Source organism: Acidobacteriota bacterium, assembly GCA_038040445.1.
In the GTDB taxonomy this organism is placed as follows: domain Bacteria; phylum Acidobacteriota; class Blastocatellia; order UBA7656; family UBA7656; genus Onstottus_A; species Onstottus_A frigus.
Genome location: JBBPIG010000031.1, coordinates 24897 through 69970, shown reverse-complemented (window position 1 = coordinate 69970; position 45074 = coordinate 24897). Strand labels below are relative to the sequence as shown.

Annotated in this window: 38 protein-coding genes; 20 read left to right on the top strand and 18 right to left on the bottom strand. The window is 57.7% G+C overall.

The window, feature by feature from the left end; genetic code table 11:
* Positions 1 to 126: 126 nt before the first annotated feature.
* The 3 genes from ggt to AABO57_25050 all read right to left on the bottom strand — a co-directional run bounded on the left by ggt (position 127) and on the right by AABO57_25050 (position 2953).
* The gene (gene ggt, locus AABO57_25060; GenBank protein ID MEK6289003.1) at positions 127 to 1836 is read right to left on the bottom strand and encodes a gamma-glutamyltransferase; all 1710 of its coding nucleotides are present in this window, start codon (positions 1834 to 1836) and stop codon (positions 127 to 129) included.
* Positions 1837 to 1880: 44 nt separating this feature from the next.
* The gene (locus AABO57_25055) at positions 1881 to 2207 is read right to left on the bottom strand and encodes a cupin domain-containing protein (GenBank protein ID MEK6289002.1); all 327 of its coding nucleotides are present in this window, start codon (positions 2205 to 2207) and stop codon (positions 1881 to 1883) included.
* Between the two features lie 137 nt (positions 2208 to 2344).
* The gene (locus AABO57_25050; protein MEK6289001.1) at positions 2345 to 2953 is read right to left on the bottom strand and encodes a c-type cytochrome; all 609 of its coding nucleotides are present in this window, start codon (positions 2951 to 2953) and stop codon (positions 2345 to 2347) included.
* A gap of 205 nt (positions 2954 to 3158) precedes the next feature.
* On the opposite strand from AABO57_25050, the gene AABO57_25045 reads away from it, so the two are divergent.
* Together AABO57_25045 and AABO57_25040 are read left to right on the top strand one after the other, a co-directional pair.
* On the top strand, positions 3159 to 3353 hold the full coding sequence (locus tag AABO57_25045; protein MEK6289000.1) for a hypothetical protein: 195 nt from the start codon (positions 3159 to 3161) through the stop codon (positions 3351 to 3353).
* Positions 3354 to 3591: 238 nt separating this feature from the next.
* Complete coding sequence (locus AABO57_25040; GenBank protein MEK6288999.1) at positions 3592 to 4965, top strand: APC family permease; 1374 nt, start codon at positions 3592 to 3594, stop codon at positions 4963 to 4965.
* Positions 4966 to 5124: 159 nt separating this feature from the next.
* On the opposite strand, the gene AABO57_25035 is transcribed toward AABO57_25040, so the two are convergent.
* The 4 genes from AABO57_25035 to AABO57_25020 form a co-directional block, all read right to left on the bottom strand.
* The gene (locus AABO57_25035; GenBank protein MEK6288998.1) at positions 5125 to 5757 is read right to left on the bottom strand and encodes a hypothetical protein; all 633 of its coding nucleotides are present in this window, start codon (positions 5755 to 5757) and stop codon (positions 5125 to 5127) included.
* 558 nt (positions 5758 to 6315) lie between these two features.
* The gene (locus AABO57_25030; GenBank protein MEK6288997.1) at positions 6316 to 7458 is read right to left on the bottom strand and encodes an acyl-CoA dehydrogenase family protein; all 1143 of its coding nucleotides are present in this window, start codon (positions 7456 to 7458) and stop codon (positions 6316 to 6318) included.
* Positions 7452 to 9134, bottom strand: a complete 1683-nt coding sequence (gene glpD / locus AABO57_25025; protein MEK6288996.1) for a glycerol-3-phosphate dehydrogenase — start codon at positions 9132 to 9134, stop codon at positions 7452 to 7454. The genes AABO57_25030 and glpD overlap by 7 nt, the downstream gene beginning before the upstream one ends.
* A 98-nt stretch (positions 9135 to 9232) precedes the next feature.
* Entirely contained in the window at positions 9233 to 9397 is a 165-nt protein-coding gene (locus AABO57_25020) for a hypothetical protein (GenBank protein ID MEK6288995.1), read from the bottom strand.
* 231 nt (positions 9398 to 9628) lie between these two features.
* Between AABO57_25020 and AABO57_25015 the strand changes: the two genes are divergently transcribed.
* Complete coding sequence (locus tag AABO57_25015; GenBank protein ID MEK6288994.1) at positions 9629 to 10825, top strand: CoA transferase; 1197 nt, start codon at positions 9629 to 9631, stop codon at positions 10823 to 10825.
* 24 nt (positions 10826 to 10849) lie between these two features.
* Here the strand turns inward: AABO57_25015 and AABO57_25010 are convergent, their stop codons facing one another.
* A complete protein-coding gene (locus AABO57_25010) occupies positions 10850 to 11788 on the bottom strand; it encodes a DUF1080 domain-containing protein (protein ID MEK6288993.1) in 939 nt (312 codons plus the stop codon).
* A 465-nt stretch (positions 11789 to 12253) separates the two neighbouring features.
* On the opposite strand from AABO57_25010, the gene AABO57_25005 reads away from it, so the two are divergent.
* Positions 12254 to 13636 (top strand): Gfo/Idh/MocA family oxidoreductase, encoded by a 1383-nt coding sequence (locus AABO57_25005; protein MEK6288992.1) that lies wholly within the window; start codon positions 12254 to 12256, stop codon positions 13634 to 13636.
* 102 nt (positions 13637 to 13738) lie between these two features.
* Here AABO57_25005 and AABO57_25000 read toward each other — a convergent pair whose 3' ends face one another.
* Positions 13739 to 15106, bottom strand: a complete 1368-nt coding sequence (locus AABO57_25000) for an MFS transporter (protein MEK6288991.1) — start codon at positions 15104 to 15106, stop codon at positions 13739 to 13741.
* Between the two features lie 401 nt (positions 15107 to 15507).
* Between AABO57_25000 and AABO57_24995 the strand changes: the two genes are divergently transcribed.
* The 4 genes from AABO57_24995 (at position 15508) to AABO57_24980 (ending at position 19341) form a co-directional block, all read left to right on the top strand.
* Positions 15508 to 17361: a DUF885 family protein gene (locus AABO57_24995; protein ID MEK6288990.1), complete on the top strand. Its 1854-nt coding sequence runs from the start codon at positions 15508 to 15510 to the stop codon at positions 17359 to 17361.
* Between the two features lie 127 nt (positions 17362 to 17488).
* Entirely contained in the window at positions 17489 to 17749 is a 261-nt protein-coding gene (locus AABO57_24990; GenBank protein ID MEK6288989.1) for a UPF0175 family protein, read from the top strand.
* The gene (locus tag AABO57_24985; GenBank protein ID MEK6288988.1) at positions 17746 to 18252 is read left to right on the top strand and encodes a DUF3368 domain-containing protein; all 507 of its coding nucleotides are present in this window, start codon (positions 17746 to 17748) and stop codon (positions 18250 to 18252) included. Before AABO57_24990 ends, AABO57_24985 begins: the two co-directional genes overlap by 4 nt.
* Before the next feature lie 75 nt (positions 18253 to 18327).
* On the top strand, positions 18328 to 19341 hold the full coding sequence (locus AABO57_24980) for a proline racemase family protein (protein ID MEK6288987.1): 1014 nt from the start codon (positions 18328 to 18330) through the stop codon (positions 19339 to 19341).
* On the opposite strand, the gene AABO57_24975 is transcribed toward AABO57_24980, so the two are convergent.
* Both AABO57_24975 and AABO57_24970 read right to left on the bottom strand, forming a co-directional pair.
* Complete coding sequence (locus AABO57_24975; GenBank protein MEK6288986.1) at positions 19328 to 21100, bottom strand: TIGR01777 family oxidoreductase; 1773 nt, start codon at positions 21098 to 21100, stop codon at positions 19328 to 19330. The genes AABO57_24980 and AABO57_24975 overlap by 14 nt on opposite strands.
* Positions 21101 to 21140: 40 nt before the next feature.
* On the bottom strand, positions 21141 to 24269 hold the full coding sequence (locus AABO57_24970) for an aminotransferase class III-fold pyridoxal phosphate-dependent enzyme (protein ID MEK6288985.1): 3129 nt from the start codon (positions 24267 to 24269) through the stop codon (positions 21141 to 21143).
* A 253-nt stretch (positions 24270 to 24522) separates the two neighbouring features.
* On the opposite strand from AABO57_24970, the gene AABO57_24965 reads away from it, so the two are divergent.
* The 5 genes from AABO57_24965 to AABO57_24945 all read left to right on the top strand — a co-directional run bounded on the left by AABO57_24965 (position 24523) and on the right by AABO57_24945 (position 27955).
* On the top strand, positions 24523 to 24993 hold the full coding sequence (locus AABO57_24965; GenBank protein ID MEK6288984.1) for a Dps family protein: 471 nt from the start codon (positions 24523 to 24525) through the stop codon (positions 24991 to 24993).
* 207 nt (positions 24994 to 25200) lie between these two features.
* Positions 25201 to 26280 (top strand): glycerophosphodiester phosphodiesterase family protein, encoded by a 1080-nt coding sequence (locus AABO57_24960; GenBank protein ID MEK6288983.1) that lies wholly within the window; start codon positions 25201 to 25203, stop codon positions 26278 to 26280.
* Positions 26281 to 26365: 85 nt separating this feature from the next.
* Entirely contained in the window at positions 26366 to 26647 is a 282-nt protein-coding gene (locus tag AABO57_24955; GenBank protein ID MEK6288982.1) for a hypothetical protein, read from the top strand.
* Between the two features lie 78 nt (positions 26648 to 26725).
* Positions 26726 to 27001 carry a hypothetical protein gene (locus AABO57_24950; protein MEK6288981.1) on the top strand — a complete coding sequence of 92 codons (276 nt, stop codon included), beginning with the start codon at positions 26726 to 26728 and terminating at the stop codon, positions 26999 to 27001.
* 708 nt (positions 27002 to 27709) lie between these two features.
* Complete coding sequence (locus AABO57_24945) at positions 27710 to 27955, top strand: hypothetical protein (protein ID MEK6288980.1); 246 nt, start codon at positions 27710 to 27712, stop codon at positions 27953 to 27955.
* Positions 27956 to 28060: 105 nt separating this feature from the next.
* On the opposite strand, the gene AABO57_24940 is transcribed toward AABO57_24945, so the two are convergent.
* The 7 genes from AABO57_24940 to AABO57_24910 all read right to left on the bottom strand — a co-directional run bounded on the left by AABO57_24940 (position 28061) and on the right by AABO57_24910 (position 38231).
* On the bottom strand, positions 28061 to 28702 hold the full coding sequence (locus AABO57_24940; protein MEK6288979.1) for a DUF2911 domain-containing protein: 642 nt from the start codon (positions 28700 to 28702) through the stop codon (positions 28061 to 28063).
* A gap of 41 nt (positions 28703 to 28743) precedes the next feature.
* Entirely contained in the window at positions 28744 to 31140 is a 2397-nt protein-coding gene (locus AABO57_24935; GenBank protein MEK6288978.1) for an ABC transporter permease, read from the bottom strand.
* A gap of 573 nt (positions 31141 to 31713) precedes the next feature.
* Complete coding sequence (locus tag AABO57_24930; protein MEK6288977.1) at positions 31714 to 32709, bottom strand: TIGR03842 family LLM class F420-dependent oxidoreductase; 996 nt, start codon at positions 32707 to 32709, stop codon at positions 31714 to 31716.
* Between the two features lie 128 nt (positions 32710 to 32837).
* Positions 32838 to 33707 (bottom strand): nitrilase-related carbon-nitrogen hydrolase, encoded by an 870-nt coding sequence (locus tag AABO57_24925; GenBank protein MEK6288976.1) that lies wholly within the window; start codon positions 33705 to 33707, stop codon positions 32838 to 32840.
* A gap of 126 nt (positions 33708 to 33833) precedes the next feature.
* Complete coding sequence (locus AABO57_24920; protein MEK6288975.1) at positions 33834 to 34844, bottom strand: TonB family protein; 1011 nt, start codon at positions 34842 to 34844, stop codon at positions 33834 to 33836.
* Positions 34845 to 35036: 192 nt separating this feature from the next.
* Positions 35037 to 36401 (bottom strand): acyclic terpene utilization AtuA family protein, encoded by a 1365-nt coding sequence (locus AABO57_24915; GenBank protein ID MEK6288974.1) that lies wholly within the window; start codon positions 36399 to 36401, stop codon positions 35037 to 35039.
* 96 nt (positions 36402 to 36497) lie between these two features.
* Positions 36498 to 38231, bottom strand: coding sequence for an AMP-binding protein (locus AABO57_24910; protein ID MEK6288973.1), 1734 nt, complete (start codon positions 38229 to 38231; stop codon positions 36498 to 36500).
* Between the two features lie 242 nt (positions 38232 to 38473).
* Between AABO57_24910 and AABO57_24905 the strand changes: the two genes are divergently transcribed.
* The 7 genes from AABO57_24905 to AABO57_24875 all read left to right on the top strand — a co-directional run bounded on the left by AABO57_24905 (position 38474) and on the right by AABO57_24875 (position 44883).
* Positions 38474 to 40069: a carboxyl transferase domain-containing protein gene (locus AABO57_24905; protein ID MEK6288972.1), complete on the top strand. Its 1596-nt coding sequence runs from the start codon at positions 38474 to 38476 to the stop codon at positions 40067 to 40069.
* A gap of 103 nt (positions 40070 to 40172) precedes the next feature.
* Positions 40173 to 40391: a hypothetical protein gene (locus AABO57_24900; protein ID MEK6288971.1), complete on the top strand. Its 219-nt coding sequence runs from the start codon at positions 40173 to 40175 to the stop codon at positions 40389 to 40391.
* Positions 40388 to 40672, top strand: coding sequence for a type II toxin-antitoxin system mRNA interferase toxin, RelE/StbE family (locus AABO57_24895; GenBank protein MEK6288970.1), 285 nt, complete (start codon positions 40388 to 40390; stop codon positions 40670 to 40672). Before AABO57_24900 ends, AABO57_24895 begins: the two co-directional genes overlap by 4 nt.
* 255 nt (positions 40673 to 40927) lie before the next feature.
* Complete coding sequence (locus AABO57_24890) at positions 40928 to 41314, top strand: hypothetical protein (protein MEK6288969.1); 387 nt, start codon at positions 40928 to 40930, stop codon at positions 41312 to 41314.
* A 15-nt stretch (positions 41315 to 41329) separates the two neighbouring features.
* Positions 41330 to 41557: a hypothetical protein gene (locus tag AABO57_24885; GenBank protein ID MEK6288968.1), complete on the top strand. Its 228-nt coding sequence runs from the start codon at positions 41330 to 41332 to the stop codon at positions 41555 to 41557.
* A complete protein-coding gene (locus AABO57_24880; GenBank protein MEK6288967.1) occupies positions 41550 to 43553 on the top strand; it encodes an acetyl-CoA carboxylase biotin carboxylase subunit in 2004 nt (667 codons plus the stop codon). The genes AABO57_24885 and AABO57_24880 overlap by 8 nt, the downstream gene beginning before the upstream one ends.
* Positions 43554 to 43704: 151 nt before the next feature.
* Positions 43705 to 44883 carry an acyl-CoA dehydrogenase family protein gene (locus AABO57_24875; GenBank protein MEK6288966.1) on the top strand — a complete coding sequence of 393 codons (1179 nt, stop codon included), beginning with the start codon at positions 43705 to 43707 and terminating at the stop codon, positions 44881 to 44883.
* Positions 44884 to 45074 lie beyond the last annotated feature (191 nt).

Genomic DNA, 45074 nt, shown 5'->3' with positions numbered 1-45074 from the left:
GCCGCCGCGACCCATAACCTCAAAACGTACCCTGAACCCGGAACTCTGAACTCTGAACCCTGAACCCGGAACTCTGAACTCTGAACCCTGAACCCGGAACCCTGAACTCTGAACCGGAACCCGGAATCAGTACCCGAGTGCCATTCCATCCTTGCGCGGATCTGACGCCCCCATCAGTGTGCCGCTCAAGGGATCGATCATAATGGCCTGCCCGCCGCCCATCGAGGCTCCCGCTTGCGTCGCGCGTTGGTGCCCTCTTTCGATCAGGCTCCTGATGATCGGTTCTGTCATCGCGTCTTCGAACAGGACGCGTTTTCCGCTCATGTAGCGGAAGCGCGGCGCCTCGATCGCCTGTTGCAGGTTCATCCCCATGTCGATGAGGTTCGTCAGCACCTGCACGTGTCCTTGCGGCTGTATTGCCCCGCCCATAACGCCGAATGACATGAGTAGCTTTCCATCCTTGAACACCATCGAAGGGATGATCGTGTGAAACGGGCGCTTGCCGGGTTCAAGCCGGTTCACATGATTTGGGTCGAGCGAGAAACCTGAGCCTCGATCGTGCAACACGATTCCGGTATCGCCGGCCACGATTCCCGAACCGAAAGATTCAAACAGGCTGTTGATAAACGACACCGCGTTGCGGTCCTTGTCGACGACGGTGAAGTAAACCGTGTCATTGTGATTGATCACGACTCCCGGCTCAGGCGTTTCGATTACGCGATCGGGCTTGATCAGCGCTCGACGGCCCGCTGCGTATTCCTTCGAGAGCAACTCCGCAACCGGGACCTTCGCAAAGGCCGGATCGGCTATGTACTTGCCGCGATCGGCGAACGCAAGCTTCGTAGCTTCGATCAGCGTGTGATAGTAAAGGTCCGGCCGCGTGCTCATCGAGGACAGGTCGAAGCCTTCGAGAATGTTCAGCGTGAGCAATGCAGTGAGCCCTTGCCCGTTTGGCGGGCACTCGTACACCTTGTAGCCGCGATAATCGGTCGAGATCGGCTCGACCCATTCCGACTTGTGCTCGGCGAAGTCCTGCATCGAAAGAAAGCCGCCGTTCTTTTGACAGTAGTCGACAATCGCGCGCGCGATCTCACCTTTGTAGAAGGCGTCCCGACCGCCGCGAGCAAGCGTCCGAAACGTGCGAGCGAGGTTCTTCTGGCGAAAAATCTCGCCCGCGCGGGGGGCTCTTCCGTCAACCAGATAGTTCGACGATGAAGCGGGAGTCCTCTTGAGCTTCGCGACGGAGTCCGCCCAATCCGCGGCGGCCTTTCCCATCACCGGGAAGCCGTTTTCCGCGTATTCGATCGCGGGCAAGAGCAACTCAGTCAGCTTCACCGTTCCGTACTTCTCGAGCAGCGTCACCCATCCGTCGAACGCGCCGGGCACGGTGATTGGCTCCATGCCGCTGTCGGGCATGGTCCGGATTCCCTTCTTTGCGAAGTAATCGAGATTCAGAGCGCGAGGCGCGCGGCCGCTCGCATTCAGACCTTTCAGTTCCCCGGTCTTCGCCCAATAGACCAGCGCGAACATATCGCCGCCGACTCCGGTCATCATCGGTTCGGTGACGTTGAGCACGGCCGCCATCGCGATTGCCGCATCAACGGCGTTGCCGCCACGCTTCAAGACGTCCAGTCCAACTTGCGACGCAAGCGGCTGACTCGACGCGACCATGCCGTGCTCGGCGCGGACGATCGAACGGCCTTGTTTGATCTCCGATGCCCAATGCTTGCCGTCGAAGTAAGAGTGAGCGGTTGTGATCAGCATAAACATCACCATAGCCAGTGACACGCTCACGCGCAGTGGGCCTTGTACGGAAGCAAAGTTTGCGAATGCCATAACTCCTCCCAGTCGATCTGATTCTACTGTTCGGGCTGGCTGGGCTAAGCCTTATTCGGATTCGGGGCCATGAAGACCAGAAGGACGAGACGAGCGTCCGATTGGTTGTGCACCCCGTGTTCGATGTCTGCGGGCGCGAGCACGATCTGATCAACCCCAAGCTCGCGGTCTTCCTCACCGATGTGAAAGCGGCCTGTGCCTTCGAGCACAAAGTAAATCTTATCCGCGCCCGAATGCGCGTGCCGTTTCTGTTCCTGGCCAGGCTCGAGGCAGTAGATGTCGGCGAACATCCGTTCGGTCTCGAACAGATTCACCTTCTGCATCTTCTCCGCTGAGAAGCGGCGCTCGGATTGTACGTTTCTAACTTCCATTCCCCGGTTACCGATCTGAGTTTGAATCTCAGATTACGCGAGATCTGAGATTCCAGATTATCAACTATCAGCCTCGCTCAGGATGATTCGCTAGGTCAGGGTGATTCGCTGAATCCGCAATCATCGATCCGCAATTCCTACGACGCCGGCCGGGTCTGTCCGCGATGACAGGTGAAGCACGTCACCCGAGCCGTACTTCCAAGCTTGGCGTTGGTGTCGCGGACGAGTTGAATCATTTTGCGAGCGGTCTGCTTCTGCGGCTTGTCGTCTTTCTCGAACTGGTCCTTGATGTGACAGTAAGTGCAGTCCACTCCCAGCGACGATTTGAACGCAAACATGACTTTCATTAAACGCTCGGACGGGAGTCCCTTGAGGAGCTGAATGTTCTTGTACTTTTGCTCGGCGCGCTCTTCCTTGCTGCCGGACGGCAATGGGTCGAGCGACGGAAGTTCCGCGGCCTCTCCCGCCGAAGGCGCCGGCGAAGGGCTTACCGCTTCCGATGCTCCCGGAGTTCCGGCGGGCAGCGGCGGCGCGGGAATGGTCTGACCCGAATCGAGAGGCGGATGCCCCGGTGGCAGCGCCTGACCGCTGTTGCTACTGTTAACCGAGGCCTGTTTTTCGACGCCGGGCGCTGCCTGAGGGGCCGCGCTGCCTCCGCTGGGCGTGGCCCAGTTGCCCACAATGAAACCGAGCACCAGCCCGGCTACTATGCCGATGATTCCGTAGCTGAAGTATTCCTTATTCATTTTCCAACGGCTCCCAAATTGACGTGAGTTTCTTTGACTGATGATTACGCCGGCGAATATTATCAACGCTCGGATCGCTGAAGGATTCTAGCACAGTGAATATCGGAGATCGAATTCTAACAACACTCCTGATATCGAAGTCACGCAGACTGGACAGTCTACGATACCGGCCTTGCAGAGCAAGACTCTGATTTGGAGGAAACTGATGGCCAAGGTCTTCTACTTGCACTGGAATCGCGAAGAAGCCGAAGCGCGAGCGATTGTTTTGAAGAAGGCTGGACACGATGTGCGCTGTCACTGGAGCACGGAAGAACACATCAAGCTGGGAGACTTCACTCCGGAAGCGGTGATCATTTCGCTCGATCGATTGCCTTCGCACGGGCGCGCGGTCGCCCAGTGATTCTGGGAGGCCAAGAAGCGGCAAGGCATTCCGATTCTGTTCGCGGGCGGCGCTCCGGAGAAGGTCGAAGCTACTCGGGCAAAGTTTCCGAAGGCGATCTTCTGCTCCAGCGACGACGTTCCACCCGCGCTCGCCAAAGCTCTAGGTTGAGGAAGCCGCTTATCACAGGTGTTGTTCAATATGTTTCGGTTGAGAATATCGCCCGCTCCGCTCAGGAACTTTCCGTTTAGGAGACAGTTTGGGAACTGCTCGAACAACCACTAGTCCGCCCGCCCTGCGGCAAGCGTTGCGCGCGAGGGAATACTTCACGCTGGCGTTCGGGACGATGGTCGGCGTTGGGTGGATGGTGGTCATCGACGATTGGCTTACGCGAGGCGGAGCCGTCGGCGCGATGCTCGGGTTTCTGATCGGCGGGTTGGCGCTGATTCCCATCGCGTATGTCTACGGACGTTTGACCGAGCGCATGCCGGATGCCGGGAGCGAGATCGCTTATACCGGCGCCGTATTTCCGAAAGGCGTCAGCTTCGCCACCGGGTGGATGATGACGCTGGCTTACTTGATCGTGTGTCCCTACGAAGCAGTCGCTATCGGGCGGGTCGGCTCATACGTTTTCCCGCAGTTGAATGCGATCGAGCTTTATCGCGTCGGAGGCTACCCGGTTTATCTCCCGCACCTGTTGGCCGGCCTGGCGCTTACAGCCGTGATCATGCTGGTCAACTATCGAGGCGTTCACATAAGCGCCAGGTTTCAAAACCTGACGACATTCGGCCTGCTCGCGATCTTTGCGGTATTCGCCACGCTTGGACTGTTTCGCGGAGACGCCGCGAATTGGCAGCCGCCGTTTGCAGACAACAGGGGAGCGCTCGGAGGGTTAGTGTCGATGCTGATGGTGCTTCAGATAGTCCCTTACTTCATGACCGGTTTTGAAGCGGCGCCGAAGTGTTCGGAAGAAGCTTCCGTTGATTTCCAGCCGAAGCACTTCGTGCGAGTGATATTCATGGCGCTTGGCGCGGGTATTTTTTTCTACGTGACGATCATCGGCGTGGTGACGCTCATTCAGCCGTGGCAGTCGTTGACAAACGAGCGTTTCGCGACCGCGGTCGCCTTCGAGCGCGCCTTCGGATCGCGCGCGCTTGTGCAGTTGATCATGCTTGCGGTGCTGCTTTCATTGCTGAAGATCTTCAACGGGAACTTCCTAACGTCCACGCGGTTGTTGTTTGCGATGGGGCGGCGCAACTTGCTCGATGCCCGGCTCGCGCGAATCGATGAGCGCTATCGAACGCCGAAGACCGCCGTAGCGTTTGCGGGTTGTTTCACGGTGATCGCATCGTTTCTTGGACAGGCGGTGCTGGTTCCGATCTCGGAAGTCGGCTCGCTGGCGGCGGCTATCGGATGGCTTGCGACCTGTCTCGCGTTTTGCAGCGGTGCGGGAGGGGTCGCGACTTCGCGCCGGCTAAGAATGATTGGATACAGCGGGGCCGCGGTAGCCGCAATGCTGATCGTGATGAAGATCGTTCCATCGATCCCAGGCAGCTTCGGCAGATACGAGTATTCCGCGCTGGGCGCGTGGTCCGTCTTGGGTTTCGTGTTGTGGAAACGCCGGCGCAACTAGTCGCCTGTAACATGCGCTTCACTAGTGAAGGAGTGGTATCCGCGCAAATCCGCCGAACCAGTGTCATCCGTGGTCTATGCGGCGGGTTTGACGGATTCGCACCGATTTCGTACCCATTCGATCGCTAGCGAAACGGCTGTTACAAGTCACTAGCGCGCGTCACTGCGGCGTGATCACCGGCGGCGCATCGCAAGGCCACGCCGTGGAGCGCGGCTCCGGTTGTATCTCGCACATCACCGCGAAGTAGTTTGCCATCTCATAGATCAACAAATCTCGCGCGTGACGCAGCCAGCCTTTATGCTCGCCTTCCCAGATATAGTAGATGTTCAGGACCTTTATCTCTTTGGGAGTTGGGTAATAGGCGCCCGCAACAAGCACCTTGTAGAACGGCTCGAAAAAAGCCGACGGCATGATTATCACATAGACGTCCTTCGCGGACACCCGGCTCGCGCGTTTGGCAAGCGCCCCTTCGCAGGCCGTGAATTGAGCCAGCGTCTTATCGAATGCCTCGTCGATCCATTGCCCTATTGCGTCCGGCGAACCGGGGAAGGCCAATAGCTCTTCGATGATCGAATCGGGGACGTCGTTCTCTCTCCAGGCGCCAATTTTTTTCTTCCACTTTGTCTGCGGCTGGTCGTAGCCCTGCGTGTTGTAGCGAATACCATATTTGCTGGTGAACTGATCCGGCACTTCGCGAGGCTTCCCTAGGAACTGATGGGTGCCCTGAGCTTCAGCCGTCGAGACACAAAGCAACAGCGAAGCGAGCGACAACAAAACGAATCGTCTCGGCATGGATTTCCCCTCCCTACACGTTTCCTCTGCTCTTGCCTCGCGGAAACCGGCGGCGCCAGCGGACAGGATGACCCTCAACCGCGCAATGGAGACTCGCCGGAAGCTTTGAGGCGCTGCGATGTTTTGCAGCGGATTGTCCCGTTTTTTAAGAGGGGCTCTGACCGGACTTTGATACCGTGACTTCGCTTTGCCTGGGCTGATCTGGTTCTAGCATTCCCAGCGAAGCCGCAAGTACCGTACGTCCTGCTCGCGGGGGCGAGCATCTTTTGTGAGGAAGGGCTTACTTCGTGTCGGGCTCAGCCTCTACGTGACGGGCTGTAGCCTCGAGCTCAAATTCCTTTTTCCGGAAAATTGAAGCTCATACCAGATCCAGTAACTCGGAGATACGCACAAACCTGCTCTGGATCTACGGTTGGATTCCTTGTCAATCGGTGGGAGCTTAACAATGTGGGGGACGCAAAGTTACTGCAAGGGCGACTTTTTGTCAACAAGTTTTTGCACTTCGGGTGCTTCTGTCTTGAACTCCCTATGTCGGCCGAGCCTGCCTCTTAAAACGGTTCACCGAAGTAGCTGCCCGGCGATGACCAGCTTCTGGATCTCCGATGTTCCTTCGTAGATCCTCAGCGCGCGAACTTCGCGATAGAGACGTTCGACTACCGCACCGCGCACCACGCCTGTTCCGCCGTGGATCTGAACTGCTGAATCGATGACCCGCTGTGCGGCTTCGGTAGCGTAGAGCTTCGCCATCGCAGACTCGAGAGTCACTCGAGTGACGCCGGTGTCTTTTAGCCAGGCCGCTCGATAGACCAGAAGGCGGGCCGCATCAAGCTCGGTGGCCATCTCGGCCAGCTTCATCTGCGTCGCTTGAAACTCGGCAATTGGTTTTCCGAATTGCACCCTGCGCTTCGCGTAGCCGATCGCTTCATCGAGCGCGCGCCACGCCAGCCCCGCCGCCGCCGCGCCGACGGTTGGCCGAAACGAATCGAGCGTCGTCATCGCTATCTTGAAGCCCTCGCCTTCTTCGCCGAGCAGATTGGACAGAGGCACGCGGCAACCGTCAAATCTTATGCGGCCGATCGGATGCGGCGCGATCAATTCGATCTTCTCTTCAAAGTGAAAGCCGGACGCGTGCTTCTCGACCACGAACGCCGAGATGCCCTTGCTTCCTTTTGCGGAGTCAGTCTTCGCGAACACGGTGTAAAAATCCGCAAGCCCCGCATTCGAGATGAAGGTCTTCACTCCGTCAAGCACGTAGCTTGCACCATCGCGGCGCGCCGTCGTTTGAAGAGCCGACACGTCCGAACCGGCTTCGGGTTCGGTGATCGCGAACGCCGCGATCGCATCGCCGCTCGTGACCTTTGGCAGGAGTTGCCGCTTGAGCTCATCCGATCCCGCAAGCGCCACCGGGAAGCTGCCGAGCCCCTGCATCGCGAACATCAGATCGGCCAGCGAGGATTCATAGCAGAGATGTTCGCGCACAACGCATAGCGCTCGCACGTCGAGCGAGCTTGCGCCGCTTTCAAACCGCGCGGGAACCGTGCGGGCCAGCAGCCCTTCGCGAGCGAGCGCCCTTACAAGACTCCGAGCCTGCTCGTCTTCAGTTCCACCAAGAGCCGCGCCGCGCACTTGCTCGCTGACGAAGCGATCGACTTGCTGGGCGAGCTGCCGATGATGGTCTTCGAGGAACGGTGTGTTCAGCATGTTGGGGCCTCTTGCAGAACGCCGACGCTTTGTTCTTCAGCCGTCGGCCTGCCAGCCTCGCGCTCGAGCAAGCTCGATACGCGCATAGCGCACGAGCGGCCGTGATCGCTCACGAGCAATTCAATGCGAGTTCGGCGCGAAAGAAAGTCTTCGACAGTCGCCGCCATCTCGAATCGCGCGGCGTAGACGGCTTCGGCCACGATGTGAGGAAGTCCGTCGATCAAGGTCGTTTTCAACTCTTCCGACTCGCGGGTGAGTTCGAGGATCACACGATAGTTGCTGCCGTAGGTTCCCATCAAGTGCTCGACCGTAGCTACGTCAATACCGAATTCCGTCGCGGCTCGAGCTTCTTTGCGCGCGTCGCCTTGAGGCGTTCCACCCGCAAGCTGGATGTTCTCAGTCACGCTGCGATGCGCTCGCGGCCGGCGGACTCCATCAATGGTTTCAAGTCGACGGCCAACGGAATCAACGACGCGCTCAGCCATTCGTCTCCAGGTTGTCAGCTTGCCGCCCGTGATAGTGATCAGGCCCGAGGCGTCTTCGAAGACCTCCTCCTTGCGCGAAAGCTCTTTTGTCGACTGTCCGTCCGCGGCGATCAACGGCCTCAGCCCGGCGAACGTGCTGATCACGTCTTCGGTTGACAGCCGCGCGTCCGGGAAAGCTCGAGCCGCTGATTGCACAACGCGATCCACTTCATCGGCCTCGGCACGCGGGTCGTCCAGACTTCCTGAATAGTCCGTGTCTGTCGTCCCGATGACCGTGCGGCCCTGCCACGGAATGACGAACAGAAACCGGCTCTCGCCAAGCGACGGAATCAACACGGCCGTGTGGTTCTGTAGCCTTTCAGATGGAACAACGACGTGGATGCCTTTCGAGGGCCGGAGTCTTTTCGGCGCCCTTGCGTCAGACAGGCGAGACACCTCATCCGACCACACTCCGGTTGCGTTCACGACTACCTTCGCGCGCAACTCGAACGAGCCGCCATCGCGCGTGTCCTCTAGCTCAACCTTCGACACGCCGTCATCGTCGTTGCGAAATCCACGCGCGCTGACGTAGTTCGCTACCAGCGCGCCGTGAGCGGCTGCCGCTTTGATCACCTCGATCACCAGCCGCGCGTCGTCGGTCAGACCGTCGTAGTAAAGGAACGCGCCGCGGAGACCGCGCGGCTCAAGCGCCGGGGCTTGCTTGAGCGCGGCTTCACGCGACAGCCATTGATGTCGACCGATGTTCCGGCGCCCAGCCAGCAGATCGTACAGCCATAGCCCAACCGCAAGCTTCAGCCTATTCGCTCCGAGGGGAGATTGCTCGCTCGAAGAATAGACGGGCACCAGAAACTGGAGCGGCTTGCTTAGATGAGGAGCGATTCGCGAAAGCACGGCGCGCTCGTGAAGCGACTCACGCACCAGACCGAAATTGAATTGCTCGAGGTAGCGCAGGCCCCCGTGAATCAACTTCGACGATCGCGAGCTGGTTCCGCTTGCGAAGTCGCGCTTCTCGATGAGCGCGACCGTGAGCCCTCGCGATGCTGCATCGAGCGCGACCCCGGCGCCCGTAATTCCTCCGCCGATGACAGCGAGATCGAATACCTCGCTGCGCATTCGTTCGAGACTAGCCGCGCGGGTGCGCATTGATAACTCGATCGCGGCAGTCGACCAGGTGTTGGGCCCCTCATTCATCGATGCTCTCGATTCTCAGCCAAGACTCTAGCAGTCTGGTGAAGAATTCGATAACACAGCAGTGTTCTCTCGCGTCGGTCTAGACACAACGTCTTCGTCTAATCGCGCAATCCCCCAACCGGCAGGTTGGCATATACCCACTTCGTGAGAAGTGAGTACATGATGTCGCCGCCTACAACGAAGCGCTTCGAGCTCCATACCCACTTCGTGAGAAGTGGGTACGTAATGTTGCCGCCTACAACGAAGCGCGCCTGGCGCTGCATACCATTTCGTAAGAAGTGGGTACGTGATGTTCCAGTCCTATCGAGGCCCGAGACAGTCCGATGCGCTTAATGCAGGCCACAACATCACGAACCCCTCTGACGAGGTGGGTATGGTACCCAGCGGGGTCGACTGAATGCTTTGTGTAGTAGGCTACATCATCACTAACCCACCTCTTACGAGGTGGGTATGCAGTCTCCCTGAGTTGAATAAACCCGTCTCTAGAAGGTACGATGCTGCGAGTTATGCCGGGACCTCTTGAAGGAATTCGAGTCATCGATTTTGGTCGCTTCATCGCCGGGCCTTACTGCGCGATGTTGCTCGCCGACTTCGGCGCCGATGTGATCCGCGTCGAGCGGCGCGATGGTGGCGAAGACCGCAAACTCGGCCCCGTCACCGAAAGCGGCGAAGGCGGCCTGTTCCTAACCATCAATCGCAACAAGCGCGGCATCACGCTCGATCTCGGCCATCCCAAAGCTCGAGAGATCATCCGCCGTCTCGTTGGCACCGCCGACATCGTCGTCGTCAATCTGCCGCTCGCGGTGATGAAGAAGCTTGGGCTTGACTACGAATCGCTTCGTGCCGTGAAAGACAACATCATCCTCGTGATGGCCTCCGCGTTTGGCCCCGATGGTCCGTATGCCGATCGCGTAGGCTTCGACGGAGTCGTTCAAGCGATGAGTGGCGCGATGAGCCTCACTGGATTCCCCGGTCCGCCAGTCCGCTCGATTGTTTCGTGGGCCGACTATGGGACGGCGCTCCACGGAGCATTCGGAGCGATGACCGCGCTGTATCATCGGCAGAAAACCGGTCGGGGTCAGTTGATAGACGTGTCGTTGCTTGCAACCGGGGTGACTTTCATGACGCCGCTTTTGGCCGAGCTCAAGACGATGGGGATTCGCCGGGAGCAGATAGGAAACACCGGCTACTACGCGGCGCCGAGCGACGCTTACCAGACGCGAGATGGATGGATCATCGTTCCGACCATCGGCGGTCCGATGTTCCGGCGCTGGGCGCGATTGATTGGCAGGGAAGACTTGATCGATGATCCGCGATTCAGAGACGACATCTCGCGCGGTAACAACGCCGCGGTCATCAACGAGGCGATGTCTTCGTGGTGTTCCACGCGCACGCGAGAAAAAGCGATCGCGGAGCTTGAAGTCGCGCGGATTCCCTGCGGACCCTGTTACAACCTGGACGAAGTGGTCGCTGATCCTCAGGTGAACTCGCGAAATCTTCTCGAACAGATCGAGTACCCCGGAGGCAAGAAGCCCGTCTCGATCGCGAGCCCGCCGCTGCGCTTGAGCGAAACGCCCGCCGCCGCATGCCGCCGCGCTCCCACGTTGGGCGAGCACACCGGCGAGGTCCTTGGCGAACTTGGTTTCACTCCCGAAGACATCGCCGCCCTTCGAGAATCAAACGCCATCTAACTTTCTTGCCTTCACATCCGCTGCTCACTTGGACGGGGTGATGACCATGTTTCGGTAGTAGATCTGCGTGTGATCACCCTGCAACATTATCGGGCCGGGCTCGCCTTCGTTGCTGTCGAGTGCGCCTCCGGTAATCCCCGGGATCTCGGCGTTGTCGATGACGGTCTTGTCGTTGAAAACCACGGTGACCCGGCGGCCGATGAACGTGATGTCGAATGACTGCCACTCTCCTGGCTGCTTCGCGGGAATGCTCGAAGGGCTGATGAAGCCGTAGATGCCGGCGCAGCGATGGCTCTCAGGCTCTTTGCCGAAGTCTTCCTGAACCTGGATCTCGTACCGGCCGCGCAGATAAACGCCGCTGTTGCTCTTATCGATCAGCTTGAATTCGACGTGAAGCTTGAAGTTGGTGAACTTCTGCTCGGTAATTATGTCCGTGCCGCGAGGCGTGTTTTCCAACACCCCATCGACTACGCGCCAGGTCGCGGCCTTGGCGGGGTCACGAACTCTCCACCCGATCAGATCGCGTCCGTTGAAGAGCGTTATCGGCTTGCCCCATCGCGGAGTTGATTTGCGGCCGAGCTTTGGCGCGCGAACCGCGGTCCATTTCATCGTTTGTCCTTCGCGGCCGGATATGGTTCCTTCGAGCCGCTTTCCGATCAGTTGAGCTTCGTACCTGGTGTTCTGATCAAACTGAACCGAGAAGGCGAGGTGACCGTTTGCGAACTCGATCGACGCCATCGGAAGCTGGCTGCCGGTGCGTCCCACGAAACGGCCTTTGAGCTTCTCACCCTCGCGACTCGCTTCAAACCATGAGGGATACTGACCGGCGGCGCCCTGGATGGTCATGTCCCAGCGCCCGATTATTTTGTCATCCGCCGCCATCCTGCGAGGCGAACCGGCCGCGATTACCAGAACGCCCGGCACTGCTGCGCATAGCACAGCTAGAACGCTTGTCTTGAACATTCGATGGACCTCTTTGAAGAGATTTGTGGCGACGGGAGAATACTACGTCACCTGATTTCGGTCGTCTTTTGCCGATTTCTCGGTAGTGTCCTAATCTTGTGTTGGTCGACTAGGACATTATCAAGCGACCGCGTATTTGGACTCGGTGGCGTCTTTGCGTTGCCACCGCTTTCTGTCGTTTCGTGGCGATAACCAAAAGCGGCGGCAACGCACAAAGGCCGCCGCAGTCCAAATATTCCGTCGCCCGCAATCGGGTCGTGCGCCCGGCCACCTGCAATATCAACACAAGATTAGGACACCACTGATTTCTCATTGCAAACGAACGGGCAAGAGGATAATAGTAGCCTTTCACCCTATCGAGCAACCGCAGAGCTGGGAGCGCAGCATCCCTGCCTGCTTTGCGTTGCGCTAGAAGAGGCAGGCGGGGATGCCTGCGCTCCCAGGATGGAACAGGAGATTAACTAAATGAACCACCAAAGCGGAAAAACCTCTCGACGAGATTTCATCAAGCTGACCACGGCTACGACCCTGGCAGCCGCAACGTCAACAACGATCCTCGCAGCCGAGCGGTCAAGCCTGCGGGAGAGAGTCGCGCCCAGCGACAGAATCAGGCTCGGGCTTGTCGGAGCCGGCGGGCAAGGGATGGGTGACACTCGCGAAGCTTTAAAGGTTCCCGGCGTCGAACTCGTAGCCGCGGCTGACCTGTACGACGGACGCCTGGCTCGCGCCAAAGAAATCTGGGGCAACCAGCTCTTCACCACGCGTGATTATCGCGAAGTACTTGCACGCCCCGATGTTGATGCGATCATCATCGCCACCCCGGACCACTGGCACATGCGCATCTCGAATGAAGCGATGAAGGCCGGCAAAGACGTCTATTGCGAGAAGCCGATGGTGCAGTCGCTCGAGCAAGGCAAGCACGTCATCGAGACCGCGAAACAGACGAATCGCATCTTTCAAGTCGGCAGCCAGCGGGTCAGCTCGATCGTCTACAAGAAAGCCAAGGACCTGCTAGCCTCGGGAGCGATCGGCGAGCTGAACATGGTTGAAGCCTGGTGGGATCGCAGCAGCGCGATCGGCGCGTGGCAATATTCAATACCGCCGGACGCCTCGCCCACGACCGTTGACTGGGACCGCTTTCTGGGTGAAGCGCCGAAGCGGGCGTTCGATGCCACGAGGTTCTTCCGATGGCGGAACTATCGCGACTACGGTACGGGGGTCGCCGGCGACCTGTTCGTTCATCTTTTTTCGGGCTTGCACTTCGTGGTTGGAACAACCGGGCCGACGCGAGTGATGGCGACCGGCGGGACGCGCTACTGGAACGACGGACGCGACGTGCCCGATGTGATGCTGGCGTTGTGCGACTACCCCAAGACCGCGAACACACCTGCCTTTAATCTGGCTCTGAGAGTCAATTTTGCGGCCGGCGCAAACGAAAGCTCAGGCTTCCGATTCATCGGAAGCGAAGGCGTGATGACGCTGTCGGGCGTAGTGACGCTCTCGAAAAAGACTCGAGCGAAGGAACCGGGCTACACGATCGATACTTTCCCGAAGGCGACTCAGGAGGCATTCTTGAAGGAGTACCGCGCGAAGTATCCGGAGAACAAACAGGACATCAACGCATCGAGTCAGGATACCTACGCGCCGCCTTCAGGCTACAGCGATTCGGTCGATCACCTCACTGCGTTCTTTGAAGGCATGCGCTCTCGCAAGCCAGTGGTGGAGGATGCAGTGTTTGGCTTCCGCGCGGCGGGGCCGGCTCTGCTTACCAATCGCAGCTACTTCGACAATCGAGCATACGACTGGAACGCCGAGACGATGACGTTCAGTAAGGAACGAGGTGCTTGAGGAGGATAGAGGATAGAGGATAGAGGATAGAGGATGGATGATCGCTTCTCAATCTTCGATCCTCAATCTTCGATCCTCAATCCTCTATCCTCGATTCTTGTCTCAAACATTAGCGGCGTTCCACTGCTTCAACCGCTCGAGGCTGGCGATAAACGGCTTGAGTCCAGCCCAAAGCAAAGTCGCCGCCCCCACATGCGCGAAGGCGGCGACGCTAACCAGCGAGTACCGAACCGCCTGATCATCTTCAAAAATGAAATCGGTCGCGGCTGCAACGGCAGAAGGTCCGAGGCCAAGTCCAATGAGGTTGACTACGAAGAGGTAGATCGCCGAGGCCTGCCCGCGCATAGAATTCGGCATCATCTGCTGAATCGCAGCCGCGGAAACACCAAACGGCGCGCTTGCCAGAAAGGCTGCAGGGACCAGCAGCGCAGCCGCCCAGTAAGCATCCGAAACCACTGGATAGAGCAACCCAAAGGGGAGCCACGCAATCGCGACCATCAACCCAACGCGCATAGTCGCATCTCTGTGGCCGCGCTCTACCATCCAGTCGGCCAGCCGTCCCCCCGCGACTATTCCGACCGTGCTGGCTATAGCAACGATCCAGCCGTAGACCTGACCGGCCTGCGATTCGCTCCAGCCGTGATTGCGCACGAAGAAAGTTGGAATCCACGCGCTGCTGCCATAAGAGGAGAATGACAACAGCGCAAACCCGACGTTGTGACACGCGAAAGTGCGCCAATTCTGTTTGAGGTAAGCAACAACCTCGTTCATTGGCACCTGCGCGACTCTTGTCTTGCCGTCCGCCGCCTTCATCGTCTTGATGCCGCGACGAACTGGCTCGCGCACCGTGTACATAAGAAGCGCGAGCAACACGCCGGGAAGGCCGACGATGAAGAACACGACCTGCCAGGGCCGTGTCGCCCCGACTAATGGTAGGTCCCAGGTCTCCTGAGCCGATGCGAGACCGGCTACCAGACCGCCGACAATAAACGCGACCCCCGAGCCGATGTAGATTCCCATCCCGTAGACGCTGATGGCCGTCGCCCGCCGTTTCGGAGGAAAGTAGTCGGTGATGATCGAGTAGGCCGCAGGGGACAATGCCGCTTCGCCGACTCCCACCCCCACGCGCAGCAGCAGCATCTGCACGAAGTTCCTCGCGAGCCCGCAGCCCGCTGTCATCACGCTCCAGACAGCGAAGCCTACAGCGATGATCGTGCGGCGGCTCCGCGAATCGGCGAGCCTGCCAAGCGGAATGCCGAAGAAGGTGTAGAAGAGCGCGAAGCTGAATCCCATCAGCAGGCTCATCTGAAAGTCGGTGATGCCAAGGTCGCGCCGAATCGGCCGCACAAGCAGATTCAGAATCTGCCGGTCGATAAATGAGAAGATGTAGACGAACGTCAGCACGCCGACCACGTACCACGCGTAGCCTTGCGGCGGGTAAGGTTCTTCGTTTTCCTTTGGCTGAGCCATGATCCACCTCGCTTTGCGTTGCACTCGTTCTGTTGAACTAGATGGCGCGACACTATACCGCAGATTCCCGGTCGCCTCAACGCGACCGCTGGGTAGTGTCCTAATCTTGTGTTGGTCGACTAGAACACTACCAAGCGAGCGCGTATTTGGACTGCGGTGGCGTCTGTGCATTGCCACCGCTTTTGATTGTCCCGACGAAGCCACAGAAAGCGGCGGCAACGCACAAAAGCCGCCGCAGTCCAAATATTCCGTCGCCCGTCATCGGTCGCGGCCAGGGCATTTGCGAATATCAACACAAGATTAGGACACTACCGCGCGTTGCGAGCCCACCGGGAGTTGTGGGATAAGTGCAAGCTGAGTTCTTCAGAGGATTTCGGGGCAACTAAGACGAGGTGAAAAGGATGAGTAGTGCGAGACTCTTGGTGATCGGTGTTTTGATTGCGATGCTCGCGCTTGGCGGCGGTTTCGGGTTCAGCTCCTCAGCGCGCGCGCATAGCGAAACGGAACAAAGAGGCCTCGACTCAGATGCCGGGCCGAAAAAGGGCGATGACCCGATCCCCCGGTTGAACGACGCGGACTCGCGGCCAAGCGAGATGCGCGGCGTGATCGAAAGGTACACAGCGGACCGCGGCAGCCTCGCCCGGTTTTACTCCGTCGAAGCTTCGTCGGCGCGACAGGCTCGGATGAAACAGTTTTACACCGACTGGCTTGCGGCACTCGCGAAGCTCGGTTTCGATTCGATGAGTCAGGATGGGCGCATCGATTACTTACTCTTCAAGAATCACCTCGACCACGAACTGCGCCAGTTGGACCTGCAAACCAAAGCCCTTGCCGAAGTTGCCACGCTCGTGCCGTTTGGTCAGACCATCACCGATCTCGAAGACACCCGCCGCCGCATGGAAGCTATCGATTCCGCAAAGATCGCGGCGTTGTTCACCAAGATGGCCAGGCAGATCGACGGGACGAGCAAGGCAGTCGAGGGTGGGCTCAAACCCGACGCGAAACCCGATGCGATCAAAGCGAAGAAGACCGTCGCGAACCGCGCTGTCGCTGCGATCGTGAGCCTTCGTAACACGCTGCGGAACTGGTACGGCTTCCACAACGGCTACGATCCGATATTCACGTGGTGGGTCGGCGAGCCTTACAAGTCTGTCGATCAATCGCTTGAAAAGTACGCGGCGTTCCTGCGCGAAAAAGTCCTAGGGCTGAAACCGGGGGACACAACCGAGATCATCGGCGATCCCATAGGGCGCGAGGCGCTGATGAGCGAGCTTAGCTTCGAGATGATTCCTTACACGCCCGAAGAGCTGGTTGCGATCGCCAACAAGGAGTACGCGTGGTGCGAAGCTGAGATGAAACGTGCATCGAGAGAGCTTGGCTACGGCGACGATTGGATGAAGGCGCTCGAATACGTGAAGACGTTGTACGTCGAGCCAGGCAAGCAACCCGATCTGATCCGCGAGCTGGCGCTTGAAGCGATCAGGTTCGTTGACGATCACGATCTGGTCACCGTTCCGCAACTTGCTCGCGACACCTGGCGCATGGAGATGATGACACCCGAACGCCAGTTGGTCAGTCCGTTCTTTCTTGGCGGCGAGACGATTCAAGTTTCTTATCCTACAAACACGATGGGCCACGAAGCGAAGATGATGAGCATGCGCGGGAACAACATCCACTTCTCGCGCGCGACGGTGTTTCACGAGTTGATCCCGGGGCATCATCTGCAGGGATTCATGGCCGCTCGATACCGGACCTATCGCCAGCTCTTCAGCACGCCCTTCTGGACGGAAGGCGGCGCGCTCTACTGGGAGATGCTGCTGTGGGACATGAACTTCGCCAAGTCACCCGAGAACCGGATCGGCATGCTCTTCTGGCGAATGCACCGCTCTGCGCGAATCATTTTCTCGCTCAGCTTTCATCTCGAAAAGATGACGCCGCAGGAGTGCATCGACCTGTTGGTCAAGCGAGTGGGTCACGAAGTCGACAACGCGACCGCCGAAGTTCGGCGCTCGTTTGGCGGAGCCTATGGGCCGCTGTATCAATGCGCGTACTTGCTTGGCGGCTTGCAGGTTCGTGCGCTTCGTCGCGAATTAGTCGACTCGGGCAAGATGACTAACCGGGCGTTTCACGATGCGGTGTTGAAAGAGAATCGAATCCCGATCGAAATGGTGCGCGCGAGCCTGACAAAGCAGAAGCTGACGGGTGACTTTGTTTCGAGCTGGAAGTTCTATGGCGCCAACCCGGCAGTGCGATGAAGGGGCTCCTCGAGCGGAACTCGGCACGTACTTTTGGGAACTGCCAGGGCCGATTTACGATTGCGACGATTCGTAGCGCCCGTGTATCCTTAACCAGCGAAGATGACAAGCAATCGGAGCCGGTATTATGGAAGTACTGTTGACCATTCCCGACGAAATTGCGGCGCAGCTAGACAATGCTAACGATCTTTCTCGGTTAGCTTTGGAGGCGCTGGCCATCGAAGCCTATCGCCGAGAGGCTTTGAGCCTAGGCGAGGTAGCCGACCTCCTGGGAGTATCTGTGTATGAGGCAGATGGGTTTCTGAAGGCTCACGGCGTACCAGCGGGGCTGACGCTTGATGAGCTTGAACAGCAGAGGGTCGCGCTCGACAACCTGTTGGGCCAATGATTGTCATCTCGGACACTACTCCAATCAACTACCTTGTTCTGATCGGGCGCATCGACATTCTCAAAGAACTGTTCGGACACGTCATCATACCTCGAGCGGTCTGGGACGAATTCCACAAACCGGGTACACCTGATCTCGTGCGCACATGGGCCGATGGGTCTCCCGCCTGGTTGGAAGTAAAGGAGGCTTCTTCGTCCTTCATCACATCGGTAAGACAACTTGGAGCCGGCGAACGCGAAGCGATTGCGTTAGCGAATGAACTAAGAGCTGACGCCGTACTGATGGATGAGCGCAAGGGGACGAAAGAGGCGCGGAGACATGGCCTCACTGCGTTCGGCACTTTGGCGATTCTGGAAAAGGCGGCTCAGAGAGGACTCCTTGATTTGGCGGATTCTTTTCGCGAACTCGCCCAAACCAACTTCCGCTTTCCCAGGACAGAGATACTCGAAGACTTGCTTGAAAGAAATAAGCGCCGAGAGCCTGGAGGGCCGAGTCAGGAATGATCTCTCAGGCCGAAGCGCGAGGTGGCGAAGAGCAACAAACATAGTTTGGATTCTTGGAGCGCGAAACGCTTACCTATGACATTGACACCTCCATCCGATTGGACTCGCATCACCACCATCGACGCGCATGCAGCCGGCGAACCGTTGCGCGTGATCACCGGAGGTATTCCACCAATCCCCGGCGACACCATGCTCGCGAAGCGCCGCTACGCTCGAGAAAACCTCGAACACCTGCGCCGCGCCTTGATGTTTGAGCCTCGCGGCCACGCCGATATGTACGGCTGCATCCTGACTGAACCGGTCACGGCGGACGGAGACCTGGGCGTGCTGTTCATGCACAACGAAGGCTACAGCACGATGTGCGGACACGGCGTCATCGCTCTAGTGACGGTGTTGCTTGAGACCGGGATGCTCGAACCGCGTGAGGTGATTCGGCTCGACACGCCTGCCGGACGAATCACCGCGCGAGCGAACGTTGACGGTAAGCGCGTTCGCAGCGTAGCTTTCGAAAACGTGCCGTCGTTCGCTTACAAGCTCGATCAGTTAGTCGAGGTTCCAGGCATCGGCGAGGTGCGGTTGGACGTTGGCTTCGGCGGAGCGTTCTACGCTTACTGTAAAGCTGAAGATCTCGGAGTACGAATCATTCCCGGGGAATTTCGCAAGCTGATCGAAGCCGGAATGGCGGTCAAGCGCGCGGTGATGGACTCGCTCGAGATCAGGCATCCGTTCGAAGAGGACCTCGGCTTTCTGTACGGGACGATAATCGATGGCCCGCCTCGCAGCGAGGGCGCCAACAGCCGCAACGTGTGCATCTTCGCCGATGGTGAAGTCGATCGATCGCCAACGGGCACCGGCGTCAGCGGGCGTGTCGCGCTCGAACACGCTAAAGGAAGATTAGCAGTCGGAGAGCCGTTCGTGATCGAGAGCTTGATCGGGACGCGCTTCACCGGTCGAGTCGTTCGCGAGACTGCTTTCGGTGAGTATGCCGCGGTGGTTCCCGAGGTCGAAGGCAGCGCGTGGATCACCGGTCGGCATGAGTTTCTGATCGCCCCGGACGATCCGCTGAAAGATGGGTTTATTCTGCGGTAGAGGACGCTTTTCGCCACCGACTGCAGAGGTCCTTCGCCGCATCCGTCCACATCGGGAACTGAAAAACAAATCCCGCATCAAGCAGCCTTCCCGGGACAACTCGACGGCTTTTTAGAATGAGTTCAGTTTCGGTTCGCAGAAGAAACGCCCCGATCTCCAACATCCGCTCCGTGGCAGGTAGACCGAAGCGAGTGCCCCACGCTGCTCGCAGAGCCTGCATAAACTCGGAGTTGGGCAGCGGGTTTGGCGCAGCGAGATTCACTGGTCCTTCGACTTCGTCGTGATCTATCAACCAGAAGATGCTTCGGATGAAATCCTGATCGTGTATCCAGGAGACGTACTGCTCGCCGTCTCCCGCAGATCCACCAAGTCTGAATCGCACGAGTTTCAGTAGCATATCGAATGCGCCGCCGCGATCCGGACTCATTATGATCGCCGAGCGCAGGAGCACTCTGCGTGTTCTTGGCGTGTTCGCTTCATTCGCAGCTTGCTCCCAGGAAGTGACAACATCATTGCTGAAGCGCCAGGTATCCGGCGCGTCTTCGGAACAGCCGATCACGCCACTAGCTTCATCATTGGCTTTGTCATAGGTATGAGCATAAATCGTTGCGGTGCTAGCCTGAAGCCACACTCGCGGCGGCCTGGCTGCAAGGGCAATGGCCTCGCCGATCACCTGTGTGGACTTCACCCGAGACTCCGTGATCAGCCTGCGGTTCTCGGCGTTGTAGCGGCAGTTGACGCTTCGCCCGGCCAAATTGATGACCGCATCTGCTCCTTCCAGTACAGCCCTCCAGTCTCCGGGACTCTCGGCATCCCATTTCACGACACGCCATGGCGCCGTTTCCGGACTGCGGCTGAGAACAACCACTTGATGCCCTTGCCGGTGGAACGCCCGAGCGAGGATTGTTCCAACCTGGCCCGTGCCGCCCGCTATCACGACTTTCATGGATCGCGCGGCGCCGATCACCTTCAAAAGACCTTGCGCAGAGCTTGGCTTTTGCGCTCCGACTTTTCTCCAATACCATGCGAAAGCTCCGATCACGGGGACAATTACTGCCAACTTGAACAGGAGGAGCATCAGGCCGACCCAACCGCTATCGTAAGTCAGCGGCTCGTTCCAGTGCAGCGTCTCGTTCACCCGCAGCAAGGGCACAGCCTCCAGAAAATGCCAAAAGTAGAAGAGGGTTATGTCCCAAGGCAAGATGCTCGCGTCTGCTGCTCTGTTAAGCTTTAGGACGCCATGCTCGGCAAGTATGTAGGTGACCGACGAGAAGAACATCACCGCAATCATCAACAAGTTGAATGAGTATGCGACTGGTGCGAAAGCTCCTATTCTCTTCAAACGGTTGAAGAGACGTTCGCGTTTTCTCTCAGTGGCGATTAACAGCACGGCCCATCCAAGCAGTATCGCCCATGCGACGAAAACGACGATTTGGAAACGAACTGCGACGTTCTGCAGAATGAACTGAGACAGCAAGACGAACAGGATCATCGGTCCTAGAGTAAGAATCATCCAGTAGACGAAGAGAAGGTATGCCCCGGCAAGAAACATGAGCGTACGGCCTACACGCGGGAAGTAGTAGCCGAGCAAAACGAGCAAGAGAGCTACCGCTAAAAGAGCGGCCGACCTAAGATAATCACCCAGCGTGTAATCCCACAGCAAATACACCGTAAACACGACCAACAGGATTAGGAAAACTACGGCTCGAATTCTCTTCGACCGCGAAGTTGTGGTTGCCTTTGCTTCGTCACCTTGCATTTCTAGCGACCCCTTGTCGAGAAAGCACCAGCCCGCGATCCTAACGCGGCTTTGGCTGCAGATAACTCTCCATCAATACTTCGTCGAGCTTGACGAGAAGTTCATCTGCGTTGCGTGTGGAGAGCACCCTCGGAGGCTTGATCTTCAACACGTTGTGCAGTGGACCATCAGTGCTGATAAGTACGCCACATTCCTTCATTCGTTCGACGACGTAAGCTGCTTGTCTAGTTGCAGGAGCGCGCGTTTCTCGATCAAGCACCAGTTCGACTCCGATGAATAAGCCTGATCCGCGAACGTCTCCTATCAGCGGATGCTTGCACTTCAATGCTTCAAGCCCCGCCTTCAAATGAGCCCCCACCTTCAACGCGTTCTCTTGCAAGCTCTCTTCTTCGATCACATCCAACACCGCCAGTCCCACTGCACAGGAAACCGGATTGCCTCCGAACGTGTTGAAGTATTCCATTCCGTTATCAAACGACGCTGCGATCTCCGGCGTGGTTACCACAGCCGCGAGCGGGTGGCCGTTGCCGAGCGGCTTGCCGATGGTCACGATGTCTGGAACTACGCCTTGAGTCTCGAACGCCCAGAAATGCGAACCGACTCGGCCAAGTCCCGTTTGCACTTCGTCGGCTATGCAAACGCCGCCGGCTTCTCGAACGTGGCGATAAGCTTCTCTGAGATAGCCGTCTGGCAGGATGATCTGGCCTCCGCAGCCGAGCGCCGATTCGCAGATGAACGCCGACAAGCGCTTGCCGTTCTTCTCAATCTGCTCGACGGCGCCGCCGACATGTCGCGCGTACTCCTTACCTGCGCCTGGACCGTCGGCTTTGTACGGGCCTCGATACACGTCCGGCATGATCACCTTGTGAACGTGAGCAGGCGCGCCCTTGCCGCCCGGACCGTCGAACTTGTACGGGCTTATGTCGATCAGCGAAGTCGTGTTCCCGTGATAGGCCCCATCGACACATATGAAGTCGGTCCCTTTCGTGTGAGCACGCGCGAGCCGCAATGCAAGCTCGTTTGCTTCGCTCCCGGAACAGACGAAGAAACAAACACTCAACGGATCCGGCATCGTCGAGCACAAACGCTCCGCTAAGCGCGCGATGTTCTCGTGAAGGTATCGAGTGTTTGTGTTCAGCACGGCCATCTGTTCCTGGACGGCTCTGACAACACGCAGATGGCAATGGCCAACGTGAGCGACGTTGTTGACCGCGTCGAGATATGCGCGGCCTTCGTCGTCGTAGAGGTACTGCTTCCATCCCTTCACGAGGTTCAGCGGCTTTCGATAAGCGATGCTCAGCGACGGACCGATGTGCTCGCGACGGAGTCCAAGTATCTGATCCGAACTCAAGCTCGGGGCAGGTAAGCGGTCCTCAGGGATTCCGAGAATTAGATTTGGGTCGGGGCTGATGCTCAACCAGACTTCGCGTTGACTCGCGGGAGCGACGCCGGGAAAGTCTCCTTGCTTGCCGAGCATGTCGCAGATGATCTGAAAGTGAAGGTGCGGCGGCCAGCCTCCGTTGGTCGGAGGCGCGCCGATGCGTGCGATGCGGTCGCCGCGGTTGACCAGCTTGCCCGGATGAATGCCTTCCAATGAGTCTTCGCTCAAGTGCCCATACAGAGTGAAGAACTTCACTCGGCCTTCGTCAGCTTCGTGTTGAACGATAATCGCCGGCCCGTAATCGAGCGGCGCAACGTTATTCGCGAAGCTGTGAATCACTCCATCGAGCGGAGCGAACACCGGCGAGCCGGCTGCCATGAACAAGTCCATGCCGATGTGAATCGTCCTGCGCTCGCCGTCAGCCGATTTGAATACCTCGCTGGTGTAAAGCAGGCGAGGTTCGTTGTAGCGGCCAAGGCCGGTCCGCGCGCCGGCGGCTTTCATTCCCGCAAAGACTTTTGCCGTAAACGCCTCAGTGTCCGCCAGCTCCGTTGGATCGCTGAACTCGGGACTGCCGACGCTGAAATCGAACACCACCAGCTTGTCGCGCTTCAAGTCGGCCTCTACCACCGGCCCAAATGAGCCGGCGCTTTTCTTGAGCCACGCGATAACGCCCCCGCTCTCGGCGCACGGGGGAAGCTTGCACGCGTTCCTGAAAAGGTAATGAGGCAGCGCCGGGTCGACACGGCGAAGTTTCTCCAGCAATCGCCAGGCAGGCCGCTCGCTGACGAGAAGATACTTGTTTTCGGGATGCAGCTTTTGCTGAAGCACCGAGTTAGTCACGCTGACGGCAAGCCTCATGCACATCAACGTGTACAGGGCTTCAAGTTCCTGTTCGGTTAGCGGGAACACCTGGTGATAGCCGGCAACGATCTCGCATGCCGCAGCGAGCGGGTCGGGCTTATCGAGCATCGCGTAAGCCGCGGCGACCGCTACTTCGCTTGCAGTGTAGGTATGCAGCATGTCGCCGAAGTCAATTATGCCGGCAACCGTTTTTCGACCTGTGCCGTCGTCGCTCACCAGCACGTTGTAATCGTTCGCGTCGTTGTGAACGACTGAAGTACGCAGCGTCGTAGCGCACGCTGCTAAATTGCGGCCGCCCGTTCGCAAGCTGGCAGCGTGCGCTACGACGCGGGTCTCAAACTGACGTATGAAGTGCTCTACGATCGTGCGCCGCTCGGGAGCCGCGATGTGATGCGTGTACTCTTTGATCCACAGCGCTCCTTGCAAGTCCCACTTCAATTCTCTGCGCGACGCCGGATGAGTGAATCCGTCGAGCGCTTTGTCTATTTCTCCGAGAAAGTGACCGAGACTGTGAAGCAGTTCCGGCGTGTGAGGATTGACTTCGGCAAGCAACGCGCTCGGATGATAAGTCAGCAGCCGGACAAAATGACCGGAGTGGTCTTCGCCGTCCGCCCTTGCGATATCTTCGCCGGATTTCGTCTTGCGCAGTTGAGGGATGAAGCCCGAGCGGACTCGCTCGCCTAAATGCGACATCGCTGCATTCTGGAACTCCAACGTCTCTCTATGCTCGGCCGCGGCGGCGATCTTTAGCACGAACCGCTCGCCCGAATCCGCTTCGATGAGGAAATTCTGATCGCGCTCACTGTTGAGTTCTTTCGCCGGCCCAGTGAGGCCGTAGAGCTCAAGCGCGAGTCTCGCGGCGTCGGCTTCAGAAAAAGAAGGACGCGGTTGGGCCTTGTCGGCGATCATCAAACTGCTTTTCACCGTTTCACTCCAACTGTGGACCTCGGCATCAATGCTCGATAGTCACCGGTGTGCAGATGAAGCGATCGCGGGATGAAACAAGCTCGCCGCGAGCACACAAACAATTCCGATCGAACGGCCGAGTGGTTGATTCATCGTTGATATCTCCAACCTATCGGCGCTATCGAAACAAAGTATTTCACTTATGGCAAGTTTGTTTTGTATATTCAAAGTGTGGACGAGGAATCTCGTTAATGAATCGAACGGAGATCATATGAAAATAGATATTGGCATCAAAGAGGAAGACAGAGGCGAAATTGCCCAGGGGCTGTCGCGGTTGCTGGCGGACACTTACACCTTGTACCTCAAGACTCACAACTTTCACTGGAATGTAACCGGTCCAATGTTCCAAACGCTCCATCTGATGTTTGAGACTGAGTACAATGAACTCGCGCTCGCCGTGGATCTGATCGCGGAACGGATCAGGGCTCTGGGCTTTCCGGCTCCGGCGACCTACGCGGACTTCGCCCGGCTGAGCTCGATCAAGGAAACGCCCGGAGTGCCGAAAGCCGAGGACATGATAAGGCTTCTGGTGGAAGGACAGGAGGCAGTCGTCTCCACGGCGCGGTCGGTGTTCCCTTCGGCGGATCGCGTGAATGACGAGGCCACCGCGGATCTACTGACGCAGCGGATGCAAGTGCACGAGAAGACTGCGTGGATGCTTAGAAGCTTGCTGGAAGGTTGATGGTGAGGAGCGGGCCTCTTTCGTCCTCTGCGTCCTCGGCGTCCTCTGGGGTTAAAATCCGGAGAATCAAACCGCCGAGGACGCAGGGGACGCAGAGGTTTCCGAGACATACTTGGCGACCACCGATTTCTCCGCGTTTGTTGATGAGTGTTGACCCCTGCTGTATTCTCGATCGTGCTTCGACGTTCTAAGCCGGCGGTCCAGCAAATGACAAATCGTTCCCGTGCCCACAAGGTGTTTGCGCCATGCGTCGCGGCGCTAACGCTGCTGTTTGCGGTGCACGCGTCGCTAACCGGAATGACTGCCCAAGCGCCTTCTTCCTCAAAGAAGCCGCTGCTCGTCGCGCATCGTGGAGCCTCGGGCTACGCGCCTGAGCACACCCTTGCTGGATACGAGTTGGCGATTGCGCAAGGAGCTGACTTCGTCGAGCAAGACTTGCAGCTCACGAAGGACGGCGTGCTGATCTGCCTTCACGATGCCGACCTCGAGCGTACAACCAACGTCGCGAAGATCTTCCCGGGCCGCGCGACACTGCGTGATGCTTTCGAGACCGGCACGCCGAAGCGAGGGTGGTATACAGTCGATTTCACGCTTGCCGAGATTAAGCGGCTCGATGCGGGGTCTTGGTTCAACCGCGCGAACCCGTTTGCGGCAAGCCCGGCTTATGTCGCCCAGCGAATCCCCACGATGATCGAGGCGATCAAGCTAATCGGGAAGCGCGCGGGACTCTATATCGAGCTGAAGCACTTTCCGTATTACAAGTCGCTCGGCTTTGATTCCGCCGAGAAGCTGGCGGCGATCCTGAAAGCGAATGGCTTCGATGAGCCAGGCCAGCGCGAGCGCATATTCATCCAGTCGTTTTATAAGGAAGGCTTGCTTCGAATGCTGGAGGTTGCCCCCGGCTACGCTCGCGTCCAGCTTCTCCCTATGGAAGACGAGGGACGTAAGGACGACTCAGCAAGAGTCACGCGCGCGCTCGCCGCCGAGATCGCCGGCTACGCTAGCGGAGCAGGCCCGAGCAAGAGCCTGCTCAAGAGCGCCGCTGATGTCGCGACGTTTCACAAGGCTGGATTGCTGGTTCACCCATACACGTTTCGCGGCTCGACCTCTGCGAATGCCCGGCGGCCTTTGAACGAAGCTCAGCCAAACGGCTCGACCGTTCGCGCAAACATCATCGCGGACATTCAGCTCTTCGTCGGATACGGCATAGACGGCGGGTTCACCGATTATCCGCAGCTTTGGAAAGAAGCGAACGCCGCCGGCGGCAAGCCGCAACCGCCAAAATGATGGGGAGTTCAAAGGCTACTAAAGGGTCGCAGAGCCGTAATTAATGCAGCCGAATAACGCGATGACCGCAGAAAGGAGAGTTTGGATGACTGGCAAGAGCACTGAACAACCGGAATCTATGCGTGACAAACTGATTCTCTTGGCATTAGACAAATTGGTCTTGGGCCTTGTTCTTGCCGGAGTCGCTTATTTCTTTAGCCTCCAGCTACAAAACCATCAATTGATTGGAGATTATCAAAAGAGTCTTTTTGAGAATCGCCTAACCGCATATGAGACTCTCTTAAGGTCAGCAAAGACAGCACGAGATAAATGTCTTGAAATTTATCTCACTAAACCTGGCCGCCCTTCTAGTGAAGACCTATCATAGCGTATGAGGCTAGCCGATAGTAGAAACAAAGCGAAGCAACTCTATCCGAGTTCTGGATCCTCAGGGGGTAGCTGGGGGATGACCTATGATGAGGTCATAGAACCCCTCCAAGATATGGAGAATACAAGGAGGGAGAATAATCTGTATCTGTCAATTACCGTTAACAATGCCATTGACCAGTTCCTCAACACGTTATTGACGGACATCGACGAAGCTGTCCGCAGAGCTGCCGGAAAGAATCCCCTTGCCGATAGTGAAGAACACGCGGCTTGGGAAAGAACCCAGGCTGCGTATGAGCGATTGCGAGCAACAGTGTTAGAGAGCCTTCGCGTTAAGGATGTAATCCTTGGATAGCATTACATAAAGACGGTGGAATCGATGCCGGTAAACGCTCGCCCGCGAGTAGCTTCAACATAGCCGGTCGCAAACTCTGCGCCGCGCCTATTCCAGGTTTTGGTGCTTGTGCAACCGGCGATTTCCTCGGCGACCCTCATCGGATGACTCGGTTTGCGCTCGCGCCAGGAGCACCGGGCATAAGACGAGGAGTGTGATGCACAGCGGCTTGAGCTTGCAGGGCGCTTTCAAGTTGCGAGCACTCTGCAGATGTACCGGATTCGATAATTGCTGACAAGTGAGATGAGCTTTTCCAACTTGCTTAGACACTTGCTGTCTGAGATTTGTTCCGGAGGCAACAGTCCAAAGCCGGCCGCCTGCTCTGGCCTCGTTTACCGAGTGGTAACGGCGCCACAAACGCGGGTCTTATCGTTGCACCCGGGGTCGACACTTTCAGCAAACAATGAATAGTTCGAATCTTTGCATAACTCGGTGAATTCATTTCGTCTATTAGCATGTGGGACTATCGCAGTCCGTCAGAAGATGTCGGATTGATAAAAAGTCAGGTAAAGGAGAACGACAATGGCTCAAAGGTTTCAGTATGCAGCGAAGTTTCTATGTACCGCGAATATCCCTGGGACGTCTCAAACGACTACCTCTCTGCTTCCAGGCTCGTATCAAACAGTTGTCAACCTACACAACCCAAACAAGGAGACAGCTAGCTTGCGCATGAAGATCGCTGTGGCTGGTGGACCGATATCCGGCTTCAAGAAGAGCAAGTTGGAGCCTGATGGGGCAGCTAAGGTGGACTGCAGCGCAATAGGCAACTTTGGGATCCACGCGATCCATGGAGTCGAAGGGTTTTTGGTTATTGAGAGCGACCTTAGCCTCGATGTAATAGCCGTTTATACGGCAGGCAAAGGCGAGGTTCAGAGTATCGACGTTGAGCAAGTTCGGGAACGACAGATCGGGTAAACTCGGTGAAAAGTCGAAAGGCCCCCAACTGAAGTTGGGGGTATTTCCGGAGTTTTCACACAATCGTCTGACCTCGTCTGCGCTTCGAGGCCTTGTGTTTAGATCTCAACTCGCCGAGATCGGTACTTGAATCGGGGCGCTCAACTGGATCTTGCCCCACGCGATTTTCAGCGTCACATCCTTTAGATTTCCTCGCTGGAAAACCAGATCGATCGTCAGTTTGTCTTTGGCCTCACCCGCTTGCTCGACGGTCATCGGCGCCTTGTAAGCGATCGGCGCTCGCTCGATCTCCGAGGCATCCACGTGCGCGGCGCGAGCCTTGGCCGGGTCGATGAACACCAGACTCCACGTCGCTCCGTCGTCCGACCGGTGCAGGCCCAGATACCACAGCCCCGCCGGAATGGTCTTGCCGGCAATCGTCAGCGGCATATCCGTGTCAAGCGTCGTCCAGAAGTTGCTCCCGAGCCGATAGACTTTGCCCTTGGTCATCGCGTCGAACTTTGCGGTGTCTTCGTACTCTTTGCGCCAGACCGGCCGGCCGTAGTCGATCGCAAATTGGCCGGCGCCCATGTTCTTCTCGTTGTTCCAGTAGCCCACACGGGTCGTGCCTCGTTCGGGCGAATCGCTGCCGAACGCGCCAATCTTCGGCCGAGGGTTTTGAGGCTTGTTCTCCTGAGCCCACAGCGGCGACGACAAGCAAGCCATCATCACAAGACCAAGAACTGATTTTGCTGTATTCGATTTCATTGCTGTCTCCTTCTTTGGTACTAACGTCTCGCGCGAAAGGTTTACTCATATCTCAGCGCGATCATCGGATCAACTTTGGTCGCTCGCCGAGCCGGAATGAAGGTGGCTCCCAGAGCTACTCCTGTCAGTATCAACGATATGCTCACGAAGATCACCGGATCAGTCGCGCTCACGCCGTACAGCAAACTGGACAACACTCGGGTAAGCGCGAAAGCTGCTCCGATCCCAATTGCAACGCCGAGCAACGCCAACTGCAAACCCTGTCTCAAAACTATCCGCAGCACGTCGCGAGATTCAGCCCCAAGCGCCATTCGAATCCCGATCTCGTGCGTGCGCTGGGTGACCGAGTACGAGATCACACCATAGGTCCCGACCGCCGCCAACACAAGCGCTACCGCGGCGAAGATTCCCATCAGCGTCATGTTGAAGCGTTGCGCCGCGAGTGACGTCGCCATCACATCGGTCATCGCGCGCAGCTTAGTCAGCGGAATCTGCTTGTCGACGGACCAGATTCGATCCTTCACCTGCCCGGCGAGAGCGCCGGTGTTACCATCCGCTCGCACAGCCAGATACATCCATCGCTTCCACGGCTGATCCTGTTGAAGGTACGTATTGTAAAACGCCGGCAGCTCCGGCAGGCCGAGGCCGTAGTGCTTAACATCGCCGACGACTCCGATAATCGTCATCCATCGGCGCGTTGTCCCTCTCGCCCACGCGATGCGCGCGCCAATCGGACTCTCGTTAGGAAAGTACTCGCGCAAGAAACTCTCGTTCACCAGCCCCACTGCCGGCGCGTCCGCACGATCCTGCGGCGCGAAGTCGCGTCCCTGAAGCAGAGGAATACCCATCGTGCGAAAATAGTCGCCGGCTACGGTGCGGGTCTCCAGCTCAGGCTCTTCGCCCGGCCCAACCGGCGGGCGGCCGTCGATAACGAAGTTGTGCATCAACCGGTCGCCGCTCATCGGCAACTCGCTGATCATCGCGGCCTGAACACCGGGCAGCGAGTTGATGGCGTCCAACGCGCGCTCGCGGAACTGCGTCTGCTTGGGGATCTCTTTATAGCGCGCCTCGGGGAGCTCGACTCGCATCGTCAACAGGTTCTCGGGATTCAACCCCGGATCCATCGTTTGCAGCCGCCATAGACTTTTGATCAGCAACCCCGCGCCGATCAGCAACACCAGCGCAAGCGCGATCTCGGAAACTACCAGCAAGCTGCGAACGCGATGCCTGGCGACGCCTCCGGTAGCGGCGCGGCCGCCTTCTTTCAACGCTTCGTTGACGTCGAGCTTCGACGCGCTCAACGCGGGCGCCAGCCCAAACACCACGCCGGTTAGAACTGAAACTCCAAGGGTGAACGCGAGCACCCACCCGTCGATTCCGATCGAAGCGAGCCGCGGCAGGTCCGGGGGCTTGAGCGCAATCAGCAGGTCAATACCCCACTTCGCCAGCACCAGTCCGCCTGCTCCGCCGAGCACCGACAATAGCGTGCTTTCGGTCAGCATCTGCCGGACCAACCGCCCGCGTCCCGCGCCAAGCGCCGCGCGAATCACGATCTCCTGTCGTCTCGCCGCCGCTCGGGCGAGCAGAAGGTTCGCGAAGTTCGCGCAGGCGATTAACAGCACAAGCCCGACTGCGCCGAACAACACGAGCAAAGCGGAGCGGGAATTGGCGACTACCCGTTCTTGCAGCGACAAAAGCACGGTGCGGCGCCCCTTGTTCTCCTCCGGGTACTGCTGCGCCAGCCGTTGGTCGATGCCTTCCATCTCCGCAAGCGCCTCGCTCAGACTCACTCCAGGTTTCAGTTTTAAGTAGGTTCGCAGAAAATGCACACCCCGAAACTGCGCGGCGATGGGATTCACGACTCGCACCGATGCCCACAGGTCCGGCACTTCTGTAGGCATAACGAAATCCGCCGGCATAACTCCGATCACCGTGTAGCTTTTGCCGCTCAATTGAAGCGTCCGGCCGGCGATGTTTGCATCGCCGCCAAAGTGGCGTTGCCAGAAGCCGTGACTCAACACGACTACCTGATCACCGCCGAAACGATCTTCTTCGTCTGAGAGCGTTCGGCCTATCGCGGCGCGGGCGCCCAAAGCCTTGAACAGGTCTGCGTTGACCAGCGCTGCCTGCACCTGAAGCGGCTCGCTCTCACTGGTGTAGTCCTGAGCCTGCATCACCGAGCCGCCGAGATATTCAAAGGACTGGCTCTGAGCCCTGATGTCTTCGAGGTCCGGCAGCGATTGATTCGAACGCATCGTCACCAGGCGTTCGGGGTCAGGGTAGGGAAGGGGCTGCAGCAACACCGAGTTCACTACGCTGAAGATGGCCGTGTTGGCGCCGATGCCTAGCGACAGTGTGACGATCGCAATCAAAGTAAAGCCGGGCTTCCTGGCCAGTATTCGCGCTGCGAAGCGCAGGTCCTGTAGCAGTGTTTGCATGAGTCCTCCTACTAGAATGTTCAGCAACTTTCAGTTTGTCGTGGATGTCCGAATCCGGCGCACGGGCACCGCGTTGGCTAACCAAGAGCTGTGCCATTGCAACCGCCCCCTTAAGCGATTGAATTAGTTCATCTTCGATTCGAGCCGCGCCACGCGTTGCACGTGGGCTGTCTCGTTCCGAGATAACCCTTCCCACTATCGGGATTCACCCGACCGCCAACGAAGGATCGCTATTGGAAAGTGGCGCTTTGCTTTTGCGGAGGCTGGATCGCTGTTTGAAAGTGGAATGTGTCGCCTGCGAAGCGAAAGCGGCGGCGTAGGTGTCGCCCGAGCGAATGTAGCAAGCGTGCCGCCGCAGTCCAAATGGGGCCGCGCCAGATGCACTCCATTTGGACTGCGACGCCTTTGAGTGAGAAGTGGTCTGGCGCTGGCAGCGGCGGCGTTTTGGCTTCGGCGGATTCTGGATCGCTCTTTTGAAAGTGGATCGTCTCGCCTGCGAAGCGAAAGCGGCGTAGGTGTCTTCCGAGCTATATGTAGCAGGGTGCCGCCGCAGTCCATATGAACGGCCGCCGCCTAACGCAAAAGAGGAACGACGTCTCGGCCATAAGCTTCAACCGTCTGCTCTTCGTCGCCGCTCATTAGATAGATATTGAACTGGGTAACGCCGATATCTTGAAGCTCCTTCAGTTTTCGCACGTGTTCTTCGGCGGGTCCGACGATGCAGAAGCGATCGACGATCTCATCCGCCACGAACTCGGCGTTCGAGCTTCCCACCTCGGCATGATGAAGATAGTTGTAGCCCTTGCGGTCGCGGACATACGAAGTCAACTCTTCGGGCAGCTCTTCCGGCTTGTAGCGCGAGACCAGATCGACAACGTGATTTGAAACCAGCGCCGGGAACCAGCGTACTTGATTGCGCGCCCTCGCAAGATCATCCGACACCCATACCGCGGCGGCGCTCATCACGCGAATCTTCGAGAAGTCTCGTCCCGCTTCTTCGGCTCCCTCACGCACGAAGCCGAGGCACCATTTGATCAAATGCGGGTCGGCAAATTGCAGAATGACGCCGTCGCCGATTCGGCCCGCGCATCGCAACGCCTTCGGTCCGTAGCCCGCGATCCAGGCGGGCGGCACCCCGTGGTTCGCCCAGGTCATCTGAATGTCGCGGCCTTCGTATTCGATCTGCTTGCCCGAGCAAAGATCGCGGATGACGTCGACGGTTTCTTCCAATCGCTCGAGCGTCGTAGGCTTTTTCCCCATGACTCGGCGCGAGCTATCGCCGCGGCCGATGCCCAGGTCCATGCGCCCGTCTGAAATTCTATTGAGCGTCGCAAGCAGGCTCGCGGTCACGCTGGCGTCTCGAACGGCGGGATTTGTCACACAGGTGCCCAAACGCATGTGCTCAGTGTTCGCGGCCAGCAGGGTCAGCAGCGGATACGCCTCTTGCCACAAAACGTGCGAATCGAAAATCCAACCGTAGTCGAATCCCGCAGCTTCAGCTTGTTTGGCAAGCGCAATCATGCGCTGGTGAGGCATGTCAGGTTTGAACGTGATTCCGAATTCGAGCATGCATTTCCTCGGTTCAATCGGGCTATCAGATGTCTGTCAGAATAGGCCGCTGATGACACGGATCAGACGGATTGGCGCGGATCTGATCCGTGAAGATCAGTCAGACCCGCGTCATCCGTGGTCTATGTTCATTCCTTTGTCAGCGAAGCATATGTCTCCGGCCGGCGGTCGCGGTAGAATTGCCAGACGTTTCTTACTTCGCGAATCTCATCCAGGTCCAGATCGGCGACTACAAGCTCGTCCGAATCTCGGGACGCCTGGGCGATGATCTTGCCGCGCGGGTTGCAGAAGTAGCTCTTGCCGTAGAACTCGCCGATGTCCCACGGCTGCTCGTGGCCGACTCGATTGATCGCGCCGATGAAATACCCGTTGGCCACTGCGTGCGCCGGCTGTTCGAGCTCCCACAGATACTCCGATAGTCCCGCGACCGTCGCCGAGGGGTTGAAAACGATCTCCGCGCCGTTCAGTCCCAAAGCCCGCGCTCCCTCGGGGAAGTGGCGATCGTAGCAGATGTAGACGCCGATTCGCGCGAACGCAGTCTCGAACGCCGGATAACCGAGATTGCCCGGTTTGAAGTAGTATTTCTCCCAGAATCCGGGCTTGGTGTGAGGTATATGGTTCTTACGATACTTCCCAAGGTACTTGCCGTCGGCGTCGATCACCGCGGCGGTGTTGTAGTAGACGCCGGTGATCTCTTCCTCGTAGATGGGGACGATCACAACCATGCCGTGGTTCTTTGCCACGTCTTGCATGAGCTTGACGGTTGGCCCATCCGGAATCTTTTCGACCGCTTCGTACCAGCGAGGTTCTTGCTCAGCGCAGAAGTACGGCGTAGTGAAGACCTCTTGCATGCAGACGATCTGAACCCCGCGGGTTGCGGCTTGTTCAATGAACGCGAGATTCTTCACAATGTTTTCGTGCTTGATCTTCTCGATTGGCTCGTCTGTCGCAGCGGCGTTGGATGTTTGAATCAACCCGCACTTAACGATTCTTGACATAGCTCACTCCGTAGTCCGTAGTCCGTAGTCCATAGTCCATAGTCCATAGTCCGTAGTCACTTGCTCGTTCACAGAGCTACGGACTACTGACCACGGACTACTGACTAATCTAGACTACGGATTAATCTAGAATTTCACTTCGACATCGGTCCAGCTTGATTGAGGCAAGCCCGATTGAATCTCAGGATCGAACCTATACCGCAATGCCGTTTCAACCGCGCGCCGGTCCAATCCGTACCCGAGGCGCCGCGCGACATAAACCCGCACGGCCTTGCCATCCGCGCCCACCAGCACTCGCAGTTTCACTGAACCTCCCGCCCTCGCTCGCAATGCGGCTTCTGTCATTGCGGGCCGCGCGGATCGATGTATCCCCAGCGGGCGAGTCGGAGGCGCATAACGTTCGTCTCTGACAATGCCGGTGGCACGCCGGGGCCTGCCGGCTTCTCCAGGAGCGGTCCTCGCGTGGGCTTCTGTGCGGAGGCTCTCCAGAGAATACTGGACAACTTGTCGAAACGCTTCGCGCCGCGAGTCGTCAATACGGAGCAAGTTTAGAGTCACCAGAGAGCCGCGCAGGGGGTCTTCGGCATCCGGCTCGCCGATCTGCCCGAGCGCCCACACGGCGTCGTAGCGCACGTCGAATGACGAGTCATCCAACGCATCGACGATCTCGTCAACCGCCTGCTCGTCTTGCATTAGTCCGAGCGCGAAAATAGCCGATGAGCGCACTTCCGGATCGCGATCGCCGATCGCGTAAGAAAGCGCTTTAGTCGCTTTGCGGTCGCCGATCATTCCCAGCGCAAACGCGGCTGAAGCGCGCACTTCTTCGTTGGAGTCGGCGAGCAACGGAATCAACAAACCCGTCCCCGCGGGATCTGAAATCTGGCCGAGCGCAAAGGCGGCGGCTTCGCGCACCGTTGCTTCCTTGTCAGACAGCACTTCCACCAGCGCGCGAACCGCGCCTCGCGCACGCGTCGAGCCGAGTTGATTAGCCGCGTCGCGCCTGTCTCCTTTGTCCTTGCTCCTCAGCCCGGCGAGCAAGGGAGCGGGAGCGGCCGAGGGTTTCTCCTGCACCCAGCCAACCGCGCTGGTTGTCGCGACGCAAATGAGAACGAGGATGCGAAGGCTAAAATATTTCATCTTTTGTCGAGATCCGGAGCCGGTCTCGCCGGCTTTGGACTGAGAGAAAAATGCCTCGAGAATCATCGGCTCAAACTTAAACTCGCATCGAGTTTAAAGCAATAGAAAAGGCGGTACCAGATGAGATCAGGATTCGAACACCGACGGCTGGACTGATTCGCGATCCGCATCATCCGTGCTAAAACCGCCGCTTCAGACTGTGAACACCTCCACTCGCGGAGAGACTGCCGACTTGAGCATCAACGCCGGCCAGTAAGCGACGATCTCTTCGACCTTGGGCCGCCCGCTCCCTAAACCGCACACCGTCGGCGGACCGTTCAACCCTAACGGCGCCAGCTCCTTCACGAAACGTTCGAGCGCCGCTTTATTCGCGGAGCGCACGCCGACGCGAAGAAGGACTTCAGAAAGATCCCCTGAAGGCGCGCCCGCCAGCTCTCCGTGCAACGCGCCGGCGCCAATGATCTCGGAGCGCATCTCGTCGAACTTCAATCCAAGCGCTTCGAGCCGCCGGCGAAGAATCGCATCCGCCGCTTTAGCTTTCTCGTAAGCTTCGGGCCAGGAATAAATCAGCGAGCCTACCGCCTTGTAGCCGGCCGAGTAGCTGATCGACACTTTGTAGAAATCAGTCGCTGGTTTCCCGTTGATTCCTGACACCCGCACAACATCCGTCGCGGCTTGCTCCAGTTGCACGGTCGTGAAGTCGGCGATGCAATCGGGTGTGATGTACCGCCGCGGTTCTCCCATCTCGTACATCAACTGCTCGATGATTCCAGCGACCGTTACTCGCCCACCGGTGCCTGGATGCTTGGTGACCGCAAACGTGCCGTCGTCGTTCGCTTCGACGATGGGATATCCGATGTCCCACAGGTCGGGAATCGATTTCCAATCAGCCTGGCAGTTCCCGCCTGTGCACTGCGCGCCGCATTCGATGATGTGACCGGCTATCGTGCCGGCCGCCAATCTATCCCAATCATCTGAAGCCCATTTGAACTCGTGGATCATCGGCCCAAGCGTCAGTCCGGTATCCGTGCAGCGGCCGGTGATGATGATCTGGGCGCCGCGTTCGAGCGCTTCGGCGATTGGAGCCGCGCCGAAGTAGACGTTCGCGCTTTGAACGCGATCGCGAATGGACGCCAGCGGCTCGCCGGTATCCATGTTCTCGAGCGCGATTCCGTCATCCATCAAAACATCGAGCTTCTCCATGATGTCATCGCCGGCGACGATTCCGATTTTGACTTTGCCGGCGAGGCCGAGCTTGCGAGCGGCGTCGGCAACGGCGGCGCTACAAGCCTGAGGATTTACGCCGCCGGCGTTCGCGACTACTTTGATGTTCTTCTCCACGCACGCCGGCAGAATGCGAGCCATCACGCCGATGAAATCGTGCGCGTATCCGAATCGGGGATCGCGCGCCCGCTGCTTTTGCATGATAGACATCGTGATCTCGGCGAGATAATCGAGCGTGAGATAATCGATCGGCCCGCGCTCGACGAGTTGAACGGGCGCTTCGAGCGAATCGCCCCAGAAGCCCTGCCCGTTTGCGATTCTGATTGTCTTCATAAGATGAAGCCGGACAATCCGTTATGGATTGAGTGTTTGTAAATGAAGCCGGCGCGGCCTAACTCCGGTAGGAGTTAAATGTGCCACTTCAGTGTTTCATGCCGTTCTTTGCTTCGCGACTTCCTCCAACCCCAGCTCCTTAATGAGCTGCTCTTTCAACTCGAACTTCTTTACCTTGCCGCTCGCGGTCAGCGGGAATGACGTCACGAACTGAACGTACTTCGGGACCTTGTGTCTGCTGATCCCGTCGCGGCAATAGGCGATTATTTCCGCTTCGTCCGCTGTCTCGTCGCCTTTCAATCTGAGAAGCGCCGCCACCTCTTCGCCCATAAAGCTGTCCGGCACGCCGACCACCTGAGCTTCTGCGATCTTTGGATGGCGCATCAGGAACGCTTCGATCTCCGCCGGATAGATATTCTCTCCGCCGCGAATGATCATATCCTTTACCCGCCCGACGATGTTGACGTACCCGGCGGAGTTCATCGTCGCCAGGTCGCCGGTGCGAAGCCATCCATCAACGTCGATCGTTTCAGCGGTCTTGTCCGGCATGTTGTAGTAGCCCTTCATCACCAGAAACCCGCGAGCCATCAACTCGCCGGACTCGCCAAACTGGACGGGCTCGCCGGTCGCCGGGTCCGCGATCTTTATATCCATATGCGGATGGGGAATGCCAACCGTTGAAGACTTCAGCTCGAAGCTGTCGGTCTGGATCGTCTCAGTCAGGGTCCCGCTGGATTCGGTGAGCCCGAAGACGATCGTACAATCCGCGCCCATCCTGGCCTTCACGTCTTCCATCAGCACAACCGGCACGGGCGTCGCGCCGGTGATGATTTCACGCAACGATGACAGATCGAACTCTCCGGCAAGAAAACGCGGATGATTCAGCATCGCCACCAGCATGGTGGGAACGTTGAACGACAAGGTCGCCTTCTCTCCGTCAAGCAGCTTCAACTCCTTCTCGGGATCGAACGAGATCAACGGAATCAACGTGCACCCGAGGTAGAGCGAAAACAGAATGGCGCCCACCGAACCGGCGATGTGAAAGTAAGGCATCGCCGTAACGTAACGTTCATTCGGCCTGAGATCCCCGATAGCGCACGACACGTGAGTCTGGTTCAGTATGCCGTGGTGAGTGAGCATCACGCCTTTTGGGAAGCCAGTTGTGCCGCTGGTGTACTGCATCTGGATTACGTCGTGAGTGTCGAGGCTCGACTGCCTCCGGCGCAGCAGCTCGTCCGGAATGTGCTCGCCGAGGGGCGCGACTTGCGAGTAAAGCATCATCCCCGGCTTTTCCTGGCTCCCGATCAAGATCACTCGCTTCAACTCGGGCAGCGCCGCGCTGTGCAATCGCTCGCGAGTCGGATCGGTGAGGCTGTTCAATTCGGGGGCAATGCGAAACAACGAATCGACGTATGAGTTGCCGCGAAACTCCTCGATCATAAACAGCGTAGTGACGTCGCCTTGTCGCAGCACGTACTCAATTTCCGCCCAACGATAGTTGGTGTTGACCGTTACGAGCACGGCGCCAATCTTGGCAAGGGCGATTTCCAGCATCACCCACTCGGGAACATTGGCCGCCCACACCGCTACGTGCTCGCCTTTCGGGATGCCAAGCGCAAGCAAGCCCTTCGATAGCTGGTGGACTTCCTTTTGGTACTGGCGATAGGTAAGGCGAAGATCGAGCCCGATCTCGGGGTAGTTGTAGACCAGCGCTTCTTTGTCGGGAATCGATTCGCATTGGCGATCGAACAATTCGCCGATCGTCAGGTCGATCAAGTCAACGCCGCGGCTTTCAGCTTCCCAGATGGCTCGATCACCGGCTATTCCCACGCTCCCTCCGTGCGCTCAACAGACTAGACACTACGTATTCATAGGGGTAGACGCTAAGTGGGATCACCACGGCTCTTCACTGCGAGCCGCTGGGAATCCGATTTCAAATTCACAGGTTCTTGCGGCGCCACCTCTCGAACCTATCCATCGTTCCGTTGACAACCAAAATGCCGTTCATTACTGTCTCAAGGCTTCGCTAGGCTATCAATTCTCTTCAAGCATCGCAACGCGGCGGGAACGACATGCAAGCAATTAGATCGACAGTCAATCCGCAGGACCAAACATACCAAACAAACTACGCCGCCAATGCGTCCGCTGTCGAAAGACTAAGAGCCGAACTCGCTCGCTCGACGAAAGGCGGCGGCGAGCAGTACGTCAAACGCCATCTCGCGCGGAAACGTTTGCTGCCTCGCGAACGCATCGAGATGCTGCTCGACGAAGGCTCGTACTTTCTCGAGATCGCGCCGCTTGCCGGAGTCGGAATCGAGAACGAGTTCGTCGGCGCTGGTGTCGTCGGCGGCGTTGGTCTGGTCTCGGGCCGCGAGTGCCTCATCATCGCCAACGAGGCGACCGTCAAAGGCGGAGCCGTTAGCGAGATCGGGCAGATCAAGAACCGAAGGCTCTCAGACGTCGGCACGGAAAACCACCTGCCCAGCATCAGCCTTGTAGAATCAGCCGGAGCCGATCTTCCCGTGCAAGCCAAGATCTTCGTGCCCGGCGGCCGCGGCTTTCGAGAGATCACCCGCCGCTCGAAGATGCGCATCCCCAGCATCTCGGTTGTGTTCGGCAACTCGACCGCTGGCGGCGCGTACCTGCCGGGCATGTCCGACTACGTGATAATGGTCAAGAATCAAGCGCAGGTGTTTTTGGGCGGCCCGCCGCTGGTGAAGATGGCTACAGGTGAAGTCGTCGATGAAGAGTCGCTCGGGGGAGCCGAGATGCACTCGCGAATATCGGGGCTCTCGGATTATTTGGCGGAGGACGAACTCGACGGGCTGAGAATCGCGCGGGACATCGTGAGCCACTATTCCGACGCGCCTCCTAGACCGCGGCTGCGAGCCGTCGAAGAGCCGCTCTATCCGGCGGACGAGTTGTTGGGAATCGCTTCGGCGGACATCCGAGTTCCGTTCGAAGCGCGCGAAGTCATCGCTCGCATAGTGGATGGGTCGATGTTCGAAGAGTTCAAAGCAAAGTACGGGACGACCTTGGTCACGGGGTTCGCTTACATTCACGGCTACTCAGTCGGGATACTCGCGAACAACGGCGTGTTGATGTCAGAATCGGCGGCGAAGGGCGCGCAGTTCATTCACCTTTGCAACCAGCAGAACATTCCGCTCGTCTTTTTGCAGAACATCACCGGCTTCATGGTAGGCCGCACTTACGAAGAGCAAGGAATCATCCGAAACGGCGCCAAGCTGATCAATGCCGTGTCGAATTCAACCGTGCCGGCGATCACGATTATGACCGGGAGTTCGTATGGCGCGGGCAACTACGCTATGTGCGGGCGGGCTTACGAGCCGCGGTTTTTATTCACGTGGCCGAATCATCGCATCGCGGTGATGGGACCTCAGCAGCTTTCGGGGGTGATGGACATAATCAAACGCGAAGCGCTAACCAAGCAGGGTCTGCCGGTTGATGAAGGGAAGCTCACTGCCTCGAGACTGGCTCTGGAAGCCCAGATCGAGGCTGAGTCGGATGTTTACTTCGCGACGGCAAGGCTGTGGGATGATGGGATCATCGATCCGCGAGACACGCGCACGGTGCTGGCGATATCGTTGTCGGCGGCTTACAACCGGCCGGTGGAAGGAACGATGGAGTGGGGCGTGTTCAGGCATTGAAACATTTCACGATCACGGTTGATGCAGGTTTCCTCAAGAGCGTGTTAAAGTGTGTCGCAAGGGTTCGAATCGTCCGCCCGTTTGATGGGTAAGGAGGTCGCACATGAGTAGCCAGGTAGGTACATTTCAAGAAGCTCTAGACATCGTGGAGTCGTTGCCTCCGCAGCAGCAGGAGGAACTCATCGATATCATTCGACGCCGGAACATAGAGAGACGGCGAGAGCAACTTGTCCAGGACATCAAGGAAGCGCGAGCAGAATACGCAAGAGGAGAATGCCGTCAAGGATCGGTAGAAGACCTAATGAAAGAGCTCGACGGATGAGAACGCTTTTTCTGGCGAAGACTTTTGTAAGAGCACATAAGCGCGCAGTCAAAAAGAACCCCTCGTTACGCGGCGATATCGAAGCGACACTTCGGCTCCTGAAAGAAAGCCCGTTCGCTCCTCAATTGGGCACGCATAAGCTACACGGCCCGTTCGCTGGTTCCTGGGGTTGCAGCGTCCGTTACGATCTGCGGGTCGTCTTTGACTTTGTTGGGAGCGAGGGCAAGGGAGAAGACGACATTCTATTGATCACAATAGGAACGCACGACGAAGTGTATTAGTAAATAGTGAAGACGCCAACGGTGCGTACGATATAGCTTTCGGCGGCTTACGACCCGCCGGTTGGAACGATGGATTGGGGTAGTGTTCAGGCATTAAGGGATGCCTCGATACAGAAAGATGTAGTCCCGGTTGAGCCGATGTTGGGCGAGATGAAATGTAACCAATGACAACGGATTCACGGGAAACACGACATGATCGCCGACGATCTTAGAAAAGCCATTGATGCAATCGAGCGACTCGATCCGAAATAGACCTTGCCGAGTAATATTCACAGCTGCAGCGAAGGGGCAATTACCTTTACCAAAGGTACAGATGATGGTGTGATTACCGGCACGATACAGGCATGGATGGGTGGGGGTGAATACAACTACTTCGTGGTTTTGGACGTGAAGCAGAACAGCACCGTTCTTTTTCACGGTAAGTATCTGAGACGACAGCCTCGCATTTCTAGAATGAATGTCTTTCTAGAAAAAAGAACGGTATATGACGAGGAATTCACGGAAGATTATCAGTATTTGTTCTCCTACCTACAGGCTATTTATCAGCCGTTGAAAACAGAGCTAAAACGAAAAGCTGATGCAATCGAAGCAGCCAAAAACACGAGCGCCCAAGCGATGAAGCGCAAGTTTTTTGACGGATAGAGAGTGCTTAAAGAAATGAGCAACTTTGTTGTCTGTATCAACAACGACAGCAACCCTGCGAGTCTCATCGTGGGCAAAGTCTATCTTACGCGGCCAGATTCAGACGCGGCGGGACACCACCTGCTCCGCGTCGTTGATGAGGATTCGTCGGAGCCTAACGGCTATCTTTACCCGGCGTCCATGTTCGCACCTATCGAGCTGCCGGAAGTCGCAGAGCGGGCTTTGATGACCACGAGTGACTGAGCGCCATTTCACAAAACTCCTGATAGCCAATCGCGGCGAGATCGCGCTCCGCGTGATGCGCACCTGTCGCGCGATGGGTATCTCTACCATCGCCGTCTACTCCGATGCAGATGCGCGAGCGCCTCACGTGCGATTCGCTGATGAAGCCGTGCACATTGGGCCTGCTCCCAGCAAAGACTCCTATCTCAGCATAGGAAAAATCATTGACGCTGCCCGCAGAACCGGGGCTGAAGCCATTCATCCCGGCTATGGCTTCCTGTCCGAGAACGCCGGATTCGCCGAAGCCTGCGAAGCCGCCGGCATCACGTTCATCGGTCCGACGGCTGACGCGATTCGCAAAATGGGTTTGAAGAGCACGGCGCGAAAACTGATGTCCGACGCCGGTGTGCCAATTGTTCGCGGCTATGACGGGAAAGATCAATCTCTCGAGACGCTCAGCAAGAATGCCGAAGCGATCGGTCTGCCGGTTCTGATAAAAGCCTCGGCGGGAGGCGGCGGCAAGGGCATGCGAGTCGTTCGCGACGCGCGTGAACTTCAAGAGGCGATTGAAGCCGCGCACCGCGAAGCGGAGAAAGCGTTCGGCGACCACACGCTGCTGCTCGAGAAATACCTTGAGAACGCGCGCCACGTTGAAGTGCAGATCCTTGGCGACAACCACGGCCACTTGCTTCATCTGTTCGAGCGCGAGTGTTCGATCCAGCGGCGTCACCAGAAAGTCATCGAGGAGAGCCCTTCTCCGGCGGTGAGCCCCCGGCTTCGCAAACTAATCTGTGAAGCGGCGGTCGCAGCCGGCCGGGCAATCGGCTACACCAACGCGGGGACCGTCGAGTTCATCCTTACTCCGTCAGGCGAGTTCTACTTCATCGAGGTCAACACTCGCCTTCAAGTCGAACATCCGGTGACCGAGCTGATCACTGGCCTTGACCTGGTCAAGCTTCAGATCGAGATCGCTGAAGGGAGACCTTTGTCGCTTGCGCAGAAAGACATCCGACAAACCGGTCACGCCATCGAAGCTCGCCTCTATGCTGAAGATCCGGATAACAACTTTCTTCCGGCAACCGGCACGCTTCAAGAATGGGATGTGCCGGCGTCAATTGACGGCTTGCGAATCGACGCCGGTGTGGACACGGGGACTGAAGTCGGCATTCACTACGACCCGCTGCTCGCGAAGATGATAGCCCACGCATCGGACCGCCAGACCGCGCGTCGCAAGCTGGCTCTCGGCTTGAGAAATCTTTTCGCGCCAGGTGTGTTCACCAATCGCGAGTTCTTGATTCGAGTGCTCGAGCACCCTGAGTTCGCGAGCGGAAGTTATCACACGGGCTTCATAGACGAGCATCTCGACGAGCTGCTCACGCCTGAGAATGAACCCGATAACTTGATCGCCGCGAGCGTTGCCGCTTTGTACATCATGAAGCGGCAACAAGCCGAAGCTGCGATCCTTCCGCACGTGCCGCCGAGCTATCGCAACAATCCGTTTCGCGACCCTTCAACAAAGCTCCAAGTTGGCGGCGGCTTTCTCGACGTTTCATGGCGGCCAGTCGAGGCGGCAACCTTCGCGGTCTCGTGCGGAGATTGGCAAGCCAGCATTCAACTTGTATCATTCGAACGCAGTTGCATTCGCGTATCGATTGACGGCGTTCAGCGGATGTTTCGAATAGCGGAAGCAGGTGCGCAGTTCTTTGTGCAGTCTCACTCGTCGTCACGCGTGGTCACCCGCTTGCCGAGGTATCCACGAACGCACACCGCTTCTGAGCACGAAAGCGCTTATGCTCCGATGCCAGGACAGGTGCTTAAGATCCTGGTCGAGGTCGGACAACAGGTTTCAGCGGGCGACCCGCTGGTGATCCTTGAAGCGATGAAGATGGAGCAGACGCTGCGGGCCGCGACTGACGGAGTCGTCGAAGCCGTGCTCATAAAGCAGGGAGATGTAGTAGCACCCGGCGACACACTTGTGAAGATTGCAGCAGTGACGAGTGAAAAGCGTGATGCGTGATGCGTGAAACGTGATGCGTGATGCGTGAAACTGTTGGTGGACAAACTATGGGAAGGATCACAGGTCCTGCGCACAGCACTTGAACCGTCAGCGTCATGTTTCACGCATCACGTTTCAGATTCAGACTTGTTTTCAAAACTAAGGAGCCAATATGTCGAGCATGACTGAAACCGCGCCTGCAGTGGCAACCACCTATCCCTACTTCACCGAAGAACACGATATGTTCCGTGAAACGGTGCAGCAGTTTGTGCAAACCGAGATCGCTCCGCACGCCGAAGAGTGGGACGAGGCCGGCATCTTTCCCAAAGAGCTGTTCAAGAAAGCCGCTGACCTGGGACTGTTCGGCATACGGCTAGACCCAAAGTACGGCGGCAGCGGTCTGGATTGGTGGTACACCGCCGCTTACCTCGAGGGCTTCTCCTACTCGAACAACGGCGGTGTGTCGATGGCAATGTTCGTTCAATCGGACATCACACTGCCGGTGCTCGATGAGCTTGGAACCGACGAGCAGAAAGAAGAGTTCCTGCGGCCGGCGATCGCGGGCGACCGCATAGCAGCGCTCGGCATCAGCGAGCCGGGCGGCGGATCGGATGTCGCCGCCCTAAAGACTCGCGCGCGAATCGAGGGAGACGATCTGGTGATCTCGGGGCAGAAGCTGTGGATCACAAACGGCGCTCGCTCGGACTTCATCATCCTCGCCGTGCGCACCGGAGAAGATCGATACAAAGGCATATCGATGGTGTTATTCCCCACCGACGTGAAAGGCTTCGCGGTCGGAAAGAAGTTGAAGAAAGTCGGCAATCTCTCCTCGGACACCGCGGAGTTGTTCTTCGACAACTGCCGAATCCCGAGGCGATACGTGCTTGGCGAAGAGGGCCGAGGCTTCTACTACACGATGCACAACTTTCAAGGCGAGCGCTTGGCGTCGGCTATAGCGAACGTCTCGATGATGGAGCGCGCGATCGAGTACGCGGTTGCTTACGGCAAAGAGCGAATGGCTTTCGGCAAACCGATCGGAGAGTTTCAGGTATGGAAGCACCGCTTCGCCGAGCACCTCACCTCGATCGAAGCGGGCAAGTGGCTTTCATATCGCGCGCTCGACTTGATCAACAGAGGTGAACGAGCGATTCGCGAAATCACGATGGCCAAGCTGTTCACAAGCGAGCTTTCGCAAAAAGTTACCTACGACTGCATGCAGATCTTCGGGGGATTCGGCTACACGACCGAGTATCCGATCAGCCGCTTCTGGCGAGACGCGCGGTTGAACACGATAGGAGCGGGCGCGTCGGAGATTATGAAAGAGATTCTGGCGAAAGAAGAGAAGCTTTAGCGAAAAGGCCTTACCTGTGTCTGGTGGATACCATCGGGCTTCAGCCGATGGAGGTTCAGCTTCAACCTATCGGACATCCCGCGAGCCTCAGAGATACCATCGGGCTTCAGCCGATGGAGTTTCAACTTCAACCTAACGGACATCCCGCGAGCCTCAGAGATACCATCGGGCTTCAGCCGATGGAGTTTCAA

Excerpts from the sequence above, each read along its gene's own strand:
- AABO57_24925 (MEK6288976.1), bottom strand. The coding sequence starts at position 33,707 with ATGTCAAGAATCGTTAAGTGCGGGTTGATTCAAACATCCAACGCCGCT.
- AABO57_25055 (MEK6289002.1), bottom strand. The coding sequence starts at position 2,207 with ATGGAAGTTAGAAACGTACAATCCGAGCGCCGCTTCTCAGCGGAGAAG.
- AABO57_24915 (MEK6288974.1), bottom strand. The coding sequence starts at position 36,401 with ATGAAGACAATCAGAATCGCAAACGGGCAGGGCTTCTGGGGCGATTCG.
- AABO57_25015 (MEK6288994.1), top strand. The coding sequence starts at position 9,629 with ATGCTGCGAGTTATGCCGGGACCTCTTGAAGGAATTCGAGTCATCGAT.
- AABO57_24950 (MEK6288981.1), top strand. The coding sequence starts at position 26,726 with ATGACCTATGATGAGGTCATAGAACCCCTCCAAGATATGGAGAATACA.
- AABO57_24995 (MEK6288990.1), top strand. The coding sequence starts at position 15,508 with ATGAGTAGTGCGAGACTCTTGGTGATCGGTGTTTTGATTGCGATGCTC.
- AABO57_24955 (MEK6288982.1), top strand. The coding sequence starts at position 26,366 with ATGACTGGCAAGAGCACTGAACAACCGGAATCTATGCGTGACAAACTG.
- AABO57_24940 (MEK6288979.1), bottom strand. The coding sequence starts at position 28,702 with ATGAAATCGAATACAGCAAAATCAGTTCTTGGTCTTGTGATGATGGCT.
- AABO57_25035 (MEK6288998.1), bottom strand. The coding sequence starts at position 5,757 with ATGCCGAGACGATTCGTTTTGTTGTCGCTCGCTTCGCTGTTGCTTTGT.
- AABO57_24885 (MEK6288968.1), top strand. The coding sequence starts at position 41,330 with ATGAGCAACTTTGTTGTCTGTATCAACAACGACAGCAACCCTGCGAGT.
- AABO57_24945 (MEK6288980.1), top strand. The coding sequence starts at position 27,710 with ATGAAGATCGCTGTGGCTGGTGGACCGATATCCGGCTTCAAGAAGAGC.
- AABO57_25045 (MEK6289000.1), top strand. The coding sequence starts at position 3,159 with ATGGCCAAGGTCTTCTACTTGCACTGGAATCGCGAAGAAGCCGAAGCG.
- AABO57_24920 (MEK6288975.1), bottom strand. The coding sequence starts at position 34,844 with ATGAAATATTTTAGCCTTCGCATCCTCGTTCTCATTTGCGTCGCGACA.
- AABO57_24965 (MEK6288984.1), top strand. The coding sequence starts at position 24,523 with ATGAAAATAGATATTGGCATCAAAGAGGAAGACAGAGGCGAAATTGCC.
- AABO57_24985 (MEK6288988.1), top strand. The coding sequence starts at position 17,746 with ATGATTGTCATCTCGGACACTACTCCAATCAACTACCTTGTTCTGATC.
- ggt (MEK6289003.1), bottom strand. The coding sequence starts at position 1,836 with ATGGCATTCGCAAACTTTGCTTCCGTACAAGGCCCACTGCGCGTGAGC.
- AABO57_24975 (MEK6288986.1), bottom strand. The coding sequence starts at position 21,100 with ATGCAAGGTGACGAAGCAAAGGCAACCACAACTTCGCGGTCGAAGAGA.
- AABO57_25010 (MEK6288993.1), bottom strand. The coding sequence starts at position 11,788 with ATGTTCAAGACAAGCGTTCTAGCTGTGCTATGCGCAGCAGTGCCGGGC.
- AABO57_24960 (MEK6288983.1), top strand. The coding sequence starts at position 25,201 with ATGACAAATCGTTCCCGTGCCCACAAGGTGTTTGCGCCATGCGTCGCG.
- AABO57_24980 (MEK6288987.1), top strand. The coding sequence starts at position 18,328 with ATGACATTGACACCTCCATCCGATTGGACTCGCATCACCACCATCGAC.
- AABO57_25000 (MEK6288991.1), bottom strand. The coding sequence starts at position 15,106 with ATGGCTCAGCCAAAGGAAAACGAAGAACCTTACCCGCCGCAAGGCTAC.
- AABO57_25020 (MEK6288995.1), bottom strand. The coding sequence starts at position 9,397 with ATGCAGCGCCAGGCGCGCTTCGTTGTAGGCGGCAACATTACGTACCCA.
- AABO57_24905 (MEK6288972.1), top strand. The coding sequence starts at position 38,474 with ATGCAAGCAATTAGATCGACAGTCAATCCGCAGGACCAAACATACCAA.
- AABO57_25030 (MEK6288997.1), bottom strand. The coding sequence starts at position 7,458 with ATGCTGAACACACCGTTCCTCGAAGACCATCATCGGCAGCTCGCCCAG.
- AABO57_24930 (MEK6288977.1), bottom strand. The coding sequence starts at position 32,709 with ATGCTCGAATTCGGAATCACGTTCAAACCTGACATGCCTCACCAGCGC.
- glpD (MEK6288996.1), bottom strand. The coding sequence starts at position 9,134 with ATGAATGAGGGGCCCAACACCTGGTCGACTGCCGCGATCGAGTTATCA.
- AABO57_24935 (MEK6288978.1), bottom strand. The coding sequence starts at position 31,140 with ATGCAAACACTGCTACAGGACCTGCGCTTCGCAGCGCGAATACTGGCC.
- AABO57_24990 (MEK6288989.1), top strand. The coding sequence starts at position 17,489 with ATGGAAGTACTGTTGACCATTCCCGACGAAATTGCGGCGCAGCTAGAC.
- AABO57_24900 (MEK6288971.1), top strand. The coding sequence starts at position 40,173 with ATGAGTAGCCAGGTAGGTACATTTCAAGAAGCTCTAGACATCGTGGAG.
- AABO57_25050 (MEK6289001.1), bottom strand. The coding sequence starts at position 2,953 with ATGAATAAGGAATACTTCAGCTACGGAATCATCGGCATAGTAGCCGGG.
- AABO57_25005 (MEK6288992.1), top strand. The coding sequence starts at position 12,254 with ATGAACCACCAAAGCGGAAAAACCTCTCGACGAGATTTCATCAAGCTG.
- AABO57_24895 (MEK6288970.1), top strand. The coding sequence starts at position 40,388 with ATGAGAACGCTTTTTCTGGCGAAGACTTTTGTAAGAGCACATAAGCGC.
- AABO57_24875 (MEK6288966.1), top strand. The coding sequence starts at position 43,705 with ATGTCGAGCATGACTGAAACCGCGCCTGCAGTGGCAACCACCTATCCC.